Origin of the sequence: Fenollaria massiliensis, from assembly GCF_000312505.2 — a bacterium.
Lineage (GTDB): Bacteria > Bacillota > Clostridia > Tissierellales > Peptoniphilaceae > Fenollaria > Fenollaria massiliensis.
Map to the genome: position 1 here is coordinate 173015 of NZ_HG326227.1, position 57671 is coordinate 230685.

Annotated in this window: 56 protein-coding genes, 1 tRNA gene, 1 other RNA gene and 2 pseudogenes (2 of these 60 running past the window's edge); 56 read left to right on the forward strand and 4 right to left on the reverse strand. The window is 32.8% G+C overall.

The window, feature by feature from the left end:
• The 9 genes and pseudogenes from hisS to BN30_RS06700 form a co-directional block, all read left to right on the forward strand.
• On the forward strand, positions 1-855 hold the 3' portion of the coding sequence (hisS, locus tag BN30_RS06660; RefSeq protein ID WP_019214727.1) for a histidine--tRNA ligase. Its footprint begins 447 nt before the window's first position; the window shows 855 of its 1302 coding nt (coding positions 448-1302); its start codon lies off the left edge, out of view; it ends in the stop codon at positions 853-855.
• Between the two features lie 100 nt (positions 856-955).
• Positions 956-1963, forward strand: a complete 1008-nt coding sequence (locus BN30_RS06665; protein WP_019214728.1) for a copper amine oxidase N-terminal domain-containing protein — start codon at positions 956-958, stop codon at positions 1961-1963.
• A 14-nt stretch (positions 1964-1977) separates the two neighbouring features.
• Complete coding sequence (gene purE, locus BN30_RS06670) at positions 1978-2457, forward strand: 5-(carboxyamino)imidazole ribonucleotide mutase (RefSeq protein ID WP_019214729.1); 480 nt, start codon at positions 1978-1980, stop codon at positions 2455-2457.
• An 8-nt stretch (positions 2458-2465) separates the two neighbouring features.
• Positions 2466-3506: a phosphoribosylformylglycinamidine cyclo-ligase gene (gene purM, locus BN30_RS06675; RefSeq protein WP_019214730.1), complete on the forward strand. Its 1041-nt coding sequence runs from the start codon at positions 2466-2468 to the stop codon at positions 3504-3506.
• The gene (gene purN / locus BN30_RS06680; RefSeq protein WP_019214731.1) at positions 3488-4102 is read left to right on the forward strand and encodes a phosphoribosylglycinamide formyltransferase; all 615 of its coding nucleotides are present in this window, start codon (positions 3488-3490) and stop codon (positions 4100-4102) included. The genes purM and purN overlap by 19 nt, the downstream gene beginning before the upstream one ends.
• Positions 4083-5617, forward strand: a pseudogene (purH, locus tag BN30_RS09295) (bifunctional phosphoribosylaminoimidazolecarboxamide formyltransferase/IMP cyclohydrolase). Before purN ends, purH begins: the two are co-directional and overlap by 20 nt.
• A 10-nt stretch (positions 5618-5627) precedes the next feature.
• Positions 5628-6926 (forward strand): NCS2 family permease, encoded by a 1299-nt coding sequence (locus BN30_RS06690; protein WP_019214734.1) that lies wholly within the window; start codon positions 5628-5630, stop codon positions 6924-6926.
• Positions 6927-7009: 83 nt separating this feature from the next.
• Complete coding sequence (locus tag BN30_RS06695) at positions 7010-8680, forward strand: formate--tetrahydrofolate ligase (protein WP_019214735.1); 1671 nt, start codon at positions 7010-7012, stop codon at positions 8678-8680.
• A gap of 25 nt (positions 8681-8705) precedes the next feature.
• Positions 8706-9005, forward strand: a complete 300-nt coding sequence (locus BN30_RS06700) for a YerC/YecD family TrpR-related protein (protein WP_019214736.1) — start codon at positions 8706-8708, stop codon at positions 9003-9005.
• An 87-nt stretch (positions 9006-9092) separates the two neighbouring features.
• On the opposite strand, the gene BN30_RS06705 is transcribed toward BN30_RS06700, so the two are convergent.
• The 4 genes from BN30_RS06705 to BN30_RS06720 form a co-directional block, all read right to left on the reverse strand.
• Positions 9093-9179 (reverse strand) — tRNA-Leu (locus BN30_RS06705).
• A 137-nt stretch (positions 9180-9316) separates the two neighbouring features.
• Entirely contained in the window at positions 9317-10189 is an 873-nt protein-coding gene (gene sdaAA, locus BN30_RS06710; protein ID WP_019214737.1) for an L-serine ammonia-lyase, iron-sulfur-dependent, subunit alpha, read from the reverse strand.
• A 1-nt stretch (position 10190) separates the two neighbouring features.
• A complete protein-coding gene (gene sdaAB / locus BN30_RS06715) occupies positions 10191-10865 on the reverse strand; it encodes an L-serine ammonia-lyase, iron-sulfur-dependent subunit beta (protein ID WP_019214738.1) in 675 nt (224 codons plus the stop codon).
• On the reverse strand, positions 10852-12813 hold the full coding sequence (locus BN30_RS06720) for a hypothetical protein (RefSeq protein ID WP_019214739.1): 1962 nt from the start codon (positions 12811-12813) through the stop codon (positions 10852-10854). The genes sdaAB and BN30_RS06720 overlap by 14 nt, the downstream gene beginning before the upstream one ends.
• A 119-nt stretch (positions 12814-12932) precedes the next feature.
• Between BN30_RS06720 and BN30_RS06725 the strand changes: the two genes are divergently transcribed.
• The 47 genes and pseudogenes from BN30_RS06725 to BN30_RS06940 form a co-directional block, all read left to right on the forward strand.
• Positions 12933-13853: a hypothetical protein gene (locus BN30_RS06725; RefSeq protein WP_019214740.1), complete on the forward strand. Its 921-nt coding sequence runs from the start codon at positions 12933-12935 to the stop codon at positions 13851-13853.
• Positions 13843-14880, forward strand: coding sequence for a metallophosphoesterase family protein (locus BN30_RS06730; RefSeq protein WP_019214741.1), 1038 nt, complete (start codon positions 13843-13845; stop codon positions 14878-14880). The genes BN30_RS06725 and BN30_RS06730 overlap by 11 nt, the downstream gene beginning before the upstream one ends.
• Complete coding sequence (locus BN30_RS06735; RefSeq protein WP_019214742.1) at positions 14870-16804, forward strand: ATP-binding protein; 1935 nt, start codon at positions 14870-14872, stop codon at positions 16802-16804. Before BN30_RS06730 ends, BN30_RS06735 begins: the two co-directional genes overlap by 11 nt.
• A gap of 10 nt (positions 16805-16814) precedes the next feature.
• Positions 16815-17504, forward strand: coding sequence for a metallophosphoesterase (locus tag BN30_RS06740; RefSeq protein WP_019214743.1), 690 nt, complete (start codon positions 16815-16817; stop codon positions 17502-17504).
• Between the two features lies 1 nt (position 17505).
• Entirely contained in the window at positions 17506-18237 is a 732-nt protein-coding gene (gene nagB / locus BN30_RS06745; RefSeq protein WP_019214744.1) for a glucosamine-6-phosphate deaminase, read from the forward strand.
• Positions 18237-18701, forward strand: coding sequence for a CYTH domain-containing protein (locus BN30_RS06750; RefSeq protein WP_026880691.1), 465 nt, complete (start codon positions 18237-18239; stop codon positions 18699-18701). Before nagB ends, BN30_RS06750 begins: the two co-directional genes overlap by 1 nt.
• A gap of 66 nt (positions 18702-18767) precedes the next feature.
• Positions 18768-19286 carry a hypothetical protein gene (locus BN30_RS06755; RefSeq protein ID WP_019214745.1) on the forward strand — a complete coding sequence of 173 codons (519 nt, stop codon included), beginning with the start codon at positions 18768-18770 and terminating at the stop codon, positions 19284-19286.
• 9 nt (positions 19287-19295) lie between these two features.
• The gene (locus BN30_RS06760) at positions 19296-20555 is read left to right on the forward strand and encodes an amidohydrolase (protein WP_019214746.1); all 1260 of its coding nucleotides are present in this window, start codon (positions 19296-19298) and stop codon (positions 20553-20555) included.
• Between the two features lie 11 nt (positions 20556-20566).
• Entirely contained in the window at positions 20567-21421 is an 855-nt protein-coding gene (gene ypfJ, locus BN30_RS06765; RefSeq protein ID WP_019214747.1) for a KPN_02809 family neutral zinc metallopeptidase, read from the forward strand.
• 19 nt (positions 21422-21440) lie between these two features.
• Positions 21441-22433 (forward strand): tryptophan--tRNA ligase, encoded by a 993-nt coding sequence (gene trpS / locus BN30_RS06770; protein ID WP_019214748.1) that lies wholly within the window; start codon positions 21441-21443, stop codon positions 22431-22433.
• A 10-nt stretch (positions 22434-22443) separates the two neighbouring features.
• A pseudogene (gene purD, locus BN30_RS10500) lies at positions 22444-23682 on the forward strand (phosphoribosylamine--glycine ligase); the annotation flags it as partial.
• A complete protein-coding gene (locus BN30_RS06775) occupies positions 23671-27378 on the forward strand; it encodes a phosphoribosylformylglycinamidine synthase (RefSeq protein WP_341348928.1) in 3708 nt (1235 codons plus the stop codon). The pseudogene purD and the gene BN30_RS06775, both read left to right, overlap by 12 nt.
• A 71-nt stretch (positions 27379-27449) precedes the next feature.
• Positions 27450-27896: a kinase/pyrophosphorylase gene (locus BN30_RS09300; protein WP_019214750.1), complete on the forward strand. Its 447-nt coding sequence runs from the start codon at positions 27450-27452 to the stop codon at positions 27894-27896.
• Between the two features lie 14 nt (positions 27897-27910).
• On the forward strand, positions 27911-30544 hold the full coding sequence (gene ppdK, locus BN30_RS06785) for a pyruvate, phosphate dikinase (protein ID WP_341348929.1): 2634 nt from the start codon (positions 27911-27913) through the stop codon (positions 30542-30544).
• A 188-nt stretch (positions 30545-30732) separates the two neighbouring features.
• Complete coding sequence (locus BN30_RS06790; RefSeq protein WP_019214752.1) at positions 30733-31236, forward strand: methylated-DNA--[protein]-cysteine S-methyltransferase; 504 nt, start codon at positions 30733-30735, stop codon at positions 31234-31236.
• Positions 31237-31313: 77 nt separating this feature from the next.
• Positions 31314-32531, forward strand: coding sequence for a peptidase T (gene pepT, locus BN30_RS06795; RefSeq protein WP_019214753.1), 1218 nt, complete (start codon positions 31314-31316; stop codon positions 32529-32531).
• Positions 32528-33043 (forward strand): macro domain-containing protein, encoded by a 516-nt coding sequence (locus BN30_RS06800; protein WP_019214754.1) that lies wholly within the window; start codon positions 32528-32530, stop codon positions 33041-33043. The genes pepT and BN30_RS06800 overlap by 4 nt, the downstream gene beginning before the upstream one ends.
• A 142-nt stretch (positions 33044-33185) precedes the next feature.
• Entirely contained in the window at positions 33186-33905 is a 720-nt protein-coding gene (locus BN30_RS09305) for a hypothetical protein (protein ID WP_019214755.1), read from the forward strand.
• Between the two features lie 11 nt (positions 33906-33916).
• Positions 33917-34540 (forward strand): CBS domain-containing protein, encoded by a 624-nt coding sequence (locus tag BN30_RS06810; RefSeq protein ID WP_019214756.1) that lies wholly within the window; start codon positions 33917-33919, stop codon positions 34538-34540.
• 223 nt (positions 34541-34763) lie between these two features.
• Positions 34764-35258, forward strand: coding sequence for a crossover junction endodeoxyribonuclease RuvC (ruvC, locus tag BN30_RS06815; protein ID WP_019214757.1), 495 nt, complete (start codon positions 34764-34766; stop codon positions 35256-35258).
• Between the two features lie 2 nt (positions 35259-35260).
• Positions 35261-35842, forward strand: coding sequence for a Holliday junction branch migration protein RuvA (gene ruvA, locus BN30_RS06820; RefSeq protein ID WP_019214758.1), 582 nt, complete (start codon positions 35261-35263; stop codon positions 35840-35842).
• An 8-nt stretch (positions 35843-35850) separates the two neighbouring features.
• The gene (gene ruvB, locus BN30_RS06825) at positions 35851-36870 is read left to right on the forward strand and encodes a Holliday junction branch migration DNA helicase RuvB (RefSeq protein WP_019214759.1); all 1020 of its coding nucleotides are present in this window, start codon (positions 35851-35853) and stop codon (positions 36868-36870) included.
• Positions 36860-38164, forward strand: coding sequence for a SpoIID/LytB domain-containing protein (locus BN30_RS09310; protein WP_019214760.1), 1305 nt, complete (start codon positions 36860-36862; stop codon positions 38162-38164). Before ruvB ends, BN30_RS09310 begins: the two co-directional genes overlap by 11 nt.
• Positions 38154-39182: a tRNA preQ1(34) S-adenosylmethionine ribosyltransferase-isomerase QueA gene (gene queA / locus BN30_RS06835; protein WP_019214761.1), complete on the forward strand. Its 1029-nt coding sequence runs from the start codon at positions 38154-38156 to the stop codon at positions 39180-39182. Before BN30_RS09310 ends, queA begins: the two co-directional genes overlap by 11 nt.
• A 1-nt stretch (position 39183) precedes the next feature.
• Positions 39184-40296: a tRNA guanosine(34) transglycosylase Tgt gene (tgt, locus tag BN30_RS06840; protein ID WP_019214762.1), complete on the forward strand. Its 1113-nt coding sequence runs from the start codon at positions 39184-39186 to the stop codon at positions 40294-40296.
• Between the two features lie 41 nt (positions 40297-40337).
• The gene (gene yajC, locus BN30_RS06845) at positions 40338-40679 is read left to right on the forward strand and encodes a preprotein translocase subunit YajC (RefSeq protein ID WP_019214763.1); all 342 of its coding nucleotides are present in this window, start codon (positions 40338-40340) and stop codon (positions 40677-40679) included.
• A gap of 85 nt (positions 40680-40764) precedes the next feature.
• The gene (locus tag BN30_RS06850; RefSeq protein WP_019214764.1) at positions 40765-41430 is read left to right on the forward strand and encodes an NfeD family protein; all 666 of its coding nucleotides are present in this window, start codon (positions 40765-40767) and stop codon (positions 41428-41430) included.
• Position 41431: 1 nt separating this feature from the next.
• Entirely contained in the window at positions 41432-42430 is a 999-nt protein-coding gene (gene floA, locus BN30_RS06855; protein ID WP_019214765.1) for a flotillin-like protein FloA, read from the forward strand.
• 6 nt (positions 42431-42436) lie between these two features.
• Positions 42437-42976, forward strand: a complete 540-nt coding sequence (locus BN30_RS06860; protein ID WP_019214766.1) for a hypothetical protein — start codon at positions 42437-42439, stop codon at positions 42974-42976.
• Positions 42969-43973 (forward strand): PhoH family protein, encoded by a 1005-nt coding sequence (locus tag BN30_RS06865; protein ID WP_019214767.1) that lies wholly within the window; start codon positions 42969-42971, stop codon positions 43971-43973. Before BN30_RS06860 ends, BN30_RS06865 begins: the two co-directional genes overlap by 8 nt.
• Entirely contained in the window at positions 43921-44397 is a 477-nt protein-coding gene (ybeY, locus tag BN30_RS06870) for an rRNA maturation RNase YbeY (RefSeq protein ID WP_242824754.1), read from the forward strand. Before BN30_RS06865 ends, ybeY begins: the two co-directional genes overlap by 53 nt.
• 51 nt (positions 44398-44448) lie before the next feature.
• Entirely contained in the window at positions 44449-44838 is a 390-nt protein-coding gene (cdd, locus tag BN30_RS06875; RefSeq protein ID WP_019214769.1) for a cytidine deaminase, read from the forward strand.
• A gap of 10 nt (positions 44839-44848) precedes the next feature.
• On the forward strand, positions 44849-45727 hold the full coding sequence (era, locus tag BN30_RS06880) for a GTPase Era (protein ID WP_019214770.1): 879 nt from the start codon (positions 44849-44851) through the stop codon (positions 45725-45727).
• Positions 45714-46436, forward strand: coding sequence for a DNA repair protein RecO (gene recO / locus BN30_RS06885; RefSeq protein WP_019214771.1), 723 nt, complete (start codon positions 45714-45716; stop codon positions 46434-46436). The genes era and recO overlap by 14 nt, the downstream gene beginning before the upstream one ends.
• A 10-nt stretch (positions 46437-46446) precedes the next feature.
• Positions 46447-47337, forward strand: a complete 891-nt coding sequence (gene glyQ / locus BN30_RS06890; RefSeq protein WP_019214772.1) for a glycine--tRNA ligase subunit alpha — start codon at positions 46447-46449, stop codon at positions 47335-47337.
• Positions 47338-47339: 2 nt separating this feature from the next.
• Positions 47340-49412: a glycine--tRNA ligase subunit beta gene (gene glyS, locus BN30_RS06895; RefSeq protein ID WP_278244163.1), complete on the forward strand. Its 2073-nt coding sequence runs from the start codon at positions 47340-47342 to the stop codon at positions 49410-49412.
• Positions 49413-50234 (forward strand): pyruvate, water dikinase regulatory protein, encoded by an 822-nt coding sequence (locus BN30_RS10170; RefSeq protein WP_019214774.1) that lies wholly within the window; start codon positions 49413-49415, stop codon positions 50232-50234. It begins immediately after the preceding gene.
• Positions 50230-51249 carry a deoxyguanosinetriphosphate triphosphohydrolase gene (locus tag BN30_RS06905; RefSeq protein ID WP_026880698.1) on the forward strand — a complete coding sequence of 340 codons (1020 nt, stop codon included), beginning with the start codon at positions 50230-50232 and terminating at the stop codon, positions 51247-51249. Before BN30_RS10170 ends, BN30_RS06905 begins: the two co-directional genes overlap by 5 nt.
• Positions 51246-51575: a CHC2 zinc finger domain-containing protein gene (locus BN30_RS09670; protein ID WP_019214776.1), complete on the forward strand. Its 330-nt coding sequence runs from the start codon at positions 51246-51248 to the stop codon at positions 51573-51575. Before BN30_RS06905 ends, BN30_RS09670 begins: the two co-directional genes overlap by 4 nt.
• 14 nt (positions 51576-51589) lie before the next feature.
• A complete protein-coding gene (gene dnaG / locus BN30_RS09320) occupies positions 51590-52972 on the forward strand; it encodes a DNA primase (protein ID WP_341348930.1) in 1383 nt (460 codons plus the stop codon).
• A 17-nt stretch (positions 52973-52989) separates the two neighbouring features.
• Positions 52990-54243, forward strand: coding sequence for an RNA polymerase sigma factor RpoD (gene rpoD, locus BN30_RS06915; protein ID WP_019214778.1), 1254 nt, complete (start codon positions 52990-52992; stop codon positions 54241-54243).
• Entirely contained in the window at positions 54243-54926 is a 684-nt protein-coding gene (locus BN30_RS06920) for a class I SAM-dependent methyltransferase (RefSeq protein ID WP_019214779.1), read from the forward strand. The genes rpoD and BN30_RS06920 overlap by 1 nt, the downstream gene beginning before the upstream one ends.
• A complete protein-coding gene (locus tag BN30_RS06925; RefSeq protein ID WP_019214780.1) occupies positions 54913-55680 on the forward strand; it encodes a Nif3-like dinuclear metal center hexameric protein in 768 nt (255 codons plus the stop codon). The genes BN30_RS06920 and BN30_RS06925 overlap by 14 nt, the downstream gene beginning before the upstream one ends.
• A gap of 48 nt (positions 55681-55728) precedes the next feature.
• Positions 55729-56060: RNase P RNA component class A (rnpB, locus tag BN30_RS09675), an RNA gene on the forward strand.
• 29 nt (positions 56061-56089) lie between these two features.
• Complete coding sequence (locus BN30_RS06930; RefSeq protein ID WP_019214781.1) at positions 56090-56581, forward strand: QueT transporter family protein; 492 nt, start codon at positions 56090-56092, stop codon at positions 56579-56581.
• Positions 56581-57609 (forward strand): endolytic transglycosylase MltG, encoded by a 1029-nt coding sequence (gene mltG, locus BN30_RS06935; RefSeq protein ID WP_019214782.1) that lies wholly within the window; start codon positions 56581-56583, stop codon positions 57607-57609. The genes BN30_RS06930 and mltG overlap by 1 nt, the downstream gene beginning before the upstream one ends.
• On the forward strand, positions 57602-57671 hold the 5' end (the start) of the coding sequence (locus tag BN30_RS06940; RefSeq protein ID WP_019214783.1) for an O-methyltransferase. Its footprint extends 572 nt past the window's final position; 70 of the gene's 642 nt are visible here — the first part of the coding sequence; its start codon is at positions 57602-57604; its stop codon lies beyond the right edge, outside the window. Before mltG ends, BN30_RS06940 begins: the two co-directional genes overlap by 8 nt.

A 57671-nucleotide genomic window follows, 5' to 3' on the forward strand; every position in this document is an offset into this window, starting at 1 on the left:
TTTAAAAAGTTTGGTTTTGATAAATTCACTATCATGATTAACAATAGAAATATCATGAATGGTTTCTTAAAGAGTCAAGGTGTTGAAGATACTGTAGAGGCTGTTCGCGCGCTTGATAAGTATGACAAGATAGGTAGAGATAGCCTTGAGGAACTTCTTATTAATCAAGGTATAAAGTCTGATTCTGTTAAAAAGATTATTGATTTAATCGAGTTTGAAGGAACAAATGAAGAGACTATCGCTCACTTGGAAGGGCTTGGTATTGATAATGAAATTTTCTTAAAAGGTCTTGCTGAGATGAAAGAAGTTTTGGAAAATATCAAATTATTTAATGTTGATAAAAATAATTATAAATTCACTTTAAAATTACAAAGAGGACTTGATTATTACACATCAACTGTTATTGAGACTGTTCTTGATGATTACAAGGAGCTGGGCAGTGTTGCTGGCGGCGGTAGCTATGAGAATCTTACTCAGTTCTACTCAAAGAGAGAGCTTCCAGGCGTTGGTATATCCATCGGATTAACAAGATTATTCTTCCAATTGAGTGAAAAGAACATTCTTCCAAAATTTGAAAGTGAAGAAAAATCTTTCTTGGTCGCTCCACTTGATATTGACATGAGCTACGCTATAAGCGTGTTAAATGAATTACATGAGTTAGGCGCTCACTCTGAAGTACTTTACTCCAAGATGAAGATGAAGAAAATTTTTGATTTTGCCGAAAGCTATAGCTTTGACTATATCATCTTCCTAGGACAAGAAGAACTAGAAAATAAGAAGTTATCGGTAAGAGACCTTAAGAGCAAAGAGAATATAAGCATTAGCATAGACGAATTGAAAACTTTAATAAAATAAATCAATCCCTATACGAATAAGTATAGGGATTTTTACATTTATTAAAGTATTACTTGAATGTAGCAGGTCTTTTGTGGTATAATAATTTTGAGGTGGTATGATGAAAAAACTTTTATTAATAGTTTTATCTGCTCTTATGTTTTTCATGAGTTTTAATTCTTATGCAAAAAATATTGAAGAATCAAAAATCAATAAAATATCTGGCCTTGTTAACTCTGATTTAGAGGATAAAGTGTTTGAATTACAAGGAGCTAATAAGGATGATGTGAAAGCTTTATTCATACCAGCAAGAGAGGTATTTACAAAGCTAAACTTTGATATATATTGGAACGGCGAGGACAAGTCTTGCTTTTTCAAAAAAGGTATAAAGAATATAAAGGTTAAGCTTGGATCGAAAAATTATATTACATCAAATAATAACAAGATCGAGCTTGATTATGCACCTATGCAAGTAGACATGAAGATGTATCTACCTATAGATGTTTTGTACTATTTACTTGATTATGATACATTTGTAGTCGCTGATACAATTTATATAAGAAATGCGATTGATGGCATAAAGACTGGTATAGTGAATGAGGCTAATTACAGCCTAGCTTATCCAGTATTTTTCAGTACTGAAGATGTAAAGAGAGCATATAGAAATAAAATTAATGAACAAATCAAGAAATTTGTTGATGAGCACGTTGAAAAAGCAAAGAATGATGCTAAACTTAAGAAAATGTATTTTACTTATGATATAGCAAGGTCTGACGAGAGATTAGTATCTTTATGCTTTTATATCAATAGTGTTTACAATGATGACTCTACAAACAGTGAATTTTATACAAAGACATTTAATTTCAATAGTGCTGAAGAGATTAAATATGAAGATTTAATTAAAAAAGATCAAAATGTTAGAGAGACGATACTTGAGGATTTAACTAAGACTGAAGAAGAAAAGAACAGCATTAGAAATAATATTAAGAATTATTATATCGTTGATAATTCTATAATCTTGTATTATTACAAGGATACGATTGGAAGTTCCAATATAGGATCTCACTATGTTAGAAGTGAGGACCTAAAATTTTATATAAATGAGGAATATTTAAAATATTTTAATTAAAGGAGTGTAATTATATGAAGGTTGCATTAGTAATGGGCAGCATCTCTGATAAAGAGGTTGTTGAAAAATCACAAAAAGTACTTGATGATTTTGGGGTTGAGTATGAGACAAGAGTTATCTCAGCTCACAGAACACCAGAAGTAGCATTTGATTTTGCTAAAAACGCAAAAAAGAATGGTATCGAGGCAATTATAACATTTGCAGGTAAGGCTGCACACTTAGGAGGAGTCATAGCAGGACTTAGTACTCTACCAGTTATAGGAGTTCCTGTAAAGAGCTCTTTAATGGATGGACTTGATTCACTTCTTTCAATTGTTCAAATGCCTAAGGGCGTTCCAGTTGCTACAGTTGCTGTCAATGGCGCAGAAAACGCAGCGATACTAGCTGTTCAAATCTTAGCCATCAAATACGATGAACTTGCTAAGAAACTTGAAGATTATAAGGTTAAGATGAGAGATGACATCGTTAAAATCGATGCAGAACTTAATAAGTAGGTAGAACTATGGGATTAACATATAAAGACGCTGGTGTAGATAAGACTAAGGGCTACGAAGAAGTAAAACTTATCAAGAGCCTTATCAAATCTACAAACAGAGACGGAGTTTTAAACGATATAGGAAATTTTTCAGGTTTATTCAAGATAGATCTTAAAAAGTATGATAAACCAGTATTAGTAAGTGGCACAGATGGTGTAGGAACAAAATTAAAGCTTGCATTTATCTTAGATAAGCACGACACAATCGGTATAGATGCTGTGGCAATGTGTGTTAACGACATCATTTGTCAAGGTGCTGAACCACTTTTCTTCCTTGATTACATCGCTTCATCTAAACTTATCCCTGAAAAGATGGCTGAGATAGTATCAGGTGTTGCTGAGGGATGCAAGATGAGTCATGCTGCGCTTATAGGCGGAGAAACAGCTGAAATGCCAGGCTTCTACGGAGAAGGCGAGTACGATATAGCTGGTTTTGCTGTAGGTGTAGTAAATGAAGATAAGATTATAGATGGCTCAAAGATTGAAGATGGTGACGTTATCATCGGTCTTAGATCAAGTGGCGTTCACTCAAATGGTTTTTCACTAGTTAGAAAAATTATTTTTGATAATGATAAAGTTGATGTAAACAAAAAATATGACGGACTTGATGATACTTTACTAAATGTTTTACTTACACCAACAAGAATTTATTACGATCCAATGATGGATATCATCGAACATGTTAATGTTAAGGCAATTTCACACATAACAGGCGGCGGCTTCTACGAAAACATTCCTAGAATGATTAAAGACGGCTACACAGCTGTTATAGACCTAAAAGATTATGAAATACCACAAATTTTCAAATATTTAATGACTTGGGCTGACGTTCATATAGAAGAAATGTTCGGTACATTCAATATGGGTATAGGCATGGTATTTGCTGTATCTAAGGACGAATTAGCAAAAACTGAAGAACTTCTTAATAAACATGGCGAAGATTATATAATACTAGGTCATATTGAAGAAAAAGAAACTAAGGAAAAAATATGTCTAAATTTAAAATAGCCGTTCTAGCATCTGGTTCTGGCACTAATTTTCAAGCCATAATCGATGCGGTTAAAGAAAAAAAGCTTGATGCTGAGATAGTTTGTCTTATAAGCGATAGAAAAGCTGCCTATGCACAAGAAAGAGCTAAGGACAATGGTATTGATACCTACTACTTTAGTATTAAAAAATATGCTGACAGCGATGAATTTAATCACGCAATCGTAGAAGTACTTGATAAGTATGAGCCAGATTTAATTGTACTTGCAGGATACTTAAAGATTTTATCACATGAATTTATACAAAAGTATAGAGGCAAAATCATCAACATACATCCATCACTAATACCAAAGCACTGCGGCGATGGTTTTTGGGGCATGAAAGTTCATGAGAGCGTTATTAAAGCAGGCGATGAGTACTCTGGAGCTACAGTTCATTTTGTTGATGAAGGAACAGATACGGGCAAAATTATTATACAAAGAAAAATCAAGCTAGCTGAGGACGAAACGGCAGAATCTTTGCAGAAGAAGATTTTAAATGAGATAGAACACAAAATTTTGATTGAAGCGATAAATAAAATAATAGGGGGCAAAATTAATGAAAAAAGCATTGATTAGCGTTTATGACAAAACAGGCATCGTTGAATTTGCTAAAGAGCTTGAAAATTTAGGCTACGGTATAATTTCAACTGGTGGAACTTATAAAAAACTCATAGACGCTGGCTTAAAAGTAGAAGAAGTTACTGAAGTAACTAATTTTCCAGAATGTTTAGATGGCAGAGTAAAGACATTAAATCCATATATCCACTGTGGTATTCTTTATAGAAGAGACTTAGAAGAGGATAAGGATTTTGTAAAAAAGATGAATATATCAGATATTGACATCATAGTTAACAATCTATATCCATTCGAAGAATATGTTAATGACCCAAGCAAAACTCACGAAGAAATTATCGAAAAGATAGATATAGGCGGACCATCTATGATTAGAGCGGCTGCTAAAAACTATAAATTCGTGACAGTTATCATGGATCCAAGCGATTTTGATCTAGTATTAAAAGAACTAAAAGAAAATAAAGAAACATCTCTTAAGACAAGAGAGTATCTTGCTGGAAAAGTATTTAACTACACAGCTTATTATGATTCACTAATCGCTGCTTACTTTAATAAAAAAGAAGGAATTGATTTTCCTGAGTACTATACTAAGGGCTACAAGAAGATTAGTTCACTTAGATATGGCGAAAACCCACATCAAAAAGCAGCTTTCTATAAAGAGTCAAAAGTTGAAGAAGGCTCTTTAGTATCAGCAAAGCAATTACATGGCAAGGAATTATCATTTAATAATATTAATGATGCTAATGGCGCTTTAGAAACATTAAAGATGTTTACAGAAAAACCAACAATAGTTGCCGTTAAGCACACAAACCCATGTGGCGTTGGTTCAGCAGATACTTTAGCTGAAGCATTTAGAAAGGCTCGTGACTGTGACGACCAATCAATCTTTGGTGGCATCATAGCATCAAATAGAGAGATAGACGCTGAAACAGCTGAAGAGATGAGAGACATCTTCTTAGAAGTAATCATGGCTCCATCATATACAGAAGAGGCCTTTAAAATATTAACAGACAAAAAGAAAAACAGAAGAATATTAACAATTGAAAATATTACAAATAATGAGTACACATCAAAGGATATGAAAAAGTACTATCTGGAATGATACTTCAAGACAGAGATACAGAGCTTTTTGAGGACTTTGAATGTGTAACAGAGAGAAAACCAACAGAAAAAGAAATAGAAGATCTTAAATTTGGATGGAAAGTAGTTAAGAACTGCAAGTCAAACGCAACACTACTTGCAAAAGACTCAGCTACAGTCGGTATAGGCCTTGGCAGCGTAAACAGATTCTTCACTGTAGAAAGATCAGTTAAGATGGCTGGAGACAAAGCAAAAGGAGCAGTGCTTGCATCAGATGCTTTCTTCCCATTCACAGACTCAGTTGAATTACTTGCAAAACAAGGCGTTACAGCCATAATTCAACCGGGCGGATCAGTAGCAGACGAAGACGTTATAAAGTGCTGCAACGAACACAATATAGCAATGATATTCACTCATATGAGACATTTTAGACATTAGGAGGTAAAAAATGGAGAAGTTTTTTGAATTAAAGAAAAACGGAACAAACACAAGAACCGAGATAGTTGCCGGTATTACTACATTTATGACTATGGCATACATCCTAGTAGTAAACCCAATTATTTTAGGATCAACAGGCATGGATCAAAACGCAATTTTTACAGCGACAGCACTATCAGCAGCAATCGCTACATTAATCATGGCATTATACGCTAAATATCCATTCGCCTTAGCACCAGGTATGGGTCTTAATGCATATTTCGCTTATTCAGTAGTAGCTAATCAAGGACTTTCTTGGGAATTTGCATTAACAGCTGTATTGATAGAAGGTATTATATTTATCGCTCTATCATTTTTCAAAGGAAGAGAAGTAATTTTCGACGCTATACCATTGACACTAAAAAAAGCAGTTTCAGTAGGTATAGGCTTATTCATTTCTCTAATCGGTCTATCAGGATCAGGCATAATAGTTCACCCTGAAGGAACAATCGTTGGACTAGGAAATATTAAAGAAGGCACAGCATTATTAGCACTTATTGGTTTATTAATTACATTTATACTAGTAATTAGAAAAGTTAAAGGCGCATTATTACTTGGAATTATTTTAACAACAATTATCGGTATTCCTATGGGAATAACAACAATACCTGAAGGCTTTAAAATATTCTCACTACCACCATCAGTTGAACCAATAGCGTTTAAATTTGATTTTTCACAAGTTTTCTCAACACAAATGTTTATGGCTGTACTAACATTTTTATTCGTAGATATGTTCGATACAGTAGGTACACTAGCAGGTGTTGCATCAAAATCAAATATGCTAGATAAAGATGGCAAATTACCTAGAGTAAGTAAGGCTTTCTTCGCTGATTCAGTAGGTACAGTAGTTGGATCTATGCTTGGTACTTCAACAGTAACAACATTTGTTGAATCATCAGCAGGTGTTGCTGAAGGCGGAAGAACTGGTTTAACATCACTAACAACAGCAGTTATGTTCTTATTAGCATTATTCATCGCACCAATATTTACACTAGTACCAGCAGCAGCAACAGCTCCAGCACTTATTACAGTTGGTATGTTCATGATGGAACCAATCATGGATATAGATTTTAGAGATTATACAGAAGCAATCCCAGCATTCTTAACTATAGCTATGATGCCATTTGCATACAGCATCGCTGAAGGTATCTTCTTTGGTATGATTAGCTACACAATATTAAAGACAGTCGCTGGCAGATATAAAGAAGTTTCTCCACTTATGTGGATACTTTCGATATTATTTATATTAAGATATATATTTATAGTATAAATTAGTTTATTAAATCGTTAAATGTGGTATATATAATACTGTAGAGTATAAAATAAATTTACGATATTATAAAGGAGGTACAAATGAAAACAGACGTACAAATTGCTCAAGAAGCAAAAATGAAAGACATAACAGAAATCGCGGCACACTTAAATATTGATGATGAGGACCTAATACAATATGGTCACTACAAAGCTAAGGTAGACCTAAGAGTTTTTGATAAACTAAAAGACAAAAAAGATGGTAAACTTATCTTAGTTACAGCTATCAACCCAACACCAGCAGGTGAAGGAAAGACAACTGTTAACATCGGTTTATCTATGGCTTTAAACAAATTAGGTAAAAAAGCTATCTCAGCTCTAAGAGAACCATCATTAGGACCATCATTTGGCGTTAAAGGCGGAGCAGCAGGCGGCGGCTATGCACAAGTAGTTCCTATGGCTGATATAAACCTACACTTCACAGGAGACTTCCACGCAATAACATCAGCTAATAACTTAATCTCAGCTATGTTAGACAACCACATTCATCAAGGCAATGAACAAGGCATAGATATAAGAAGAGTTGTTTGGAAGAGATGCGTTGACTTAAACGACAGAGCTTTAAGAAACGTTATAGTTGGTCTAGGTGGAAAACCTAATGGCTATCCAAGAGAAGACGGCTTTGACATAACAGTAGCTTCAGAAATCATGGCTATATTATGTCTATCAACTAGTCTTGAAAACTTCAAAGAAAGAGTATCAAGAGTAATTATTGCTTATAGACGTGACGGATCACCAGTTTATGTTAAAGACATCAAGGCACAAGGCGCAGTAACATTACTTATGAAAGACGCTATCATGCCAAACTTAGTACAAACACTTGAAAATACACCAGCACTAATCCATGGTGGACCATTTGCTAATATCGCTCACGGTTGTAACTCAATTATGGCAACAAAACTTGGTATGAAGCTAGCTGATTACACAGTTACTGAAGCAGGTTTCGGCGCTGACCTTGGAGCAGAAAAGTTCTTAGACATCAAATGTAGATTTGGTGATTTAAAACCATCAGCAGCAGTTATAGTTGCTACAATAAGAGCTTTAAAACATCACGGTGGAGCTACAAAAGAAAATTATGATAAAGAAGATTTAGTGGCACTTGAAAAAGGCTTTGCAAATCTTGAAAAACACATAGAAAATATTAAGAAATTCGGACTACCAGCTATAGTTTCTATAAACAGATTCCCAAGCGATACTGAAAATGAAATTAAGTTTATTGAAGACAGATTAGCTAAGATGGGCGTTGAATGCTCACTTACAGAAGTATTCGCAAAAGGCGGAGACGGAGCATTAGATCTAGCTGAAAAAGTTATCAAAGTATGCGATGAAGGCAAAGCAAACTTCAAACCATTATACGATGTTAACCTTTCAATCAAAGAAAAACTTGAAATAATCGCTAAAGAAGTTTATGGAGCTGACGGAGTAGAATTTACTGTACCAGCAATGAAGAACGTCAAGAACTTAGAAAAATTAGGCTTAGACAAGATGCCAATCTGCGTTGCTAAGACACAATATTCATTATCTGATAACCCAGACTTACTTGCAAGACCTGAAGGCTTCCACATAGTAGTTAGAGAAGTAAAAGTATCAAATGGAGCTGGATTCTTGATAGCACTTACAGGCAGCATAATGACAATGCCAGGTCTACCAAAGGTACCAGCAGCAGACAACATTGACATATTACCATCAGGAGAAATAGTAGGATTATTCTAAATAATAATATAGAGGGGGAAAAGAAATGGCTTACAGTTCAAAATTAAAAAGCGAACAAACAGACGGCTTCTTCGAAGCAATCTTATCGCTAGAAACAATGGAAGAATGCTACAGATTCTTTGAAGACATCTGCACAATCAAAGAAATTCAAGCAATAGCTCAAAGACTTGAAGTAGCAAAACAACTTAAAGAAAACAAAACTTACAACGAAATCGAAGTGGCAACAGGCGCTTCAACAGCTACAATCTCTAGAATCAACAGATCACTTAACTACGGTGCTGACGGTTACAAGTTAATATTCAAAAAATTAGGCTTAGAAGACTAATATAAATGAGGCTCCTTGATGGAGCCTTATTTATTTTCTATATTTAAAAAGCAAGTAGCGTTAAACTACTTGCTTTTTTAATGCTTATGGTGCCGAAGGCGGGGGTCGAACCCGCACGGTATTGCTACCGCAGGATTTTGAGTCCTGTACGTCTGCCAATTCCATCACTTCGGCTTACCAGTATATATTAACATACTTTAGGATAAAAATCAAGAAAAATTTTATATAAGATGTAATTAAGTTAAATGAAAATATTTATAAAAAGAGCTCTCGTTATTGAGAGCTCATCTTGTATCTAAAAAATATTTTAATTATTTATCTAAAAATTCTTCATATAATCTTTGTGCTGTTTCTGTACCAGCTATACCGCCGATGGCTGTTTCTTTTAGTGCAACTGGTAGTTCTTTACCAACATTACCCATAGCGCCAACTGTTTCATCAAAAGGTATTAGTGCTTCAACGCCTGCTAGTGCAAGGTCTGCTGATATGATTGCGTTTACTACGCCTGATGCATTTCTTAAATTACATGGATACTCAACAAGACCACAAACTGGGTCACATATAAGTCCCATGATGTTTTTAAGTGCAAAACTTGCTGATGTAAATATTTGTTCTATGCTTCCGCCTTTTAGTTCAACTATAGCAGCGGCAGCCATTGCAGCGGCAGCGCCGCATTCTGCTTGGCATCCGCCTTCAGCACCTGATATAGTTGCATTAACTGCGATTATTTCACCAACTGCTGAAGCTGTTAATAGGGCATTAAATATTTCATCATCTGTGTGATTAAATTCTTCTTGCATAGTAACTAGTGTTGCTGGCAAAATTCCTGATGCACCTGCTGTAGGAGCGGCAACTATTCTACCCATGGATGCGTTTATTTCTGATGTAGATAAGGCTCTTGCCATAGCCTTATTGATTAACGAGCCAGATACTGAATTGCCGCTTTCGGCATATTCATTAACTTTAAAAGCGTTTTTTCCAGTCATTCCGCTCATTGACATGATTGGTGTTTCAAGACCAGCTGTAGCTGATTTTTTCATAATTTCATAAGTTTTTCTTAAGTACTCATAAACATCTTCTTTACTTAGCTCTTCAGCTTCCATCTCTTCTTGTAATTGTAATTCATATATTTTTTTGTTTTGTTCTTTGCATGCGTCCATCATGCTTGAAGCGCTTGTATACATATTAATTATCCTCCTTAACAGGGTTTAAATACTTAACGAATAAGAAATCATCGATTCTACTAATATCATTTATAGTTGCTTCATCAAAGTCAGAGTCAAGTTCGCATATAAGTGTAGCGACTTTACCAGTTCTGTCTACATGTAAATCGGCAATGTTCATGCCTGATATTGCAAATGTAGCTGTGATTCTTGATATAATACCTTTTTTGTCAATGTACTTAGCAACTAGAGTAGGTTTTTCTCCTGAGAATTCAACGTCAGCGCCATTGATATCTTTTATAAGTATGCTTCCACCGCCGATTGAGCTGCCTTGAACGTAGAAGTCATCGTGGTCATCGTAATGAAAGACCATCTTAACTGTGTTTGGATGAACATAACCAAGGTCTGACTTGATAAATTCATACTCAAGACCTCTTTCTTCTGCTATGTCGAATGAGTGTTTAATTTCTTCACTATCTGGATAGAAATCCATAACCCCTGCAAGTAAGGCTTTATCAGTACCGTGTCCTTTATATGTTTCTCTAAATGAGCCATGTAAGTAGAAAGAGACTTTTTTAAATCCCTTTGGTGCTAGTTTCATTGCAATCCTTCCTAATCTTGCTGCTCCAGCTGTGTGTGAGCTTGAAGGACCTATCATAATTGGTCCTAAAATAGATTTTAAATTATAATTTTCCATTTCTTCTCCTCTTTTTCTTCTTTAATGTATTTAATACGAAGGCTACAATTAACGCTGAGAATATGTATGACATAATTATGTAGCTTGCTTTAATTATTAGCGGTGTACTTTCTTTTTTCTCAACTGAATCTGTTGTGTCTAGCATTTTTGAGTTATTGCTAGCTTTAATGCTTATGTGATCTTCATTTACATCACATTTAAAATAGTTTTGAAATAATTTCATTATATCTTCTAAAGGAATTATAAGTGTATTATTATAAGTTATTGCTTCCTTTGTTAAGTGAACTTTTTCAGCTCCTAAGCTAGCCTCGTTTGTGCCTAGCTCAAGATTAATTAAATTACCAATAGTATATTTACCATTAGCCTCGTTTTTATAAACAAGATTTAGTGGTTTTATTATTTCTTCTAAACTTACATATTTAATTCCATCGATTATATATGCATTTTCAAGAGCGGCGCTCTTTGTGACATCGGTTTCATAACTTATATCAAATTTTTTAATATCGTCTGTTTTTTCTAAATTATTTATAATAAAAGATTTAGCTCCATTTTGATTGTTCTGTCCGTGATTAAAAGTTACTATGCCATTATGAACAAGATATTTTACGCCAAGACTTGGCTTAACGCTGTTAATATTTGAATTGATACTGATTTTTTTTGCATCGATTGTTAAGAATGAGGCGCTTTGACCCACTTCAATCGTTGATGCACTCATGTATTTATCCAAATTAAGTACTTTGTATGGCATGTAGCTTAATTTATTCGCTATCTCAATACTGTCTATGTCTAAATCTCTTGCTAGTCTAATATACTCTAGAAATGAGTTAACATTGACAGGGTAGAGTTTAGTCGATGTATTTGCAAGATTTGGGTTACTTGCAATAAGCGAATATTTTGATTTAATCATTGTAGATATATCTAAGTCATTAAGAGCATCATGAACAATGACATCTTCTTTAGTATTTAATATGTCTTTGTACTGATGAATTTGGTAGAACATATTTGAGCTTGCAAGTTGAAGCTTTGATGTATTGTTATTATATTTTTTAACCACATCGATGTTGTCTTTATAATTTGTTAAAACAATGTATTTGAACGGATTAAATGTGTAATAAAGATTTTCATGTTCTTCGTTATGTTTATTTATCAAGTTATTAATAGCAGAAATTTTATCTGGACCAGCAAATTCATTCATATCGCACAAGATAAAATGATTCTTGCTATCTTTGATAATATCCATAATTTGATTTACAGTTTGTATGATGTTTTCGTGTTTGATTTTGCTAAGCTTAATATAATATACAAAGTCATCATCATTAACAGATTTCATCGTATTTATTAAAAGATTAAGATCATTCGCTTCCTCTATAGATATTTTAACTCCAGCAGATTTTGCTTCTTTTTCCTTTAATATGGCTTCAACGATTTGTTTGATTGCTTTATCGTCATATTTGTTTTCATTTTCTTCAAGTATAGCTTTTTTAATACTTTCTGAATCTGTTATTGATAGATAATCGTTAGTTGTTAAGATGCCTTCAACGCTCTTTGACCAAGCGTCGATATCAGCTGTGTTAGTTCTAACGCTTTTACCTATACCGTCAGCAGATTTCATAAGGTCAATATCACGCGATGCGTTAGTGCTATCCATATCGATAAACTCTCTTAGAAGCATTGCGCCTTCACCATCTATCACTCTGTTGGCTTTAACTTCGCCCTTAGTAATCTGTTTAATTTTTCCTCCGCTGATGGCAATATTATATTTATATAAAATTTCATTTCTAGCTGGATTAACTATATTAACATTTTTTATTGCCAGATCATAATTAAATACAAAGCTCGCCGTTTTATTAGGATCTTCACTTTCTTTAGTCGTTTCGCTCGCATAAACATTAAGGCTTGTAATGATTAAAGTTAAAAGCAATAAAAAAGAGAATAATTTTTTTGACAAATTAATCACCTCTGCTATATTATATACTAAATAATAGTATAAATAAAGCTTTTTTTACAATTTATGAAGAAATATTTATGAATTTGTTGTATAATATATATAGAAGAGGAGGCAGAAAGATGATTTTATTATTAAATACTGACTTAATTAGATATAAAGCTTTGGGTTTAGATAAGCTTTATCTTGCATCTAAAAACTCAGCGGATATACTTAATGATTCGTTCTATGGTTCAAACTATCTTGCTAGTGAAATTTTTCACAGATTGAAAGAAGATTACAGAGTGATTTCATTTGCAGGCGGTTATGCTTCGATGAAGTATAGAAATTATTTAGAAAGCTATCTTTTGGATTATTATCTTATTAATATAAAGGATGAGGCAAGAACAGTTATCGATATAAAAGAAAATACTAGAACCACTAGACTTATTGAAAATGCTCCTCGAATTACAAGAGATGATGAACTTAATTTTATTGATAAATTTGATGATGTTCTTTATGACACAAGAGTTACAGTACTTATGGAAGATTTTGATAATAATATTAGCCCTGATTTTTATCAAGGGCTTATAGATGTTTCCAATAGATACATGAAAAAACTTTTTGCTTCAGCGTCAAAGAGTACGATGAAATTATGTATTGACTCAAACGTCTTTGCCATGTCCATGGATTATAAAGATTTAAGCGATATACTTAATCTAAGATTGAATTCACTTGACGATATTGTTAGTGTAGTTAAATTTATGGCGATAGACAAGGACAGAATCATTCTTATTAAATTCAATGACAATTTAATCATATTTACTAAGGATTGCTACTACTTATATGATTATGAGAAGAAGCCATTTATACACATAGACAAGAATATGGCTCTACTAGGACTCGCTATTGCTTTTGAAAGAAAATATGATTTAGATACCTCACTTAAAATAGCAAGCAGCTTTTCGATTTTTAATAAAAAAGATAGTGCTGATTTTGATTTTTCTATCATTAAAAAAATTATGTCTGAAACTGATTTAATTAGGTACAGCTATGTTTATTAATAAATTTATTCACGCAGCAGATTTGCATCTTGGCTTCAAATATAAAAATAAAACGCTTGGATCAAGGTCTGACGAGAGAAAAAATGAGCTTTTCATAACATTTGAAAGGCTTATTAATTATGCGAATGAGAATAAAATCGATTTAATAATTATTAGCGGAGATTTTTTTGAAAGAGATGCTCTTACATATACCGAGACAAAGCACTTGATGAGCATCATTGATACTTACTACGGAAATATAGTATTATCATGCGGCAATCATGATTTTTATAGCGATGATTATTTATTCAATAATTTTACTAAGAATCTTCATGTTTTTAAAACAAACAGCTTTGAGCGTATGGATATAGCTGACAACGTTGCTATATATGGTGCGTCTTGGCTAAATGAGCATGATAATGGATTTGATACTAATAAAATAAATCTTGATAAAGATAAATTTAATATAGCTAGCCTTCATGGCGACCTTAGTGATGGCAAGTACAAGATAGATATAGAGCCTCTTTTAGCATCAGGTTTTGATTACATCGCCTTGGGTCACATACATAAAAAAGGACAAGTGGCAGATAAGACTTATTATGCTGGATCACTTGAGCCTCTTGACTTTGGTGAGCTTGGGGAACATGGTTTTTATGAGGTTGACACACTTAGTGGAGACGCAAAATTTGTGCCCTTTGCACTAAGAGAATTTATTATAAAAGAAATAATTATTAAAGAAGACGATGAATTTCTTGATATAATCACAAAATTTGATGAGCTTATAGATAAGGATAAGAATTTCTATAGAATTATATTAAAGGGAAGCATAAGTACTGATTTAAATATAAATAAAATTATAAGCCTAGTTAAGGATAAATTTTATTATCTAGAAACTATCAATAATCTATCAGAAAGAGTTAGCGTTTCTAATGAAATTTATCAAAAAATACTTGAAAAGGCAAAAAATTATCCAGATGAAATTAGGCAAGATGCGATAAACATCGCGCTTAAGGCAATGCAAAGTACGGAGCACTACTATGAAGATTAAGAGAGTAGATTTAATTAATTTTGGTAAATTTAATAATTATCACCTAGACTTTGACGATTCATTTAATCTGATTTATGGGCTTAATGAGAGCGGTAAGTCTACTATGCATGCCTTTATCAGCTTTATGCTATTTGGCGTAAATAAGGCAAATACCAAGAGAAAAACTAAGATAAAAGATTATCTAAGATACAAACCAATAAACAAAAATGAGTATAGTGGCAGAATGATTTTCGAAAAAGATGGCTTTACTTATGAAATATACAGAGATTTTTTAAATGATACTTATTTTGTCAGCAAAAACGGTCTTGACATCACTGAAGATATAAAAAGAGAAAATTCTATAAGTAATAAATCTATAGGAGAGATAATTTTAGGCTTTTCTCGCAATGTATTCACAGCTAGCACCTACATTAGTCAGTCGAAGGATCTTTATTTTGATGATTTTGACGATATTAAAGAGCTTTTAATCAAGCTAAAGACAAATGACGAGGGCGAGTACAACTTAAGTGGGGCGAAAAATAATATTGATAATGAAATTGCCACGATTGGTACGGAAAATGCAAAAACAAAGGAGCTATATGCTCTTAAGAAAGAAATTACAAGCCTAGATAGAGATATGTCTGGTCTTGAAGCATCACTTGAAGATACTATGACTATGCTTAACAATAAAGATGATTTAAATAAAAAGAAAAACGAATTAATTTTAAAAAATAAAGAATTTTTATCTGAATACAATAAAGCTAAAGATTATTATAAAAAAGAAAATTTATTAAAGATAGAAGAGCTTAAAGAAAAGAAAAAAGATTTTTTAAAAAATGATAAAAATATTAATAGTGACGATTATGAAAAATTTATCGAAATTACTAATAGACTTGATGCTATAAATAATAATGAATCTAGAAAAAATGCGCAAAAAAAATTATCCTATGCATTTCTTTTACTAAGTGTATTTAGTTTTATATATTATTTTATTAAGTCAAGTGAAATTGCTTTTAATATTGGAACTGCTTTTATAATAATTTTTCTTATAAGTTTTATTTTTGATAAAGTGAAGAAAAGTGATAAGGCTAAAGAAAAATTAATGATTGATAAAAAAGCTATTTTAGATAAATATAATATATCTAGCGATAATGATTTCATCAGTGAATATAATATTGAAAGATCAAGCGAGATGAATCAAAACTATTTACAAAGCTTTGATGAATTTTTAAAAACATATACTGAAAAGAATTTTGATGAGCTAAGTGAAGAAAAAGTTATTGAATATTTAGAAAAAAACAATAAAGAGCTCTATGATAAGTACAAGAACTACTCTATAAGCGCTTGTGAAGATGAAATCACTAGGATTGATTTAGAGCTAAGCTCTCTTGAGACTAAGCTTAATTATAATGACAAACTTTCACAAAGGGCCTACGAACTTAGCTTAAGGCGCAATGAGCTTGACGCTAGAATGAAGGAGCTTTACAGAAGAAAAAGCGCCTTAAGTGCCGCGAGCGAGATAATTTCTAGTCTTATTAATGAAATTAATACTAGTTACATGCCAAAAATAATTAATTATGCAAATAAATATTTAGAAATGTTTTCTAATGATAAATATATTTTTTTCTTGCTCGATGAAAGTTTTAAAATTATGCTTAAAGACAAAAAAACTAGTCTTGTATATGAAGAAGAAAACCTTAGTAGACAAGTCTTATCTATGTCATACCTTAGTCTAAGACTTGCTCTTGTTGAAGCGCTTGATATTAATCTATCACTTATTTTTGACGAAAATTTAGTATTTTTTGATGAAGAGCGTATGAGAACCGCACTAAAAGTTTTTGCCTTTTTAGCAAAAGAAAAGCAAGTATTATTATTTACGAGCAGTAAAGACGAAAAAAGTGTTCTCTCAGAGCTTAATCTGTGTTATAATTATATACAGTTATAGAGGTGAGAAAATGATTTATGCTATAGGCGACTTACATTTAGATTCAACAGACTTAAAACCTATGAGTATCTTTGGCGGCAACTGGCAAGATCATGACAAGAAAATCAAGGCAAGTTGGCTTGAGAACGTCAAGGAAGACGATTTAGTTTTGCTACCAGGCGATACATCATGGGCAATGAGATTTAGTGAAGCTATAGACGATTTAAAATTTATAGATGAATTGCCAGGCAAGAAACTTATTAGCAAAGGCAACCATGATTATTGGTGGACAAGCATATCCAAGATGAATGGCTTTGGATTTAAATCAATTCACTTTTTGCAAAATGATTCATATACTTATAAAGACTTTGCCATCTGCGCTACAAGAGGCTGGATGCAAGAGGATAATGACAAGTATGACGAAGAAAATGATAAAAAGATAACTGATAGAGAGCTAATTAGATTATCTTTATCGCTTGAAAAGGCTGATAAGGATAAAAAAATTATAGTGATGCTTCACTATCCGCCATTTAATATGGACCTAGAGCCAAATCAGTTTCATGATCTCATGAAAGAAAATAATGTATATAAATGTATATATGGTCACTTGCACGCGGGGGGACATAGGTACAGACGAGAAGGCTTGATAGATGGCATTGATTACTCATTGGTCTCAAGCGACTACTTAAATTTTAAACTTAAATTAATAGAGAGGTGTTAGTATGAAGGTTATAGTTTGCAAAGATTATGACGAGATGAGCAAAGAAGCTGCTCAAATATTTATTAAACAAATTCAAGAAAAACATGACAGTGTATTAGGTTTGGCAACAGGATCAAGCCCTATTGGCATGTATAAAGAGCTTATAAAAGCAAATAAAGAAGGTAGTATTGATTTTAAAGATGTAATTACATTTAATTTAGATGAATACGTTGGCTTAAACAAGGATCACCCAGCAAGTTATTATTATTTCATGAATGAGAATTTATTTGATCATATTAACATTGATAAAAAAAATACACATATACCACACGCTGAGGGAACAGACTTAGAAAAGGCAGCAAAAGAATACGAAGAAAGTCTATCACATTATGAAATTGATTTACAAGTCTTAGGCGTTGGTAAAAACGGTCACATTGGTTTTAATGAACCGGGAGACGACCTAAGCTCTGTAACTTATGTGCAAGAGCTATCAGAATCCACAAGGGTTGCAAACTCAAGATTCTTTGATGATATTGATGACGTGCCAAAATTTGCCATCACTATGGGGGTTGGCTCTATATTTAAAGCTAAAAAAATAGTTTTAATTGCAAGCGGCACTCAAAAGAGCTTCGCCATAGATTATTTATTAAATACTAAAAAGATATCATCTAAGGTACCAGTATCATTACTAAACTTACATCCAGATGTTACTGTAATCATAGATGAAAAATTAGCAAGCTTAGTTATAAAATAATGATAGAAAGAGAAAAAGAAGTAAAAGTTTTTAATCTTGACTTAGATGCTCTTAAAAGGGAACTTTTATCAAAGGGAGCAGAACACTTAGGAGAAGAAAAACAAGTAAATCACATACTAAAAGTTGATTTAGATGAAAATTCAAAGCTAAAGTCACTTCTTAGATTAAGAGAAGTATATAAAAGTGGCAAAGAAGCTTTTTATTTAACATACAAAATTAAAGGCAAGGACACAGGCGGCTTAAGAAACTCAGAAGAAATTACAAGCGAGATAAAAGATAAAGACTCCATACTTAAGATACTTGAAATGCTTGGTGTAAGCGTAATTGAATTAAATTACAAGACAAGAGACTCATACCTTTATAAAGATGCACGCTTTGATTTTGATGAACTTGATAAAAAACATTTGATGTGCCTTATCTTGAAATTGAAGTTAAAGATGATGAAAAACTTGAAGAAATCATAAAAGAATTTAATATTGACAGGAAAAATATTACAACGAAAAATATAAATGAATTAAGGAAAGATCATAATGAAATTTATTAAAGATAATGCTATAGATATAATTATCGCTTTAGTCTTAGTAGCATTAAGCCTAGGGATGAATTTTGGCTTAATGAAGCTAAACAAAGGCTTTAACGAATATCTTGTAATACTGCTGTTTACATATATAGCTGTATTTGCGCTAGATATAAAATTTTCGGTGCCGAGCGTTTTATTGATATTTATATTAAATTTATTATTTAGAAAAAATTTAAATTTTGACATTAGAACGCTTATGATATTTATAGAAGTAGTTTTTGGCTTTGCTATTGGATATATAAGCCATAAAAAATTTAATATATCATATATATTTTCACTTCTTGTATCTATAGTCATTTCAAAGATACTTAGCTATATCATAGCGCTACTAATTGCAAACGCAGCTCATATATATAATATAGACAGAATTATTAAAGTAAATTTAGTAGCATCATTACTAAGCATAACAGCTTGTTTAGTCATAGTGCCATTACTTGTTTATACAAAAGAGAATTTCACTTATCTATAGGAGGTTAAGATGATACTAATAAAAAATATCAAGTATATTGACGTAGAAGAATCAATTGTTAAAGGTCCTTGCGATATTTTAATCGATGGTAATAGAGTTAAAAAGATTGCTGAAAATATTGAAGAAGCAGGTGCCTACATCATTGATGGCGCTGATAAATTATTGATGCCAGGACTATTTAACACGCATAACCACGTTGCTATGAGCGTATTTAGGAATTACGCTGATGATATGGAGCTAATGGATTGGCTACAAAATAAAATTTGGCCACTTGAGTCAAAACTTACTGCTGAAGATATTTATTGGGCAAGTCTATTAACATTCATAGAGCTTGTAAAAACTGGAACAACAGCCTTTAATGATATGTATATGTTCTGCGAAAGAGTCTTTGACGCAGCTAATGAAATAGGTATTAGAGGCCTTATCGCAAGAGGCATGACTAATGATGCTTTTAATAAAGAGAGAGAAGCAAATATACGTGATATGTATGAAAAGTATCATCAAAAGGACGGCCTATTAAGATTAGCCATCGCGCCTCATGCTATATACACAACTGGACTTGATTATTTAAAGAGCTGTATAGACCTTGCTAAAGAATTAGATTTAATCATTCATACGCATGCGAGCGAAACTTTAACTGAAGTAAATAATTCTTACAAGGAATATAGAAAGAGCCCTATAAAGATATTTAAAGAGCTCGGAATGTTTGACCAAAAAACAATACTTGCTCACTGCGTTCATTTGTCTGAAGAAGATATGGATATAATTGCAAAAAATAATGCACTAGTAAGTTTAAATGTATCATCAAATATGAAGCTTGCAAGCGGCATACCTGATATTAAGAATATGTTTGTGCGCGGCGACAAGCTAGCCATAGGTACTGATGGAGCTAGTTCAAATAATATGCAAAATATGTTTACTGAGATGAGAGCGGTTTCTCTTGCAGCTAAGGCACGTTCACTTGATCCAAAGGTGATGAGTGCAGGAGAAGTACTTAAGCTAGCAACTATAAATCCATATAAATATATATTTGATGAAGATGTAAACATAAGTGAAGGATCACTTGCAGATTTAATTCTAATAAATCTTGACAATACAAATTTAAAACCACAAAATAATTTAATTAGTGCTATGGTTTATTCGATGAACGGAAGTGAAGTTGATACAACTATAATCAATGGCAAGATAATTATGGAAAATAAAAAAATTAAAGGCATAGATGAGGATTTAGTTGTAAGAAAAGTTGAAGAAATTATTAAAAATATTTAGGGGTTGATGAAATGAAGTGGAGAGGCAGAGAGAAATCTACTAATGTTAACGATAGAAGAGGTCAATCGGGCGGCATGCCAAACTTTGGCGGATTCAAGATGGGCACAGGCGGAGTAATACTTTTACTGGTACTATACTTAGTATTTGGCGATGGTATCTTTGGCGGCCCAAGTGGTCCTGGAGCTGGCATACAAAATGGTCAAGGCACGCCGATAACAAGTGAAAAAGAAGAAGAGTATAAAGAATTCATCTCAGTTGTTTTAAAAGACACTGAAGATGTTTGGCATGAAGTATTTAAGGACAATGGCTTAGAGTATGAAGAACCACAATTAACACTATTTAATGGTAGCATTAACTCTGGTTGCGGTTTTGCATCTGAACAGATGGGTCCATTCTATTGCTCTGTCGATAAAAATATCTACATAGACCTTTCATTTTTTGATCAGCTTAAAAATGAATTCGGAGCAAAGGGCGATTTCGCCATGGCCTATGTATTAGCACATGAAGTTGGTCATCATGTACAAAAATTATTGGGTACTCTTGATAAAGTTCATGCATTACAAGGAAAAATTTCTGAAAAAGAATATAATAAATACTCTGTTAAGCTTGAATTGCAAGCAGATTATTACGCTGGAGTCTTTGCAAAGCACATACAAGATAGAGGCATCTTAGATGAAGGCGATTTTGAAGAAGCGATAAACGCAGCATCAAAGATAGGCGATGACACACTTCAAGAGAAATACCAAGGAAGAGTAGTTCCAGATAGTTTTACACATGGAACTAGCGAGCAAAGAATGAAGTGGTTCAAAAAAGGCTTTGAAAAAGGCACTATTCAAGACGGAGATACTTTTAACGGAGAAATTTAATAAATAAAGGAGATTTAATATGGATAAAAAAATAGCATTTAGCGCTATACAGCCATCAGGTGATTTAACCATAGGTAATTATTTAGGCGCTTTAAAAAATTTAGCAAAACTTCAAGATGATTACAATTGCTTATATGCAGTTGCTGACCTTCACAGTATAACTGTACCAAAAGTTCCTAAAGAACTTAGGAAAAAGACTTATGAAATATTTGCGATGATGTTAGTTAGCGGCGTTGATCCAGAAAAAAGCGTTTTGTTTGTTCAATCGCATGTACCTGAACATGCTATGCTCGGATGGATACTTGATACCATCTCATATATCGGTCAGCTTAATAGAATGACTCAGTATAAAGATAAGTCCAAGAAGTCTCCTGAAAACTGTAACGCAGGATTATTAACATATCCAGTACTAATGGCAGGCGACATACTTTTGTATCAAACAGATTTAGTACCAGTTGGCGAAGACCAAACACAGCACATGGAGCTAGCAAGAGACTTAGCTATCAGGTTTAACAGCAAGTACTCAGACACATTCAAAGTGCCTGAAGCCTACATCGCTAAGACAGGAAAAAGAATTATGTCACTACAAGATCCGACTAAAAAGATGAGTAAGTCAGATGAAGATCCAAACAGCTTTATTTATATCATGGATAGCAAAGATAAAATTTACTCAAAAATCAGAAAAGCTGTTACTGATAGTGAAGCAAATTTTGCTTATGACCCAAACAGAGCCGGCTTATATAATCTTATAAATATTTATAGTTCATTCACTGGCATGAGCACTGATGATATTGTTAAAAAGTATGATTCACTTGGATACAAAGAATTCAAAGAAGATTTAGCTGATATTATTTATGAAGATTTAAAAGATTTTCAATACAATTTTAATGAAGTTATTCAAGATAAAGAAGGTCTTGAAAAGCTTATGGCGCAAGGAAGAGATAAAGCTAGATACCTTGCTAATAAGACTTTAAGAAAAGTTATGAAAAAAGTTGGCTTTGTACAAATATAAGGAGTTAGCTATGAAGATATTAATTATAGGCAGCGGCGGACGAGAGTATGCCATCGCTTCAAAAATTAAAGAAGAAGATAATTCTGTAGAAATTATTTTTGCTCCAGGAAATGGAAAAACTGAGAGTGAATTTAAAAATATTGACATAGGAGTCATGGATTTTGATAAGCTAATTAATTATGCTAAGGATAATAATATTGACTATACTATAGTCGGACCAGAAGATCCACTATGTTTTGGCATAGTCGATAAATTCGAGGCAGAAGGACTTAAGATATTTGGGCCAAAGAAAGAAGCTGCAATGTTTGAGAAGAGCAAGGCATTTTCAAAGAGGTTTATGGAGAAATATCATATAGATACCGCTAAGTATCTTGAGACTGATAGCATTGATGAAGCAAAGAAATACGCTTATGAACTAATTAGTGAATCAAAAGTAAATAAAGTGGTACTAAAGTATGATGGACTTGCTCAAGGCAAAGGAGTTATCATAGCTTCAAGCGTTGATGATATTGATGAAGCTCTTAATGAATTATTACTAGATAAAAAATTTGGTGATGACAAAATTATTGTCGAAGAATATATTGACGGTTTTGAAACATCTGTTCATGTACTTATTTCAAATGGCGAATATATAATGCTTCCGAGCGCTAAAGACCATAAAAAAGTCTATGAAGGTGAAACAGGTGAAAATACTGGCGGCATGGGCTCATACTCACCGAACCTTATGGCACTACCATATTTAAAAAACATAGAAGAAGAACTGGTTAAGCCATTCATCAAAGGTCTTAAAGCAGAGGGCATTGACTATAGAGGAGTATTATTCGCAGGTCTTATGATAAATTCGGATGGAATAAAAGTTTTAGAGTTTAACACAAGATTTGGAGATCCAGAAACTGAAGTTATCCTAGAAAGAATTGATTCTTCGCTATTAGATGCACTTATTAAGACAAGTGAAGCAAAACTTAATGAATATAAATTAAAAGTAAATGATAAAAAGATAGTTAACGTTGTACTAGCATCTGGTGGCTATCCAGCGAAGTATGATAAAGGCTACGAAATAAAAGGCTTAGACAAATTATCAGAAGATGTTAAAGTTAATTACGCAGGCGTTAAGGCAAGTAGCAAAAAGCTATTGACCAATGGCGGCAGAGTGTTAAATATACTTTCTAAAGCTGATACATTTGAAGAAGCGTATAAAAAAGTTTATGATGAGATCCAAAAGATTTCATTTGATAAAATGCATTATAGGAGGGATATTGGTCCAGTGGTTAAGAGAGTTTATGTTTGTAAAAAAGATGAATTTGATGCTGAGTCAAATGGTTTAACAAGAGAGATTAAAGATTTTCTTAAGATAAATATTGACTCAATCAAAGTTTATAACAGATATGATATTGAATTACTTTCTGATGAAGAAATTAATAAGATATCAAATACTATTCTGTGTGAAAAACCAGTAGATAATATATATTTATTGGATGATGCTTTAGAAATGGAAAAGAACTTGAAGAATGCCTTTGTTGTTAGATACAAAAAAGGACAATTTGATCAAAGAGAGCAAGGACTAAAGGATACAATCAAGGTCACTCTAGGTAAAGACGGTGTTTTAGCAAGATGTGAAAAAGTTTATGACATCAAAGGAGATGTATCTGAAGAAGATATTAAAAAGATTAAAAAATATCTTATAAATACTGTTGACCAAGCAGAAGGAGTATTGATTGGCATACCAACAACACTTAAGGAAAGCTTTGACATGAATATCGAGTCAATAGTTTATGATGGATTTATAAAGCTTGATGACGAAGGATTAAAAGATTTCCATGAGAAAAATTCTCTTGCCATGTCTATAGAAGACTTAAAAGTGTTCCAAGACTATTTTATCAAAGAAAATAGAGATCCAAGCCAAACAGAACTAAAGTTAATTGACACTTATTGGTCAGACCACTGTAGACACACTACATTTAATACACAATTGACAAATATTAACTTTGAAGGAGAAAATGATTTCATAGAAGTAATTAGAAATACATTAAATGAGTATTTAAAAGCAAGAAATCAATTCTCTAAGAAAGATTTAACTCTTATGGACCTAGCAACTATAGTTACTAAAAAGCTTAGAGGCCTAGGCAAGCTTAATGATTTAGAAGTAAGTGAAGAAATAAACGCTTGCTCAGTAAAAATTAAAGTTAGCATAGATGGAAGACTTAGAGATTATTTATTAATGTTTAAGAATGAAACTCATAACCATCCAACTGAGATAGAGCCATTTGGCGGTGCTCAAACTTGTCTTGGTGGGGCAATAAGAGACCCATTATCAGGAAGAAGCTATGTTTATCAAGCAATGAGAATAACTGGAGCGGCAGACCCAAGAGAAGCTATTGAAGATACACTTGAAGGAAAACTTCCTCAAAGAAAGATAGTTTTAGACGCAGCTAGAGGATATTCTTCTTATGGTAATCAAATCGGTTTAGCAACAGGCTATGTTGATGAAGTATATCATCCTGGATATAAAGCAAAGAGGATGGAAGTAGGCGCAGTAATCGCTGCAGCACCTATGGAAAATGTTTTTAGAGGTGTACCAGCTAAGGGAGATATCATAATTTTACTTGGTGGCAAGACTGGTAGAGACGGTATTGGAGGAGCAACAGGAAGCTCTAAGATACAAACAGACAAATCAGTTGAAGACTCAGCAGCTGAAGTGCAAAAAGGCAATGCACCAACAGAGAGAAAGATTCAAAGATTATTTAGAATACCTGAATTAGCTAAAATGATCAAGAGATGTAATGACTTTGGTGCAGGTGGTGTCAGCGTTGCTATAGGCGAATTAGCTGATTCATTATTAATACACTTAGAAAAGGTACCACTAAAATACCACGGACTAAGCCCAATGGAGATAGCTATATCAGAATCACAAGAGAGAATGGCTGTAGTTATAGCTAAAGAAAATTATGAAAAGTTTAAAGAATATGCAAACGCAGAAAACCTTGAATCGACAATAGTTGCCGAAGTCACTGATTCTGAAAGACTTATCATGATGTATAACGATATAGAAGTATGTAATTTAAAGAGAGAATTCTTAAATTCAACTGGTGCACCAAGAAAGCAAGATGTTATCTTTAAGCCAGAAGAAGTAGAATTATTTAATGAAGATTTGGCAGATGATTTCACAGTAGAATTAAAGAAGAGACTTGAAGATATCAATGTGGCATCTAAAAAATCACTTATTGAAAGATTTGACTCTTCAGTTGGCAGAGGCAGTATTGTTCAGCCACTAGGCGGCAAGAATCAACTATCACCAGAACAAGCTATGATAGCCAGAATACCAACAACTAAAGGCGAATCATCAACAGCAAGCATAATGACTTATGGTTTCGACCCATATCTATCAGAAAAGAGTCCATTCTTCGGAGCTTATTATGCAGTAGTTGAATCACTTGCTAAAATTGCTTCACATGGAGCAAGTCCATTCAAAGCAAGATTAACATTCCAAGAGTATTTTGAAAAATTAAATGACGATCCATATAAGTGGTCAAAACCATTCGAGGCATTGCTTGGAGCGTTCAAGATTTGCAACGATTTACAAATACCTTCAATTGGTGGAAAAGACTCAATGAGTGGTACATTTAACGATTTAAACGTGCCTCCAACATTAATTTCATTTGCAGTAACTACTATGAATATTGAAGATGTTGTAACACCTGAATTAAAGGGCAATATGAAGCTTGGTTTAATAAGAACTAGTATTAACGATGACAATACTCTTGATTTAAATGAATTTAAAAAGAATAGCGTTGAACTTGTTAGCTTAATCTCAAGAAAGAAAGTTAGAAGCGCAGTTGCTATCAATAGAGATACAACACTTCCTCTTCTTATGAAGATGGCATTTGGTAACGATATCGGTTTTAACATAAACATGGACGCTGACATAATGTTTAAAGAGCTTTACGGTTCATACATCGTTGAATACACTGAAGATCTACCAAGCATTGAATATCTTGGAACTACTAATACAGATGCAAGCATCATTATCAATGGCAGACGCATAGATCTTGAAGAATATAAAGAAGCTTATGAAAAACCGCTTCTTGATATATTTGGACAAGAAAATAGAGTGGCTAAAACAGAAAACAAATTTACAGAAAAAGAATTTGTACACAAATCTAAAAAACCGGTTGATGAAGTTAAGGTTATCATACCAGTATTCCCTGGAACAAACTCAGAATATGATTCAAAATACGCTTTCGAAAAAGAAGGAGCAAAGGTTGATGTCTTTGTATTCAATAACTTAGATAATGATCACATTGATAAATCAATCGATGACTTAGCAAAGAAGATTAAAGAAAGCCAAATATTATTTATTCCAGGAGGCTTCTCATTATCAGATGAACCTGACGGATCAGGTAAATTTATTGCCAATGTACTAAGAAATACAAAGGTTAAAGAAGCTGTAGAATATTTACTTGAAGAAAATGACGGTTTAATTCTAGGTATATGTAACGGTTTCCAAGCTTTAGTCAAGACTGGATTATTACCTTTTGGTAAGATTAAAGACATAGACGAAGATGACCCAACATTAACATATAATAATATTGCTAGACACGTAGCAAGAATCGTTAAGACAAAGGCTTTAACAACATCATCACCATGGCTTAAGTACATCGATAAAGATAAAATTTATAGAGTGCCTATTTCACATGGCGAAGGAAGACTTTTAATTAATAAAGAACTTTACGAAAAATTAAGCGATAACGCTCAATTAGCTTTTGAATATATAGATAATCCTAACGGATCAAACTTTGATATCGAGTCAATGTTATCACCAGATGGAAAGATACTTGGCAAGATGGCTCACTCAGAAAGAGTTGAAACAGACACATTTAAGAACGTTTCTGACATTGAGATTCAAAATATTTTCAAAGCAGGCGTAGAATTTTTTAAGAAATATTAATAAAATATTAATAAATCGTAAATTATTGAATAATACTTCCCGATGTGGTATAATTTAGGTGGTGATTTTCTATGGATGTAAATAAATCTTTTGCTTATGCAATTGAAAATGATGACGGCAAAACATTTGACAATATTTCAAGTGCGGATGTGATTATCTTAGGACCATCAAGGTCTGGCAAGACACCTCTTTGTTATTATCTTGCTTCTTTAGGATTAAACGCGATAAATATACCGCTTGTACCAGAGGTTGATCAATTTGATATGATCAAAGACTTAGACAGATCAAAAATGATTGGCCTTATACAAGATGAGGAGTATTTATCAAAGATAAGAAGAGAAAGAGACAAAGACTTAGGAATAACAGGCGTATCTAAGTACTCATCACTTGAGAGAGTGTTTTTTGAAAACGAATACGCTCGTGAGATGTATAGTAAATTAGGGATACTTGTTATATCCATGTATGGAAAATCAATAGAAGAAGTTTCTAATAGCATTGTTAGATATCTTCAAAATTAAAAAGCAATAGGAGGATACAGATGGAAAAGTATGTTTATAGCTTTAAAGAGGGCAATAAAGATATGCGCGATTTGTTAGGAGGCAAGGGAGCTAACTTAGCAGAGATGACTAATTTAGGCCTACCAGTACCTAACGGTTTTACCATTACAACACAAGCGTGCAACAGGTTTTATGAAGAAAATGAAGAATTATGGCAAGATTTAAAGGAAGAAATCAGAAAAGGTATTGAAAATGTTGAAAAGATCACAAATAAGGGCTTTTCAGACAAAGAAAATCCGCTACTTTTCTCAGTTAGAAGTGGTGCTAAAATATCAATGCCAGGCATGATGGACACAATATTAAATCTTGGCTTAAACGATGTGACAGTAGAAGGCCTTTCAAAGAAGACTAATAATGAAAGATTTGCCTACGACAGTTACAGAAGATTTATACAAATGTTTTCTGATGTTGCCATGGGTATCCCAAAAGCTGAATTTGATAAAATTTTAAACAAACAAAAAGAAAAAAGAAATATTGAAAGCGATATCGACTTAAATACTGATGACTTAAAAGAAATTGTTAAAGAATATAAAGCAATTTATAAAAAATACATCGGAGAAGACTTCCCACAAGATCCAAAGGTACAATTATTTAACGCAGTTAGAGCCGTATTCATGTCTTGGAATACACCAAGAGCTAAGACATACAGAAAATTAAATGAAATTTCTGATACACTTGGCACAGCTGTTAACGTTCAAGAGATGGTATTTGGCAACATGGGCATGAACTCTGGTACAGGTGTTGCTTTCACAAGAAACCCAGCTACAGGAGAAAATGTTTTATTTGGTGAATTCTTAATCGATGCTCAAGGCGAAGACGTAGTAGCAGGCGTTAGAACACCAGAACCAATAGCTAGACTTGAAAATGAATTACCAAGCGTTTACAAAGAATTCAAAGAAACTGTTGAAAAGCTAGAAAAACATTATAAAGACATGCAAGATATTGAATTTACAGTTGAAAATGGTAAGCTTTTCATGCTTCAATGTAGAAATGGTAAGAGAACAACAAAAGCAGCTATAAACATAGCAGTTGATCAAGTTAATGAAGGCTTAATCACTAAAGAAGAAGCAATATTAAGAATCGAACCTAAGTCAATAGATCAAATACTTCACCCAACATTTGAAGAAAAAGATGTTAAGAGCAAAGAAGAAATTACAAAAGGTCTTCCAGCTTCACCAGGAGCTGCATCAGGCGTTGTAGTATTCTCACCAGATAAAGTTATCGAATATCATAAGAATAATCTTAAAACTATCTTAGTAAGAGAAGAAACTTCTCCAGAAGATATCGACGGTATGGTATATGCTGAAGGTATATTAACAGCAAGAGGCGGTATGACATCACATGCTGCAGTTGTTGCAAGAGGTATGGGTAAGTGCTGTGTTGCAGGCTGCTCTGAACTAAGAGTAGATGAAGAAGATAAAGTAATTAGATACCATGGCGGCGAAATTAAAGAAGGCGACATGATTTCTATAGATGGATCAACAGGCTATGTATACTTAGGAGAAATTAAAAAAGTTACACCTGAATTAAGCGGTAATTTTGCTAAGTTTATGGAATGGGCCGATGAATTTAGAACTCTAGAAGTAAAAGCTAATGCTGATAATCCAAGAGATGCTAAGCAAGCACTTGACTTTGGTGCACAAGGCGTTGGTCTATGCAGAACAGAACACATGTTCTTTGATGATAAGAGAATTTTCCAAGTAAGAAAGATGATTCTTTCAAAGACATTAGAAGAAAGAGAAAAAGCTCTTGAAAAACTTCTTCCATATCAAAGAGGAGACTTTGAAGGTATATTTAAAGTAATGGAAGAAAAAGGAGTAGTTATAAGACTTCTTGACCCACCTCTACATGAGTTCTTACCTAAGACTAAAGAAGATATCGAAAGCCTTGCTAAAGATATGGGCATAACAACTCAAGTAATTGAAGACAGAATTGAAGATATGAAAGAGTTTAACCCAATGCTTGGTCATAGAGGATGCAGACTATGTGTTACATGGCCGGAAATTTATAAAATGCAAGTTAGAGCCATTATGGAAGCAGCTATAAACGTAAGCGAAGAAATCAAAAAAGATATCAAGCCTATGATTATGGTTCCATTAATTGGAGAGCTAAAAGAACTTGAATTTGTTAAAGGACATTTAGTAGAAGAAATAAATAAAGTTTTTGATGAAAAGAACAAAAAACTTGCTTATGAAATAGGTACTATGGTTGAAGTTCCAAGAGCTGCGCTACTTGCTGACGAAATAGCAAAAGAAGCAGAATTCTTCAGCTTTGGTACAAACGATATGACTCAAATGACTTGGGGTTACTCAAGAGACGACTACGGTAAATTTGTTAACGCTTATATTGATAATGGTATTTATGAAAGAAGTCCATTTGACTCACTTGATACTGAAGGCGTAGGCAAGTTACTTGATATGGCAACTAAGCTTGGCAGACAAACAAGACCAGATATACACGTAGGTATATGCGGCGAACACGGTGGAGATCCAAGATCAATCGAATTCTGTGACGCAATTGGACTTGATTATGTAAGCTGCTCACCATATAGAGTGCCAATAGCTAGACTTGCAGCAGCACAAGCAGCTATAAAGAGAAAAAATAAATAATTTAGAATAATAATTTATAATTGTACTGCCCCCTTAAATCTGAACACGGAGATAAGGGGGCATTTTAATGTGATTTATAAACAATATTGTATTATACCGATTTATCTTAAATATAAATGATTTTACAATGTTTTACTTCTTGACTTTAAGCGCCTAATGTACTATAATTGTAATAAGGAGTTGATTTAATGATTTCAAATTATTTTGACAAAAACAAAACATATTACATACATCATTTCGAAACACCTTTTGGCGAAATGACAGCAGCTGCTGATGATGAAGCGCTAGTATATTTACACTTTGGTCATCAAAACATATTTGGAAGTAAAAAAGAAATTAATCACATTATAGATAAAACTCTTAAACAACTTAATGAATATTTTAATGGAGAAAGAAAAGAATTTGACATACCTCTTAAAGTAAAGGCAAAAGAGTTTCAAAACATGGCTTTAGAAGAGATTAAAAACATAAAATACGGAGAGACATGTACATACGGAGAAATTGCTGAAAAACTTGGCAATAAGACATATTCACGTGGAGTAGGAGCTACTTGCAGAGGCAATACCATAGCTATAATTATACCTTGTCATAGAGTTGTTATGCTTAATGAAAAAGGTTACTATAACTACTCTGGAGGAAATGAAGTAAAGAAATCTCTTCTTGAATTAGAAGAAAAGTATGCTAATAATTAAATATTAATAAGGTAACAAGTTTTATGCTTGTTATTTTTTCATTTAAATGGGTATTAATCAAATAAAGGAGTGATGTTATGAAAGATATCTTAGTAAATCGTTTTATTAAATACGCAAAGATTGACACAAAATCAAATGAGGAGTCTCAAACTTGTCCAAGCAGTCCTAAGATTATGGAGTTTGCTAAAAAATTAAGAGATGAACTTATTGAATTAGGTTTGGAAGATGTTGAATTAGATGAAAACTCTTATTTATATGCTACACTTCCAGCAAATACAGATGAAAAGAAGGATGTTTTAGGACTAATTGCACACATGGATACATCTCCTGACATGAGCGGTGAGAATGTTAAGCCAAGAATAGTTGAAAAATATGACGGAAAGGACATAGTTCTTAATGAAAAAGAAAATATTATTTTAAGTCCAAATGATTTTCCTGAGCTAAATGATTATGTAGGCGATGACCTTATAGTTACTGATGGTACAACACTATTAGGAGCTGATGATAAGGCTGGAGTTGCTGAAATTGTCACAGCCATGGAATATTTTATCAAAAATCCTGATATAAAACATGGCAAGATTAGAATTGCTTTTACACCAGATGAAGAAATCGGTAGAGGCGCAGACCTTTTTGATGTTAAAAAATTTGGTGCAGATTATGCGTTCACTATCGATGGCGGACCACTTGGTGAGATTGAGTATGAAAACTTTAACGCAGCTTCTGCTAAAATTACTATAAAGGGAAGAAACGTTCATCCAGGCTCAGCTAAGAATAAGATGATTAACTCACAATTAGTGGCTATGGAGTATAACGCTATGCTTCCAGTTAACGAAAGACCAGAGTATACAGAGGGCTATGAAGGATTTATATTACTAACAAATATGAAGGGTACAGTTGAAGAAACACAAATGCACTACATCATCAGAGATTTTACTAAAGAAGGATTTGCTTCAAAGAAGTGCCTAATGAAAGATGCTCAAGACTATATTAACTATAAATATAATGACGCAATGGAGCTTGATATAAAAGATTCATACTACAATATGTATGAAAAGATTGAGCCAAGACTAGAGATAGTTGAACTTGCAAAGAAAGCCATGCTAAATGCAGGCGTTGAGCCATTGGTTACACAAGTTAGAGGCGGAACAGATGGAGCTAGACTTTCATTTATGGGTCTTCCTTGTCCAAACATATTCACAGGTGGAATGAACTACCACGGAAGATATGAGTACGCTTCAATACAATCAATGGAAAAGGCATTTAAAACAGTTGTAGAGCTAGTTAAACTTGTATGATAATTAATTCATGCGAATTAGAAGCAATTTATGGAGATATTTTTGATCTAGATGTAGAGTGCATAGTAAATCCTGCGAATAATTCCTTATTAGGAGGAGGCGGACTTGATGGACTTATACATCAAAACGATGGCGAAGAGCTTTTAGATGATACAGTGAAACTAGCTGGAATATATACAAGCGGAGCAAAGATTACAAAAGCACATAAGCTTAAGAACGACTACATCATACATGTAGTTGGACCTATGGATTCAAATAAGAAAAAGAATAAGCTTTTAGAAAAAACTTATTTAAACCTTTTAAGCTTAGCAGATGAGTATGAGATTAAAAGTATTGCAATACCGGCGATTTCGTGCGGAGCCTTTGCTATGGATATAAAAGACGCTAGCAAAATTGCCGTCAGCGCAATAAAGTCATATCTTCAAAATCATAATTCTAATATAAAGAAAATCTATATCAGCCTTAATAATTATAAATTTTTTGAAGAATATAAAAAATTATTAGACAAGTAAAAGAAAATAAAATTTTTTAATCAAGTCTACATCAAGCCTATATTAATTGTTAAGTTTTCGACATAACTTAATTATTTTTTCTTAATATATTTTCACTCAAATATGTAGTATAATTGAAATAACAATTAACGGAGGTAAGAAAATGCAAGTTGAGATTTCAAAATCTCATATCTGTGTTGGATTAAAACATAATTTTCTTTATAGAGGTGACATAGATTCGCTTAAGTCCTTAATGAGCTTCTACGATATAAACATGGGAGTTCAAAATATATTTCCAAAGTATGTTTCAATGGGCATACTTAGAAAGAAAATTGCTAAAGCTATAGCTTACAGGACAGATGCACACTGCATATCAAGATCATTATCATTACAAATACATGAAGATATCAACAGGTTAGAACTATACATCTACCTAGACGGATACATTCAGGGATTTAACAGTGCTAATCAAGCTAATGCTTTGGAGAAGGAGGCTCTTAAGTATTATAACAGCAAAGACTTAGCAAATAAAAAATACTTGTTCCAATTTAAAAATTTAAATAGAGAGATAAGAACATTTAAGAAAAGATTAAGAAGTGAACTGATTAAAAGAGAGAGAAAGAGTGAAAAAGTTTTAGCAACTGTCTATGAATTCTCAAATAAAATAATCAAAGACAAGACATATTCCTTGAACAAATATGTAGATAGGCAATTAGAGCTTGACAGAGACGGTATTAATCCTGCAAGCGTTATGATTCCTAGAGAAGATTTAAAGATAATATATAAAGAAACATTTAAATTTATTTTAAATACATGTACCAATTTGTATATAGATGCTTATTGGAACGGATTAAATGAAAGAGTTTTAAAAAGATACAGATAGGGGGTAGTATTATGTACGTAAGGAACTATATGATTCCGAAGGAGAAACTTACAACAGTAAAATCATGCGAAACTATAGCTGAGGCTATCAAAAAGTTTGAAGAAGGAGACTTTTTGAGTTTACCAGTTGTAGATGGTGACAAACTAATCGGTATTTTACACAAAGAAACTATATTTAGATCTTATTATGAATGGTCTTGTACAGACAAAGATAAATTTTTAGGAAAATTAGTTTCTGATTTTAACGAACAAAGATACGAAAAAATATCTATTGGCGAAAACATAGAACAAGCATCTTATGCGCTTGGAAAACTATCTATACCATTTTTAGCTGTTTTCGATGAACAAGATAAATTTGCTGGTATCTTAACACACAAAGCTATATTTGATGCTTTTAGTGAAGTATTTGGTATTAATAAAGGCAAGAGAATTGTTGTTCACATATTTGATATGCCAGGACAAATCTCAAGACTTGCAGGTATTATAAGAGACCAAGGTATCAACATTATCAGTATGGTAGTAACTAGTGCAAAAGTTATGGGACTACTTAAAGTTATCTTGAGAGTAGAAGTAGAAGATGATACAAACATCACAAAGGTATTGTCTGAAGCTGGCTTAAGAGTTGGCGAATGGTAAAATAAATTAAAATGATTTTAAAGCTACCTAGATAGGTAGCTTTTTTAATGTGTATAAATAGTTTAAAAAAATTGCAAAGATGTAGATAGAATCAATATTTTAAATAAAACAATTGTAAAGATATAGATAAATTCAATATTTTAATTAAAACTATTTTCAAAGGCTTGAATTTATGCGACTTTTGTAGTATAATAGAATCTATAATGGAGTAGTAGGAGGAAAAATGAGAATTTTAGGCATAGACCCAGGCATCGCTATAGTCGGTGTGGGCATCATTGATTACGACGGCAACAAGGCTCGCGATGTATTTTACGACGCGATTACAACGCACAAAGACCTTAGCTTAGATAAAAGACTTGAGAAAATTTATTTTGAGCTTGGAGCTATAATCGATAAGTATGATCCAGATGAGGCGGCAATCGAAGAACTATTTTATTTTAAAAATCAAAAAACAGTTATACAAGTCGCTGAAGCAAGAGGAGTAACGCTACTTTGCTTAAAGCACAAGGGTTTAGCTACATACGAGTACACTCCACTACAAATTAAACAAGCTGTTACTGGCTATGGAAGGGCTGAGAAAAAGCAAATGCAAGAGATGGTTAAAACTTTTCTTCATTTAGAAAAGGTACCAAAACCTGACGACGTTGCCGATGCTTTAGCGGTTGCTCTAACTCATAGCGCAAGTATTAATTTTAAAGATCAATTTTTATTGAGGTAAATATGTTTGAGTATATGATAGGTGAGGTCGTAGATAAGAAGAAAGATTACATAGTTTTATTAGTAAATAACATTGCTTATAAAGTATTTACATCTAAAGAAACTATGGAGAGCGATATCTACGATGGTGAAGTAAAAATTTATATGAATTTAGTAGTTAGAGAAGATGACATGAGTCTATATGGCTTTGCTAATAGATATGAGCTTGATTTTTTCAGTTTAATTACAACTGTTAATGGAGTTGGACCAAAGACTGCCATAGGTATTTTATCTGAACAAAAAGTTATAGATTTACAAAAGGCAATTGTAACAAATGATGAAAAAGCTTTAATGAAGGCTCCTGGCATAGGCAAAAAAACTGCTCAAAGGATAATTCTTGAACTTAAGGATAAAGTTAGTAAGGGCAGTGAATTTGAAGACATTGCAAGTGCTGTAAGCGTTGGAAGCAACCTAAATGAAGCGATAGAAGCGCTATGTTCTCTTGGCTACAATAAATATGAAATTACTAGCATAGCAAAAGGTTTAGACGAGACTATGGAAGTAGAAGATTTAATTAAAGAGCTATTGAAAAGGCTTTCAAAGTAGGTGTTTAAGTGGAAGAAGATAGATTAATAACGACTGATTTAAGATCGGGAGAAGAAAATTTTGACAATTCATTGAGACCAAAGTGGTTTAATGACTACATTGGCCAAGACAGCGTTAAAGAAAAGCTTAAAATTTTTGTTAATGCTGCAAAGATGAGAGGCGAGCCACTTGACCATGTTTTATTATATGGACCACCAGGACTTGGAAAGACTACACTTGCGAACATCATCGCAAATGAGATGGGTGTTAATATTAAGATAACATCAGGTCCTGCGATTGAAAGACCAGGTGACTTGGCATCAGTACTCACAAATTTAAAAGACGATGACGTATTATTCATTGACGAGATACACAGAATTTCACGTTCTGTTGAAGAAATTTTATATCCAGCAATGGAAGATTATTCACTTGACTTAATCATCGGCAAGGGACCATCAGCAAGGTCAGTAAGGATAGACCTTTCAAGATTCACTCTTATAGGTGCAACTACAAGGGCAGGACTTTTGTCATCACCGTTAAGAGATAGATTTGGTGTGATATTAAATTTAGATTTATACGACGAAGAGTCTTTATGTGAGATAGTTACAAGATCTGCTGGCATTTTAGATGTAGATATTGATGAAGAAGGCGCAAGAGAGATAGCTAGAAGATCAAGAGGTACACCAAGAATTGCAAACAGGCTTCTTAAGAGAGTTAGAGACTATTCACTAGTTCTTGAAGATGGTTCAATTACAGGCAAAATTGCAAAAAAAGGTCTAGATATACTAGAGATAGATCACTATGGCCTTGATAAAACAGACAGAAAGATACTTGATGTTATGATAAATACTTATGGAGGCAATCCTGTCGGCTTAGACACACTTGCAGCATCATCAAATGAAGAGAGGACTACGGTTGAAGATGTTTATGAGCCATATCTAATTCAGCTTGGGTTCATCGCAAGAACACCAAGAGGCAGAATTGCAACAAAGTTAGCTTATGAACACATGGGCTACAAGTATGACAAAGGAGATACAGATGAAGAATAAAATATTATTTATAATAACAATATTTTTATTAGTGTTTTCTATGAGAAGCGCTAAAGCTGAAACTGGATATGAGCATATAACTAATGTTGATGTAAAATTAGGCATAAGCGCACAAAATTTAAATGAATTAAAATTATCTAGTAATGATGGTTTTGAAATAAGAGATATGTTCTCAAATTTAAGTTTATTTCAAAGTTTTGAGAAAAATATTGTTTTAAAATTAAATGGCCAAAATTATGATATTTATGATGCTCAAGGAAATTATTTATCAAGTATGGCAACAAATAAAACTATGAAGATTTTATCTCCTGGAGCTAATCCAATCAAGATAAATAATAAAAGATACAGAGGTTATCTAACATTTGCTTATATAGACAATCAATTGTCCATCATAAACAATCTTGGCCTTGAAGAATATCTTTATGGCGTTGTTCCAAGGGAAATGCCAAGCACTTTTTCTTACGAAGCACTTAAGGCACAAGCTGTAGCGGCTAGGTCTTATGCTGTTACTAGCGTCACAAGAAATAAAGATAAATCATTTGATTTATACGATACAGTTTCTAGCCAAGTTTATGGCGGTTTTGATGCCGAAAGGGATAATGTGAGAAAAGCAGTTGATGAAACTAGAGGACAAATCTTATTATCTGATGGAAAAGTAGTTAACGCAACATATTCGTCGTCAAATGGCGGATACACAGCGGATGCTAATGATGTTTGGGGAACTAAATTTAAATATTTAATTTCTAAAGAAGATAAATATTCTATAAATGAACCAAATTATAACTGGAATTTCGAAATTTCAGCAAATGATTTGATTAACGGGCTTAAAAAACAAGGTATAAATATCAAATCAATTAATCAAATATATATTAAAGAAAATAATATTAGTAATAGAGTAAAAACTGTTGCTATAAAAGATGGCGCTAAAGAAGTTCTTGTAGATAATAATAAATTTAAAAACGCAATAGGCGCAAATAAATTTAAGAGCAGTATGTATACTCTTGAGATAAAGGGCGCTAGCAATGCTGTTGTAGCACCTGAAGATAATGAGGAAGAAGTAACGGTAGTTTTTGAAGATGGTGTAGCTATATTTATAAGTGATGTAACAAATAAAAAAGCTAGTCCAAGTCCATCAATAAATACTGAAGCAAAGATTAAAATATCTGGTCACGGTTGGGGACACGGCGTTGGATTAAGTCAATGGGGCGCTAACAACATGGCAAAAGCTGGACTAAAATATGATGAAATACTAAAATTTTACTATGACGGAGCTGAAATAAGTAATGGAAACTAAAGATTTTTACTATGATCTACCTGAGGAGCTGATTGCTCAGCACCCAATAGATAAGAGAGATGAATCAAGACTTATGGTCTTGGACAGAAAGACTGGCAAGGTCGAGCACATGATTTTTCATGACATAATAAACCTTCTTCATGAAGGCGATGTGCTAGTTGCAAACGATAGCAAGGTAATACCTGCGAGACTTTTTGGTAATAGACCTGGAAAAGAAGAAAAGATTGAAGTACTTTTGATTTCACAAACTGAGGAAGATACTTGGAAGACTCTTGTTAAGCCAGGCAAGAAAATGAAGATAGGCAGTGAAATTGAATTTGGCCACGGTCTATTAAGAGCAGAAGTTGTTGATATCGATGACGACGGCGTTAGATATATAAAATTTAAATACGACGGAATATTTTTAGAAATATTGAATGAACTAGGCGAAATGCCTCTTCCACCATATATCAAGGAAAGGCTAGAAGACAAGGATAGATATCAAACTGTTTATGCCAAAAATCTTGGCTCAGCAGCTGCACCAACAGCTGGGCTTCACTTTACTAAGGAGCTTTTAAAAGAGCTTGAAGAAAAGGGAGTGAAGATAGTTTATTTGACGCTTCATGTTGGACTAGGAACATTTAGACCAGTGAAGGTAACAGATGTTGAGAAACATAAGATGCATAGCGAGTTTTATAATCTTTCTGAAGAGGCAAGCGAGATTATAAATAAAGCAAAAAAAGAAGGAAGAAGAGTTATAGCCGTTGGAACTACTACAGTTAGAACGCTTGAAACAATAGCTGCAAAGGGGGAGATAAAAGCTAGTCATGGATGGACTGATATATTCATATATCCGGGTTTTGAATACAAGGCAGTTGACGCACTAATCACAAATTTCCACTTACCAGAGTCAACGCTAATTATGCTTGTAAGTGCCTTTGCATCAAAAGAGATGATACTTAACGCATACGCGGAAGCTGTTAAAGAAAGATACAGATTCTTCAGCTTTGGCGATGCAATGTTTATATTGGATAGATAATATGGAATTTGAATTAATTAAAAAAGATAGTAAAACTAAAGCAAGAGCAGGTCTAATGAAATTAAAGCATGGAGTGGTTGAAACACCTATCTTTATGCCAGTTGGCACTAGAGCAACTGTAAAGACTATGACACCTGATGAACTAAAGGACTTAGGTGCTCAAATCATTCTTTCGAACACATATCACTTGCATTTAAGACCGGGAGAAGATATAGTTCAAAAAGCTGGTGGACTTCACAAGTTTATGAACTGGGATAAGCCAATATTAACTGATAGCGGTGGTTTTCAAGTGTTCAGCTTAGGCAAGATGAGAAAAATTACTGAAGAAGGCGTTGAGTTTCGCTCACATATAGATGGCTCAAAGCTGTTTATATCTCCAGAGAAATCAATTGAGATACAAACTAAGCTTGGCAGCGATATAATGATGGCCTTTGACGAGTGTGCTCCATATCCTGCTAGTAGGGAATATATTATAAACTCAATGCACAGAACGACTAGATGGCTCGAAAGATGCAAGGAAGCTTGGACTGATAGAGAAAATCAAAATTTATTCGGAATTATCCAAGGAGGCCTTTATAAGGATCTTCGTAAAGAGCATGCTAAAGAAATTTGTTCAATTGACTTACCAGGATACGCTGTTGGCGGATTATCTGTAGGCGAGCCAGTCGAGCTAATGAACGAGGTTCTTGATTATGTAACTGATTACATGCCTGAAGATAAACCAAGGTACAATATGGGCGTTGGTACTCCATTATACTTATTTGAATCAGTTGAAAGAGGTATAGATATGGCTGACTGCGTTCTTCCAACGAGAATATCAAGAAATGGAACGCTTATGACATCACACGGCAGACTTGTAATAAAGAACGCCAAATACAAAGAAGACTTTACAAAGCCGGATCCTGAGTGCGATTGCTACACTTGTAGACATTACTCAAGAGCTTATTTGAGACATTTATTTAATGTCGACGAGATTCTTGCTTATAGACTCGCAACTATTCATAATTTAACTTTCTTATTAAAGATGATGAAAAATATTAGAGAGTCAATCTTAGGAGATTATTTCTTAGAGTATAAGCATGAATTTTATAAAAAATATGGATATTTAAAGTAATATAGTGTATAATAGTATTAACACTAGAGGGAGGTTATATAATGACATTAACATTTTTAACAGGAGCTGCACAAGCAAACGCAAGCGGATCATTACTAAGCATGATAATACCTTTTGTATTATTCGGAGCATTCGCGTACTTCTTTTTAATCAGACCACAAAAGAAACAAGCACAAAAGTTACAAGAGTTAAGAGATTCACTTAAAGTTGGAGATCAAATCGTAACAATTGGCGGTATTTTAGGTAAAATTGTTCAAATCAAAGAAGATGTTTATGTAATCGAAATAAGTCAAGGACAAAACATGGAGATTGCTAAATGGGCATTCAGAGATAGAGCAACAAGAAAAGAGATTAAAAACGTAGAAAAATCAGAAGATTTATAAAAATCAAGGCTGGTCATAGTGGTCAGCCTTGATTTTTTTGATTAAATACGAGTGTTTTGGGTAAATATACTTAGGTGGTGATTTAATGCGAAATATATTTTTATTAGCCAATGCAGATGTTTTTCTACTTACAGATATTGCAGCATTTTTATTAGTGTTAATAGGCATGTTCTTTTTAAGCCTCGCCTTAATCAATAAAAAACAAACAGCTTACATAACATTATTTTTCTTAACACATCTAATTTTGTTTGGATCTAGAATATTATGCCAAACAAATAATTTTTATCCGCTAGCAATATTTATATTTGGCTGTATATTTATAGTTTTAGAAATATTTATACCAGGATTCACAGTAACTGGAGTTATCGGTATATTAGGCTATCTAACATCTATAAATTTAGCGTTTAGTGATTATAAATATGGTTTATTAGCAATAATTATTTCTCTTAATTTAAATATAGCTTTTCTTAGATTTATGTTTAAAAAAGGCTACACATTAAAAGGTTTAACACATTTTGTTTTAAGTACACAGTCAAATTTAAAAGAAAATAAAGAAGAAATAAATGAATTAGAAAAACTAATTGGCAAAGAAGCAAAATCAATAAGTTCGCTTGGACCAACAGGTTTTGTCTTGGTAGACGAAGTAAAATACAACGCTATAAGCTACGATGGCTATCTTGATAATAATCTTGATCTTAAGGTTATAGCAGTTAAAGGAAGATATTTAATAGTTGACAAGGAGGTTAAGTAAAATGTTTTTATTAGGAAATTTAATTAATGGAATTTTATCAGGAGGATTTATATTTATAATACTTGGTCTAATAGTGCTAAGTATGTTCTTTTCATTCGTGCCAATAGGCTTGTGGATAACAGCATTCTTCTCAGGAGTTAAGGTTAGCATGGCTACACTTACTGGTATGAGACTAAGAAGAGTTGCTCCAAGCAAGATCATTAACCCAATGATTAAGGCTACAAAGGCTGGACTTGATATAAAGGTTAACGAACTAGAAGCCCACTACCTAGCTGGTGGTAACGTTGATACACTTGTAGACGCGCTTATAGCGGCTCAAAGAGCTGATATACCACTAGACTTTACAAGAGCAGCAGCCATCGACCTAGCTGGACGTAATGTTCTTGAAGCAGTTCAAGTAAGTGTAAACCCTAAAGTTATTGAAACTCCATCAATATCAGCAGTTGCTATGAATGGTATAGAAGTAGTTGTAAAAGCAAGAGTAACTGTTAGAGCTAATATCGAGAGATTAGTTGGTGGTGCTGGTGAAGAAACTATCATCGCAAGAGTTGGTGAGGGTATTGTAACTACAGTTGGTAGCGCGGATACACATAAGGCCGTGCTTGAAAATCCTGATAGCATTTCAAAGACAGTTCTTAAAAAAGGTCTTGATTCAGGAACAGCATTTGAAATACTTTCTATAGACATAGCTGATATCGACGTTGGTAGAAACATTGGAGCTAAACTACTTATGGATCAAGCAGATGCCGATAAGAAGATAGCTCAAGCTAAGGCAGAAGAAAGACGTGCCATGGCTGTTGCTAGCGAACAAGAAATGAAGGCTGAAGTTCAAAAGATGAAATCAAAAGTTGTTGAAGCTGAAAGAGAAGTACCTCTAGCTATCGCTGAAGCCTTAAAGAATGGCAACTTAGGAGTTATGGATTATTATAAGATGAATAACATAAACTCAGATACAGACATGAGAAAGTCCATATCCGACACACAAAAGCTAGATAAGTAGGATAATATGGATGGATTATTTGTATTAGCTTTTTTATTCATGTTTATATCTTCTATATCTACGGTTTTAAAAGAAGCCAATAAGAAAAAACAAAATGAGCTTTTAAATAAAAAAGTAGATGATATTTACAAGAAAATGATGCAAGAAAATAAAATAAATAAAAATTCTATAAAAGAAAAAACACAAAAAAACTTTAAAAAGATAGGCAATTTAGAAAAGCACTACGACGAGGCAATAAGAGATGATTATAAAGAGATGGCTGAGGATTATTTTTCTGAAAAGAGTAAAAAGCTTGATGAATATCTATCTAGAGATATTAAAGATAGACTTGAAGATTATAAGAAAAATAAAGAAATAAAACTAAATCAAGAAAAAGAAGAAAAAATTGATTTATTAAACACAGAAGAAAATTGTCCTTATAATGAAATTGAAAGCGAAGAAATTGGAGAAAAAAATATACAATTTTCTAGAAATAACTTGGCAAAATCTATTGTTATAAAAGAAATACTAGATAAACCACTAGCACTAAGGAGGATTAATGAGTAGAGAACTTAATTTTGACAGCAATAAGCAAGAGGCGTTAGCTGGAAATTTAGATACCAATATCAAAATAATTGAAAAAGAATTAGATGTAAAGCTTGATATGAAGTCTGACAAGATAGTTATTGCATCAAACGATGAAGATAAAGAGGCTATGGCAGAAAGACTTATCAAAGCTTTATCAGTACTTATTGATACACAAAAATCACTTAGCAAAGAGGATATATATTATTCCATCAATCTAGTGAAAAAGTCTAAAGAAAATCTTTTATATGATATTCAAAAAGATGTTATAGCTATAACAAGTGAAGGAAAAACGATAAGACCTAAGACTATAGGCCAAAAAAGATATGTAGACATGATTAGAAAGTCTGGCATTACTTTTGGTATAGGCCCTGCAGGTACTGGAAAAACTTATCTTGCCATAGCTATGGCGGTTAATGCTTTTAAAAATAAAGAAGTATCTAAAATAATATTAACGAGACCAGCCGTTGAAGCAGGTGAAAATCTTGGTTTCTTACCTGGAGACCTTAAAGAAAAAGTAGACCCATATCTAAGGCCGGTTTATGACGCTTTATATGAAATCATGGGCAAGGATCAATATGAAAAAAATGCTGAGAGAGGCTTAATTGAAGTTGCTCCACTTGCTTATATGAGAGGTAGAACCTTGGACAAAGCATTCATAATTCTTGATGAGGCGCAAAATACTACAGAAGAGCAAATGAAGATGTTTTTAACTAGGATGGGTTTTAACTCAAAGGTTATAGTTACTGGTGACATAACACAAAGAGATTTACCAAAAGGTAAAAAATCTGGCCTTATAGCAGCTAGCCATATCTTAAGAAATATTAGCGGCATTAGTTTTATTGAGCTTACTCAAACTGACGTTGTTAGAAATATACTAGTACAAAGAATTATTGAAGCATATAATATTTACGAGAGCAAAAAGCTTGAAAAAGAAAGTAAAGAAAGAGAAGAAAAAGATGGACATAGTGATAAATAACGAAAATAATTATCCGATTGAGGCCTCTTATGAAGATACTATGAAGAAGATTGCCTCGCTTGCACTAGAAAAAGAAGGTCTTGATGATAATTATGAAGTGGGCCTTACTTATGTATCAAAAGAAGAGATAAGGGACTTAAATAGAGATTACAGAGACATTGACAAGGTTACAGATGTATTATCATTTCCATTGATAGAAGATTTTTCATCAGATGAAACTCTTTTAGGCGATGTTGTCATCTCATACGAAGTTGCCCAGGAACAAGCTAAGGAATATGGTCACAGCCTTGAAAGAGAAATAATGTTTTTATTCACTCATAGCATTTTGCATTTGCTTGGCTACGACCATATTGAAGATGACGAAAGACTCATTATGGAACAAAGACAAAGAGAGATACTTGATGAGCTTAAAATCATGCGTTAGTATTGAAATTATAGCCAAAATATTGTATAATAAAGATTCGGGGTATATATAATGGATAATAAAAAACTTATTGAATCTGCTTTAAACGTTTTAGATAGATCATATTCCATTTATTCAAACTATAAAGTAGCCGCAGCTGTTGAAATGGCTGATGGAACTGTGTATAAAGGTGTCAATATTGAGAATGCGTCGTATGGCTTAACAATATGCGCTGAAAGAAGCGCCATAGCAAACGCTATTACAAATGGTGACTCTAGAACAATAAAGAAGATAGCGATAATTAATAAAGATTCATATCCATTCCCATGTGGAGCGTGCAGACAATTTATAAGTGAATTTACAAAAGACGCTGAGATAATTGTTGCTAAGAGCTCAGATGATTATAAAGTTTTTAATATAAAAGATTTATTACCTGAATCTTTTTCATTAGATGATAATTAGAGGTGAAACGATGGAATTTAAATCAGGCTATGTAGCTGTTGTTGGCAGACCAAACGCTGGCAAGTCAACGCTACTAAATAAACTAGTTAAATTTAATATATCGATAATTTCAGATAAACCGCAAACTACAAGAGATATAATCAATTTTATATATACAGATGATGATGCACAAATCATCTTTATGGATACACCTGGATATCAAATCGCTAGAAATAAACTTGGAGACTACATGGATAAGGCGATGAGATCAGCTTTAGAAGATGCTGACATGATTCTTTACATTATTGATGGCTCAGTACCATTTAAGGCTGGAGAAAAAGAGCTTATGGACATAGTTACAAGCGCAAATAAAGACGTAGTCATCGCTATAAACAAGATAGATAAAAAAGAATCACATATAGATGAAATTATTGCTGAGATTAACTCAAGAAATCTTAAATCAATCACAGTGCCTATAAGCGCTGGCAATGACGAGAATTTAGATAAATTATTAGACGAGATAAAAAATATTCTAAAACCAGGACCAATGTATTACGATGGCGAGTATTTAACTGATAAACCGATGAAGTTTATTGTCTCTGAAATAATTAGACAAAAGTGCCTTTTGTACTTATCTGAAGAAATACCTCACGGTATCAATATTGAGATACTTAAGTACGAAGAGCTTGAAGATAGTGTTAATATTGATGCTATCATATATTGCGAAAGAGATAGTCACAAGGGCATAGTAATTGGTAAAGATGCTTCTATGATTAAAAAGATTAGACTTTCTGCTAAAAAAGATATTAAGGCGATGCTTGATACAGAGGTTAATCTTAAGCTAAATGTAAAAGTTGCTAAAAACTGGAGAAAGAACGAGGATAAGGTGAAGTTTTTTGGATACAAATAAGTCCGAAAAGTTTAGAGGCATTGTAATTGCAAGCAAGAGTGATCATAAAAGCGGAAAGATTCTTGATATATACACAGTTGAACTAGGACGTATCAAAGCTTATGTGCGAAGTGCTTATGATTTAAGAGATAATGTTTCTAGAAGCTCCTTTGTATTTACTGAATCTGAATTTAGCCTATCGCAATACAAAGACATCTTTATGGTAAACGATTCAAAAGTTTTGTATGCACCAAAGCTTCTTGATGGCGATTTAAAAAAGATTCAAGATTTTGCTTTTTTATCAGAACTTCTTATGACTTTATTAAATACACAAGAGGGCGACGATTATATCTACACTATGATAATTACAATGCTGAACGTCATGGACATATATCCAGAAAAAGCTAAACTAATAATATTAGCCTTTATTTTGAAACTAATATACATACTAGGATATTTCCCTAGAATTCAAACAAAGGATGAAATTAATACTTATAGCTTTAACTATGAAGATGGCATGATTATCGCAAGAGATAAAGAATACTCAAATAAATCAATAACAATAAAAGAAATAAACTTTATGAATTACTTATTAAATAGCAAATTTAAAGATTTAATAAGTATAGGATACGAAGAAAAATATATATTAAATTTAAAAAGATTATTTATAAATTATATTTTATATATATTTGATAAAGATGAATTTAAGACTCTTAAAGTCAAATATTGAGGAGGAAAAAATGTATTTTCAAGATTTAATGATGAATCTACTAAATTATTGGAAGGACAAAGGCTGCTTAGTAATGGAGCCTTATGACGTTGAAAAAGGCGCAGGAACGATGAATCCACACACATTCCTTAGGTCACTTGGACCTGAACCATGGAGAGTTGTTTATGTAGAACCATCAAGAAGACCAGCAGATGCAAGATATGGTGAAAACCCAAACAGAGTTTATCAACACCATCAATTACAAGTAATTCTTAAGCCATCGCCATACGATGTGCAAGATTTGTATCTAGACAGCTTAAAAGCAATAGGTATAGACCCATTGAAACACGACATAAGATTCGTTGAAGATAACTGGGAATCACCTACACTAGGAGCGTGGGGACTAGGCTGGGAAGTTTGGCTTGACGGCATGGAGATTACTCAATTCACATATTTTCAACAAGTTGGTGGACTTAATCTAGATTTAGAATCCTCAGAATTAACTTATGGACTAGAAAGAATAGCTATGTATTTACAAGACGTTGACAATGTATATGATATACAATGGAACGAAAACTTTACTTATGGAGACATATTCAAAAAGGCTGAGTACGAGCATTCTGTATATAGTTTTGAACTTGCTGACAAAGATTTATTACAAGAAATGTTTGAAAGATATGAAGCTGAATGCAAAAGAATTATCGAGAAAGGTCTTATACTTCCAGCTTATGACTATGTACTTAAGTGTTCACACACATTTAACGTCCTTGACGCGCTTGGAGCTATATCTGTTTCACAAAGAGCAAATTATATACTTAAGGTCAGAAGCTTAGCTAAACTGATAGCAAGTAAATATGTAGAGCAAAGGAAAGAGATGGGATTTCCTTTTACTAAGAAAGTAGGTTTTAACAATGACAAATAGATATTTTATTAGAAGTAGGCATGGAAGAATTGCCTGCTAGCTACTCAAAATTAGCTATAGAACAATTTAAAAACGCTTTTGAAAAATTATTGAATGAAAACTCATATAAAGACTTTGAAGTTAATGTTTATACTACACCAAGAAGAATTACAACTATAATTGATAATATAATTGAAAATGAAAGTATTGAAAAAGAAGAGATAAAGGGACCATCTAAAGCAATATGTTTTGACCAAGATGGCAATCCAAGCAAGGCACTACAAGGATTTTTAAAATCAAAAGGCCTAAGCCTTGATGATATCTTTTATAAAGAATTAGGCGGAACAGAGTATGTTTTTGCATCTGTTGAGCACAAGAGTTTAAGCTTTACTGAGCTTATTGAAGCAAACGTAGAAAGCATTATCAGAAAGATAGTTTTTCCTAAATCAATGAAATGGGGCGGAAGAGATTTAAGATTTGCTAGGCCAATCAGATGGATAGTCTCACTTTATAATGATAAAGTTGTTAAATTTAATTTCGAAGATATTAGAGTATCAAATTTAACAAATGGTCACAGATTCTTATCAAAGAAAGATATTGAAATACCTGATGCTCATGATTATATGAAGATTATGGAAGATAGCTTTGTTATTGTGGATAATGATGAAAGAAAGGCTAGAATAAGACTAGAATCTGAAAGACTAGCTAAATCAGTTGGTGGATCAATACAAAATGATGAAGCAATCATTGATCAAGTAAATAATCTAGTTGAGTATCCTACACCACTACTTGGAACAATTAAGGATCAATATCTAGAGCTTCCAGATGAAGTAGTAATTACACCAATGAAAGATCATTTAAGATATTTCCCAGTAGTTGACACAAAGAACAGACTTATGAATCACTTCATCACAGTTAGAAATGGTGATGACAAATATATAGACATAGTTAGAAAAGGCAATGAAAAAGTTCTTGCTGCTAGACTTGAAGATGCAAAATTCTTCTTTAATGAAGATAGAAAGAAAAATCTTGAAGACTATGTTGAAGATTTAAAGACAATAGTATTCCAAGATAAATTAGGAACACTTTATGATAAGACCATAAGAAATATGAAGCTTTCTGAAAAGATTTGCAATGACTTAAACGTAGGAGAAGAAACTCTTGAAACTACTAAAAGAGCTGCATATCTTTCTAAAGCAGACCTTGCTACAAAGCTAGTAGTTGAATTTACTGAATTACAAGGCGTTATGGGTAAGATTTACGCGAAATTATCAGGCGAGCCAGTAGGCGTTCAAGAAGCAATCTATGAACATTATTTACCAAGATTTGCTCAAGACTCACTACCAACAACAACTGCAGGTGTTGTACTTGCAATGGCTGATAAACTTGATACTATATCAGGATTATTCTCAATTGGCACTAAGCCAAGTGGATCACAAGACCCATTTGGTATAAGAAGAGCTACTTTGGGTATTATTAATATAGTATTAGAAAAATCTTTGGATATATCTATCGATTCACTAGTTGAAGAAACTTTATATAATTATGTTAATGTTAATGAGCTTAAATTTGACTATGATGAAGTTAAAAAGAGCGTTCTAGACTATATAGAAACAAGATTTATAGGTATATTACAAGATAATAATTATGATATAAATTTAATAAAAGCAGTTATGAATAAAAATAAAGATTTAAATTTATTAAATATAAAACAAAGTCTTGCTAAACTTGATAGCATTAAAGATAGCAATGAATTTGTTGATGCAGTAGCTGCATTTAGAAGAATATATCAAATATCTAAAGGTAAAGAATTCGAAAAAGTTGACCCTAATCAAGATATCATGGAAGAAAGCGAAAAAGAATTATTTAATTTATATTCAGATTTAAAGGCTAAAAATATTAATTTAAACGAGATAGATGTAGTTGAAGCAATTAAGGTTCTTGCAAGATTTAAGTCTAGCATCGATAAGTTCCTTGACTCAACTATGGTCTTAGTTGACAACAAACTTATAAAAAACAACAGACTTTCATTGATATCACTAGTTCTTAATGAATTTAACTCTGTATTAGATTTTAAAGAAATAGAGGAGATTTAATTGAACGATATAACTATATTTGTAATTTCAGACTCTATAGGCGAAACAGCTGGTAAGATTGCAAGATCATGTATTAAGCAATTTTCTCCAGATGCTTACGAGATTAAGAGATTCCCTTATGTCGATAGCAAAGACAAGATATTTAATGTTTTTGAAAAGGCAAAACTTGTTCCTTCAGTAGTTATTTTTACTACTGTACTTGAAGAGCACGCCCAATATATTGAAGCTTTAGGAAAAAAGTACAATATACCTACGGTTAATGTAATGAGTAAAGTTTTGGAATCTATTGAATCAGTATTGCATCAAGCGCCTATTAGAGAAGCAGGACTAATCAGAAGACTCGATCAAGAGTATTTTGACAAAGTTTCTGCCATAGAATTTGCAGTTAAATATGATGACGGAAAGGACCCAAGAGGTATAATCTTAGCGGATGTAGTTTTGCTAGGCATATCTAGAACGTCTAAAACACCGCTTTCTATGTATTTAGCAAATAAAAATTACAAAGTAGCCAATGTTCCGCTACTTCCTGAGATAGAACCGAGCGAATTTTTATATGAGAAGGACAAAAGAAGAATTTTCGGTTTAATAGCTTCTGATAGAAAGATTAATGAAATTAGAATCGAGAGAATGAAGTCCTTAGGAATCGAAGACATAGGCAACTATGCTTGTACAGACAGAATTAATGAAGAGCTTAGATATTCTAAGGAAATCATGGGCAAGCTTGGCTGCCAAGTTATTGACGTTACAAATAAAGCTATAGAAGAGACAGCATCTATTATAATTGATAGTTTAACAAAGAATTTTGGTGAGATTAATGATTAATTTTAGAGAAAATTATGAGGCTTTTCAAAATTCTTACCTTTCTGAATATGCTTGTAAGTGTTCAGACACAAAGGGAAGAAAGATTAAAGAGGAAAAGTGCAATATAAGAACTGATTTTCAAAGAGACAGAGATAGAATACTTCACTCAAAAGCGTTTAGAAGACTTAAGCATAAAACACAAGTATTCTTAGCGCCACAAGGAGATCACTTTAGAACAAGACTTACTCATACGCTAGAAGTTAGCCAAATTGCTAGAACCATAGCGAGAGCTTTAAGACTAAACGAAGACCTTGTTGAAGCCATTTCTTTAGGCCACGACTTAGGCCATACACCTTTTGGTCATGCTGGCGAGAGTGCTCTTAATGAAAGATGTAAGGAATTTGGAGGATTCAAGCACTATGAGCAAAGCTTAAGAGTAATTGATGTGCTTGAGAAGAGAAATGGTAAGTTTGGCCTAAATCTTTGTGAAGAAGTAAGAGATGGTATACTTAATCACAGCGGTCAAAATGAAGCTTTTACACTTGAAGGAAAATTGGTTAAATTTGCAGATAGAATCGCTTATATCAATCATGACATAGATGATGCTATCAGAGCAGGAATACTAGCGGAAAAAGATATACCAAAAGATTTAATAGAAATTTTAGGTGATTCACACTCAAAAAGAATAAATACACTTATTACAGATATACTAAAGGAAAGCTACGGACAAAATCATATTGCCATGTCTAATGAGATAGGCGAGGCGATGGAAGCTTTAAGAGCTTTTATGTTCAAAGAGGTTTATTTCAGCCCGCTTACTACTAAAGAGCATAATAAAGCAAAAAATTTAATATCAATGCTATATGATTACTACGAAGAGCATCCTGATAAATTACCTGATAATATTAAAGAGATACAAGCAAGCGTAAATCAACAAATTTGCGACTACATCGCAGGAATGTCTGATATATACGCGATTAATGAGTTTAATAAGATATATGTACCACAAACTTGGAAGAGTGAGGTTATAAAATGAAAGTAATTAATGCAGCAGTCATTGATAAAATTAAAGAATTTAATAACATAGAAGATGTAATCGGAGAAAATATTAAACTTGAGAAAAAAGGTGCATCTTATACTGGCTTGTGCCCATTTCACAAGGAAAAGACCCCTTCTTTCCATGTTAATAGCAAAGACGGCTACTACAAATGTTTTGGCTGCGGAGAAGCTGGGGACGTTATTACTTTTATAGAAAAGTACAAAAATTATTCTTTTCAAGAAGCAGTTGAATATCTTGCAGATAGAGCAAATATAACTCTTCGAGAAGCTTCAGTTAAAAAAAAACTGAAAATGATCTCATAGATAAGTTTTATGATATCAATAAAACAGCTCTTGATTTCTTTCAAAATCAAATACTTAAGTCAAAAATTGCTATTGACTATTTGATGAAGAGAAAATTAAATAAAGATACTGTTTTAAAATATCAACTAGGCTATGCACCAAACGAGTGGACAGCACTTAAAGATTATTTATTAAGCAAAGGATATAATGAAGAATTTATTATAAGATCTGGCCTTGCTAAGAGAAAAGAAGGCAAAGACAGTTCTTATGACACTTTTAGAAATAGACTAGTATTTCCTATAGTTGATTCACATAACCACGTTCTTGGCTTTAGTGCTAGAAGCCTTGATAATAGTATGCCTAAATATCTAAACACAAGCGAAAATATTGTGTTTAAGAAGAGAGAATTATTATTTGGATATAATATATATAAAAAAGAAGCAGATAGAGATAAGATTTTATTAGTTGAAGGAAATATCGATGTAATGAGTCTTTATCAAGCAGGTGTTAATTATGCTGTAGCTAATCTTGGTACAGCCTTTACCATTAACCAAGCTAATTTACTTAAGAGGAATGCAAAAAAGATTTACATTTGCTACGATGGTGATAAAGCAGGCAAGAATGCGACTCACAAGGCGATAGAGATACTTAGATCCATAGACGCAAAGTCAAATGTGGTCACACTACCAGAGGGCCTTGATCCAGATGATTTTATTAAAAAATATGGCCTTGCAGGATTTACGGCAAAATTAAATGAAGCAAAAAATTCTGTAGAGTATGAAGTTTCTGAGCTTATGGAGCTTTATGATGTCAACGACCCAGAAAGTCTTCTTCAACTTATAAATGAAATTTCAAATCTATTGTCAAAGATAAGTGATAAGATCGAAAGAGAGATTTACATAGACTATATTTCAAGAGTCTACTCTATAGATAAAAGTCTTTTGACAAATCAAGTCTCAAAAACAAAATACGTTAACAAGTATAAAGAGAAATATACTGTACCAGAGGTACCAAAAATTAAAAAATTAGATATAGAAATTATCGATGAGAATCTTTTGATATATGCTTTAGCAGATATTAAATATTTTAAATATATAAATAAGGAAATTTCTATAGATAATTATAGTAAAGTGTTTAAAATTAATATGCCACTACTAAAGTCCAAATACGAGGGCAATGCCGATATAGAGCTTGATGACTTTGATATAGCTGATAAAGAAAATGCGCTTTTGGAGATTGATAGTATTAGAAAGAAATCTGAAGAATCTACTTATACTAATCTCAAAGAATTATTAGAAAAAAGAGAAAAGCTAAAATCAAAGAACTATGTAAGCGATTTATTGAGTCAAATTAGTGATGGCAAAGGTGATGCCATGGAGCTTTTAAAATTAATAAAAAAGCACCGTGATAATGAATGATGAAGGGAAGTGTTCTTATGAAAAAAGCGAAGAATACTAAGGCAAATAAAATTCAAGAAGAAAATCTAAATGATGAGGCAATAAAGATTATTGATGACAACGTGAGTGAAGAAAAAAGACAGGCAATGTATGATCTTCTTAATGAAGGAAGACAAAAGGGTTTTGTCAACTACAAAGATATTGAAGATAGCCTTGATAAATTCGATGTAACAGAGGATGAGGTAATATCTTTCTATGATGCATTGGATGCGGCTCAAGTAAGTATTATTGATTCAAAAGAAAATGAGGACGAAGACATTCTTATAGATGAAGATTTTGTTATAGATGAAGAAGATGATGATGAAAATATTGATTTAGACGAGATAAGGTCTTTTGAAGAAGAATTAAGCAAAGAAGAAAAACTTGAGGCAATTAAAGAAAAAGGCAAAAATAAAGTCATCATAACTGATGATCCAGTAAGGACATACCTTAAAGAGATAGGCCGTATACCATTACTTACATTTGAAGAGGAAGTAGATCTTGCTAAGAGGATTGAAGAAGGCGATGAAAGAGCCAAAGATCAATTGGCAGAAGCAAATCTTAGACTAGTGGTAAGTATTGCTAAGAGATATGTTGGTAGAGGCATGCAATTTTTGGATTTAATTCAAGAAGGAAACATGGGTTTAATCAAGGCAGTTGATAAATTCGAGCACAAAAAAGGCTTTAAGTTTAGTACTTATGCTACTTGGTGGATTAGACAAGCAATAACAAGAGCCATAGCTGACCAAGCAAGAACAATTAGAATACCTGTTCACATGGTAGAGACTATAAATAAACTTGTTAGAGCACAAAGACAATTGGTTCAAGAACTTGGTAGAGACCCACTTCCAGAAGAAGTTGCTGAACTTATGAACATGGATGTAGAAAAGGTAAGAGAAGTTCAAAAGATTGCTCAAGAGCCAGTTTCGCTTGAAACACCTATTGGTGAAGAAGAAGATTCTCATTTAGGTGATTTTATCCCAGACGAAGAAATACTTTCACCATCGGACGCGGCGACAAATACTATGCTTAGAGAGCAATTAATCACAGTTTTAGATACTCTTACAGATAGAGAAAGAAAAGTATTAGCTTTAAGATTTGGCCTTGATGACGGCAGAACAAGAACACTTGAAGAAGTTGGTCAAGCCTTTGATGTTACAAGAGAAAGAATTAGACAGATTGAAGCTAAGGCACTAAGAAAGCTAAAACATCCAAGTAGATCTAAAAAACTTAGAGACTTCCTTGAACTATAATGAATTATTCATATAGATTAATTGAGATTGCAAAATCAGTTAAAAAAGGCTCGTCACTAGTGGATGTTGGCTGTGATCACGGCTACATTGCTAAGATGCTTTTAGACTCAAATACAATTGATAAAGTTATAGAGAGCGATATTAGTGAAAAATCACTAGAGAAGGCTCAGATGCTTTTATCAGGAGAAAAGTATAAAGACAAAGTTAAATTCATTGTAAGCGATGGACTAGCTAATATTGATACAAGTGAGTACGACACTCTTTTAATCGCTGGCATGGGTGAAGAAACTATAATATCTATACTTAATACAAGCATTGAAAAAGTAAGATTCTTTAGTAATATCATTTTGCAAGCTATGGGCGAAGGCTCGAATATTAGAAAATATTTTAAAGAAAATGGCTTTTTTATAAAAAAGGAGCGTCTTTTTATAGAAAAAGATAAGTACTATAGGCTCTATGAGATAAGTAACAAGGAAACCAATATTATAGACTATAAGTTTCCTGTAAACTTTGATGTTAATGACGTTCATTTTTTAAAAGTTTATTATGACAATGAAGTCAAAAACATTAAGAATATTTTAAAAAATATTAATAAAGATAAAAACTTAATAAAATATAATGAACTAAACGAAGAATTAAATAAAATTTTACAATACATGGAGAAGATTGATGAAAAAAGATAAAATTATTCATACAATAGAAAGCATCTTCCCAAAGGAGCACGCAGAGCCTTGGGATAATTCAGGATTGATTATAGATGCCGACAAAGAAGATATTAATAAAATTTATTTAAGCGTTGATCTCTTATATGATAATATTAATGAACTGGATGATGTGGATATGGTCATAACGCATCATCCTTTAATTTTTAAGGGCATAAAAGAGATTGACATGAGCGCTAGCTCTAAGCTTATTAAAAAGATGGTTAAGAATGACATAGTTTATTATAGTGCTCACACTTCTTTTGATATACAAAGAGTAGGCTTTTATAAATTTTATGAAAATGAATTAAATATGAAAAATACAGATTTTGCCATAAAAGCAGCTGATGATTTAGGTTATGGTATAAGAGGAGAAATTAGCAATTTATCTTTAAAAGAATTAGCAGAAAAAATAAAAAATATTAATAAGGCAAAGTATGTACAAGTTTATAAGAATAACGATAAAAATACTAAAATAATGATTTTAAATGGCAGCGGTAAAGACTTTTTAGACAATGTTCTTGAGTCTATGCCAGATACACTTGTTACATCAGACTTAGGCTATCATGATGTACAGGCACTAAGAAATGCAAAGATTAATCTAATCATGCAAGATCACAATAGCAGCGAATCTGCTTTTGTAAACATTATGGAAGATATTCTTAAAAAGAATTTTAAAGACATTGAAATTATTAAAAATTTCTCATCATTTACTGACAATATTGAAATTTTATAGAAATATTATAGAATTTTTATAATTTTTGTAGTATAATTAAATTTGTAATGAGTAAACCAGATGGTTGCGTGCTTAGGCATGAGGAAAGTCCGTGCTCCACAGAGCAGAATGCTGGATAACGTCCAGTGAAGGCGACTTCAAGGATAGTGCAACAGAAATAAACCGCCATTATTGGTAAGGGTGGAAAGGCAGTGTAAGAGACTACCTACTTTTAGGCGACTAAAGGTGACATGTAAACCCCATTCGGAGCAAAACAAACAAGGGTCAAAGGTTATTGCTCGTAACCTCCTGTAAGGTAAGTTGCTTGATTTTAGTGGTAACACTAAAACTAGATAGATAACCATCTAATACAGAACACGGCTTATAGGTTTACTCATTTACATAAAATTTTCAGCAAGGGAGCTATTAAATGAAAACAAAAACAAACACTATTACAAAAGCGGCGATAATCGCCACACTTTACACAATACTAATACTTTTACAAACAGTATTACCATTTCAACAATTGACATTTGGACCAATACAATTAAGATTAGCTGAAGGACTTACAGTTCTTCCTCTAATGGAGGCTGCAGCAGTGCCTGGACTTTTCGTAGGATGCTTAATTTCTAACATATTTTTATCATTTATGTCAGGTTATGGCATGATAGATATTATATGCGGAAGCTTAGTAACATTACTTGCAGCTTATTTAACAAGAAAATCAAAATCTAAATACTTAGCAATGCTACCACCTATTATATTAAATGGATTTTTAGTATCAATCTGGGTATCATATTTCTCAAATATACCATATTTCACTACAGTTTTAGGAATCATGGGCGGAGAAGCAATAAGTGTTGCAGTATTTGGATCATTAATTTATTATATTTACGATAAAAGAATTAAAAAGGTGATTTAATGAAAAAAAGAAGAATAATTACAATAACTATACTAGTACTTATACTTATTGCGATTATATGGAAGATAAACTCATGTGTATCATGGATGTATAAGCCTTATGACCCTAATGACGACACTGAATATACTATAGAGATACCAGAAGGCAGCGGTGCATCCTATGTGGCAAAAGAGCTTTATGATAAAAAAATAATTAGAAATGGAACTGCTTTTAAAGATGTGCTTAAGGACAATGACCTTGAAAAGCACATAAAGAGCGGTACTTTTAAGGTGAAAAAATCTATGACTTTGCTAGAAATTGCGAATATTATCGCTGGAGAAGGAGAAGAAGCTAAGGGCGAAATTATCAAGGTAACTATACCAGAAGGTTTTGAACTTACTCGTATTGCACAAAGACTTGAAGAAAAAGGCTTGGTATCTAGTGAAGAATTTTTAAATGAATGCAAAAATGTTGATAAATATAAAGAAAAGTATGAATTTTTATCAAATATAAATAATGATACCCTAGAAGGATTTTTATTTCCAGCAACTTATGATATTGCTATGGGATCAAGCAGCGAGGAAATCATAACTAAGATGCTTAATGCTTTTAATAATATTTATAGCAAAATTAGCTCTGAAGTTGATGATTTAAATAAGCTAATCACTTTAGCTTCAATTGTAGAGAGAGAAGCTAAACTTGAAGAAGAAAGACCTATCATAGCAAAAGTGTTTTTAAATAGAATTGATAAAAATATTAGGCTTCAATCATGCGCTACAATTCAATACGCGCTTGGCGAGAGAAAGCCAAAGCTTTCAAATGAAGACTTAAAGATTGACTCACCATACAACACATATACACACGATGGCCTCCCTCCAGCACCTATTTGCAATCCTGGAGAGGCATCGATTGTTGCAAGTCTTCATCCAGCTGATGTTGACTACTTATACTTTGTAGTTAAACCTGGCTCAGACGGCGCACATAATTTCTCTTCTGATTATAATAAGTTCTTAAATGATAAAAAGGACTACAAGAGCAACAATGATTAGCAGATTTATAGATGAGGATGTTTTTAAATATATAGAAAATTTTTCCTCTGAAAGAGAGAATT

What these genes read in the sequence shown, in the direction of transcription:
- purN (WP_019214731.1), top strand. Translation starts at nt 3,488, where the DNA reads ATGTCTAAATTTAAAATAGCCGTTCTAGCATCTGGTTCTGGCACTAAT.
- BN30_RS06810 (WP_019214756.1), top strand. Translation starts at nt 33,917, where the DNA reads ATGTACGTAAGGAACTATATGATTCCGAAGGAGAAACTTACAACAGTA.
- yajC (WP_019214763.1), top strand. Translation starts at nt 40,338, where the DNA reads ATGACATTAACATTTTTAACAGGAGCTGCACAAGCAAACGCAAGCGGA.
- BN30_RS06735 (WP_019214742.1), top strand. Translation starts at nt 14,870, where the DNA reads ATGAAGATTAAGAGAGTAGATTTAATTAATTTTGGTAAATTTAATAAT.
- ruvC (WP_019214757.1), top strand. Translation starts at nt 34,764, where the DNA reads ATGAGAATTTTAGGCATAGACCCAGGCATCGCTATAGTCGGTGTGGGC.
- BN30_RS06690 (WP_019214734.1), top strand. Translation starts at nt 5,628, where the DNA reads ATGGAGAAGTTTTTTGAATTAAAGAAAAACGGAACAAACACAAGAACC.
- BN30_RS06930 (WP_019214781.1), top strand. Translation starts at nt 56,090, where the DNA reads ATGAAAACAAAAACAAACACTATTACAAAAGCGGCGATAATCGCCACA.
- BN30_RS06860 (WP_019214766.1), top strand. Translation starts at nt 42,437, where the DNA reads ATGGATGGATTATTTGTATTAGCTTTTTTATTCATGTTTATATCTTCT.
- cdd (WP_019214769.1), top strand. Translation starts at nt 44,449, where the DNA reads ATGGATAATAAAAAACTTATTGAATCTGCTTTAAACGTTTTAGATAGA.
- BN30_RS09305 (WP_019214755.1), top strand. Translation starts at nt 33,186, where the DNA reads ATGCAAGTTGAGATTTCAAAATCTCATATCTGTGTTGGATTAAAACAT.
- BN30_RS06695 (WP_019214735.1), top strand. Translation starts at nt 7,010, where the DNA reads ATGAAAACAGACGTACAAATTGCTCAAGAAGCAAAAATGAAAGACATA.
- trpS (WP_019214748.1), top strand. Translation starts at nt 21,441, where the DNA reads ATGGATAAAAAAATAGCATTTAGCGCTATACAGCCATCAGGTGATTTA.
- floA (WP_019214765.1), top strand. Translation starts at nt 41,432, where the DNA reads ATGTTTTTATTAGGAAATTTAATTAATGGAATTTTATCAGGAGGATTT.
- sdaAA (WP_019214737.1), bottom strand. Translation starts at nt 10,189, where the DNA reads ATGTATACAAGCGCTTCAAGCATGATGGACGCATGCAAAGAACAAAAC.
- BN30_RS06800 (WP_019214754.1), top strand. Translation starts at nt 32,528, where the DNA reads ATGATAATTAATTCATGCGAATTAGAAGCAATTTATGGAGATATTTTT.
- BN30_RS06760 (WP_019214746.1), top strand. Translation starts at nt 19,296, where the DNA reads ATGATACTAATAAAAAATATCAAGTATATTGACGTAGAAGAATCAATT.
- BN30_RS06725 (WP_019214740.1), top strand. Translation starts at nt 12,933, where the DNA reads ATGATTTTATTATTAAATACTGACTTAATTAGATATAAAGCTTTGGGT.
- pepT (WP_019214753.1), top strand. Translation starts at nt 31,314, where the DNA reads ATGAAAGATATCTTAGTAAATCGTTTTATTAAATACGCAAAGATTGAC.
- tgt (WP_019214762.1), top strand. Translation starts at nt 39,184, where the DNA reads ATGGAATTTGAATTAATTAAAAAAGATAGTAAAACTAAAGCAAGAGCA.
- BN30_RS06750 (WP_026880691.1), top strand. Translation starts at nt 18,237, where the DNA reads ATGATAGAAAGAGAAAAAGAAGTAAAAGTTTTTAATCTTGACTTAGAT.
- rpoD (WP_019214778.1), top strand. Translation starts at nt 52,990, where the DNA reads ATGAAAAAAGCGAAGAATACTAAGGCAAATAAAATTCAAGAAGAAAAT.
- glyQ (WP_019214772.1), top strand. Translation starts at nt 46,447, where the DNA reads ATGTATTTTCAAGATTTAATGATGAATCTACTAAATTATTGGAAGGAC.
- BN30_RS06790 (WP_019214752.1), top strand. Translation starts at nt 30,733, where the DNA reads ATGATTTCAAATTATTTTGACAAAAACAAAACATATTACATACATCAT.
- BN30_RS09310 (WP_019214760.1), top strand. Translation starts at nt 36,860, where the DNA reads ATGAAGAATAAAATATTATTTATAATAACAATATTTTTATTAGTGTTT.
- ypfJ (WP_019214747.1), top strand. Translation starts at nt 20,567, where the DNA reads ATGAAGTGGAGAGGCAGAGAGAAATCTACTAATGTTAACGATAGAAGA.
- purM (WP_019214730.1), top strand. Translation starts at nt 2,466, where the DNA reads ATGGGATTAACATATAAAGACGCTGGTGTAGATAAGACTAAGGGCTAC.
- queA (WP_019214761.1), top strand. Translation starts at nt 38,154, where the DNA reads ATGGAAACTAAAGATTTTTACTATGATCTACCTGAGGAGCTGATTGCT.
- BN30_RS06865 (WP_019214767.1), top strand. Translation starts at nt 42,969, where the DNA reads ATGAGTAGAGAACTTAATTTTGACAGCAATAAGCAAGAGGCGTTAGCT.
- BN30_RS06920 (WP_019214779.1), top strand. Translation starts at nt 54,243, where the DNA reads ATGAATTATTCATATAGATTAATTGAGATTGCAAAATCAGTTAAAAAA.
- BN30_RS09670 (WP_019214776.1), top strand. Translation starts at nt 51,246, where the DNA reads ATGAAAGTAATTAATGCAGCAGTCATTGATAAAATTAAAGAATTTAAT.
- BN30_RS06925 (WP_019214780.1), top strand. Translation starts at nt 54,913, where the DNA reads ATGAAAAAAGATAAAATTATTCATACAATAGAAAGCATCTTCCCAAAG.
- BN30_RS06665 (WP_019214728.1), top strand. Translation starts at nt 956, where the DNA reads ATGAAAAAACTTTTATTAATAGTTTTATCTGCTCTTATGTTTTTCATG.
- era (WP_019214770.1), top strand. Translation starts at nt 44,849, where the DNA reads ATGGAATTTAAATCAGGCTATGTAGCTGTTGTTGGCAGACCAAACGCT.
- BN30_RS06730 (WP_019214741.1), top strand. Translation starts at nt 13,843, where the DNA reads ATGTTTATTAATAAATTTATTCACGCAGCAGATTTGCATCTTGGCTTC.
- BN30_RS09300 (WP_019214750.1), top strand. Translation starts at nt 27,450, where the DNA reads ATGGATGTAAATAAATCTTTTGCTTATGCAATTGAAAATGATGACGGC.
- mltG (WP_019214782.1), top strand. Translation starts at nt 56,581, where the DNA reads ATGAAAAAAAGAAGAATAATTACAATAACTATACTAGTACTTATACTT.
- sdaAB (WP_019214738.1), bottom strand. Translation starts at nt 10,865, where the DNA reads ATGGAAAATTATAATTTAAAATCTATTTTAGGACCAATTATGATAGGT.
- BN30_RS06700 (WP_019214736.1), top strand. Translation starts at nt 8,706, where the DNA reads ATGGCTTACAGTTCAAAATTAAAAAGCGAACAAACAGACGGCTTCTTC.
- BN30_RS06775 (WP_341348928.1), top strand. Translation starts at nt 23,671, where the DNA reads ATGCATTATAGGAGGGATATTGGTCCAGTGGTTAAGAGAGTTTATGTT.
- BN30_RS06850 (WP_019214764.1), top strand. Translation starts at nt 40,765, where the DNA reads ATGCGAAATATATTTTTATTAGCCAATGCAGATGTTTTTCTACTTACA.
- purE (WP_019214729.1), top strand. Translation starts at nt 1,978, where the DNA reads ATGAAGGTTGCATTAGTAATGGGCAGCATCTCTGATAAAGAGGTTGTT.
- BN30_RS06755 (WP_019214745.1), top strand. Translation starts at nt 18,768, where the DNA reads ATGAAATTTATTAAAGATAATGCTATAGATATAATTATCGCTTTAGTC.
- nagB (WP_019214744.1), top strand. Translation starts at nt 17,506, where the DNA reads ATGAAGGTTATAGTTTGCAAAGATTATGACGAGATGAGCAAAGAAGCT.
- BN30_RS06740 (WP_019214743.1), top strand. Translation starts at nt 16,815, where the DNA reads ATGATTTATGCTATAGGCGACTTACATTTAGATTCAACAGACTTAAAA.
- ruvA (WP_019214758.1), top strand. Translation starts at nt 35,261, where the DNA reads ATGTTTGAGTATATGATAGGTGAGGTCGTAGATAAGAAGAAAGATTAC.